Origin of the sequence: Mesorhizobium sp. M1396 (assembly GCF_040317725.1) — a bacterium.
Lineage (GTDB): Bacteria > Pseudomonadota > Alphaproteobacteria > Rhizobiales > Rhizobiaceae > Mesorhizobium.
This window is the reverse complement of record NZ_JAMYLA010000038.1, coordinates 1-55,672: the sequence shown is the minus strand read 5'-3', so window position 1 is coordinate 55,672 and position 55,672 is coordinate 1. Positions and strand designations below refer to the sequence as shown.

The 55,672-nt window shown below is 61.5% G+C and carries 57 protein-coding genes and 2 pseudogenes (1 of these 59 cut by a window edge); 22 read left to right on the top strand and 37 right to left on the bottom strand.

The annotated features are described in order from the left end of the window. The 3 genes and pseudogenes from NKH02_RS23210 to NKH02_RS23200 form a co-directional block, all read right to left on the bottom strand. Positions 1–49, bottom strand: a pseudogene (locus NKH02_RS23210) (transposase); its annotated part reaches 604 nt to the left of the window's first position; the annotation flags it as partial. Positions 50–864: 815 nt separating this feature from the next. Then, positions 865–1,503: an FMN-binding negative transcriptional regulator gene (locus NKH02_RS23205; RefSeq protein ID WP_352679273.1), complete on the bottom strand. Its 639-nt coding sequence runs from the start codon at positions 1,501–1,503 to the stop codon at positions 865–867. 49 nt (positions 1,504–1,552) lie between these two features. Continuing rightward, complete coding sequence (locus tag NKH02_RS23200) at positions 1,553–2,197, bottom strand: helix-turn-helix domain-containing protein (RefSeq protein WP_352631704.1); 645 nt, start codon at positions 2,195–2,197, stop codon at positions 1,553–1,555. Between the two features lie 89 nt (positions 2,198–2,286). On the opposite strand from NKH02_RS23200, the gene NKH02_RS23195 reads away from it, so the two are divergent. Continuing rightward, positions 2,287–3,432, top strand: a complete 1,146-nt coding sequence (locus NKH02_RS23195; protein ID WP_352604082.1) for a trans-sulfuration enzyme family protein — start codon at positions 2,287–2,289, stop codon at positions 3,430–3,432. 546 nt (positions 3,433–3,978) lie between these two features. After that, the gene (locus NKH02_RS23190) at positions 3,979–5,625 is read left to right on the top strand and encodes an MFS transporter (protein ID WP_031203413.1); all 1,647 of its coding nucleotides are present in this window, start codon (positions 3,979–3,981) and stop codon (positions 5,623–5,625) included. Between the two features lie 727 nt (positions 5,626–6,352). On the opposite strand, the gene rlxS is transcribed toward NKH02_RS23190, so the two are convergent. Beyond that, positions 6,353–8,323: a relaxase/mobilization nuclease RlxS gene (gene rlxS / locus NKH02_RS23185; protein WP_352631707.1), complete on the bottom strand. Its 1,971-nt coding sequence runs from the start codon at positions 8,321–8,323 to the stop codon at positions 6,353–6,355. Positions 8,324–8,600: 277 nt separating this feature from the next. On the opposite strand from rlxS, the gene tnpA reads away from it, so the two are divergent. From tnpA to NKH02_RS23165, 4 genes are all read left to right on the top strand, one after another. Next, positions 8,601–9,368, top strand: coding sequence for an IS66 family insertion sequence element accessory protein TnpA (tnpA, locus tag NKH02_RS23180; protein ID WP_352881734.1), 768 nt, complete (start codon positions 8,601–8,603; stop codon positions 9,366–9,368). 78 nt (positions 9,369–9,446) lie between these two features. Beyond that, the gene (tnpB, locus tag NKH02_RS23175; RefSeq protein ID WP_352664824.1) at positions 9,447–9,800 is read left to right on the top strand and encodes an IS66 family insertion sequence element accessory protein TnpB; all 354 of its coding nucleotides are present in this window, start codon (positions 9,447–9,449) and stop codon (positions 9,798–9,800) included. Between the two features lie 72 nt (positions 9,801–9,872). After that, complete coding sequence (gene tnpC, locus NKH02_RS23170; protein ID WP_352881733.1) at positions 9,873–11,402, top strand: IS66 family transposase; 1,530 nt, start codon at positions 9,873–9,875, stop codon at positions 11,400–11,402. Positions 11,403–11,553: 151 nt separating this feature from the next. Then, on the top strand, positions 11,554–11,727 hold the full coding sequence (locus NKH02_RS23165; RefSeq protein ID WP_352881731.1) for a hypothetical protein: 174 nt from the start codon (positions 11,554–11,556) through the stop codon (positions 11,725–11,727). 134 nt (positions 11,728–11,861) lie between these two features. Here NKH02_RS23165 and NKH02_RS23160 read toward each other — a convergent pair whose 3' ends face one another. The 8 genes from NKH02_RS23160 to NKH02_RS23125 form a co-directional block, all read right to left on the bottom strand. After that, the gene (locus NKH02_RS23160) at positions 11,862–12,518 is read right to left on the bottom strand and encodes a lytic transglycosylase domain-containing protein (RefSeq protein ID WP_502913856.1); all 657 of its coding nucleotides are present in this window, start codon (positions 12,516–12,518) and stop codon (positions 11,862–11,864) included. 17 nt (positions 12,519–12,535) lie between these two features. Beyond that, on the bottom strand, positions 12,536–13,084 hold the full coding sequence (gene lepB / locus NKH02_RS23155) for a signal peptidase I (protein ID WP_352881727.1): 549 nt from the start codon (positions 13,082–13,084) through the stop codon (positions 12,536–12,538). Beyond that, the gene (locus NKH02_RS23150) at positions 13,081–13,350 is read right to left on the bottom strand and encodes a helix-turn-helix transcriptional regulator (protein ID WP_023740428.1); all 270 of its coding nucleotides are present in this window, start codon (positions 13,348–13,350) and stop codon (positions 13,081–13,083) included. Before NKH02_RS23150 ends, lepB begins: the two co-directional genes overlap by 4 nt. 169 nt (positions 13,351–13,519) lie before the next feature. Continuing rightward, positions 13,520–13,843 carry a DUF736 domain-containing protein gene (locus NKH02_RS23145; RefSeq protein WP_023735798.1) on the bottom strand — a complete coding sequence of 108 codons (324 nt, stop codon included), beginning with the start codon at positions 13,841–13,843 and terminating at the stop codon, positions 13,520–13,522. A 461-nt stretch (positions 13,844–14,304) separates the two neighbouring features. Next, the gene (locus NKH02_RS23140) at positions 14,305–14,547 is read right to left on the bottom strand and encodes a hypothetical protein (protein WP_352881724.1); all 243 of its coding nucleotides are present in this window, start codon (positions 14,545–14,547) and stop codon (positions 14,305–14,307) included. 199 nt (positions 14,548–14,746) lie between these two features. After that, positions 14,747–14,941 carry a hypothetical protein gene (locus NKH02_RS23135; protein ID WP_031261320.1) on the bottom strand — a complete coding sequence of 65 codons (195 nt, stop codon included), beginning with the start codon at positions 14,939–14,941 and terminating at the stop codon, positions 14,747–14,749. Then, positions 14,938–15,900, bottom strand: a complete 963-nt coding sequence (locus NKH02_RS23130) for an ArdC family protein (protein ID WP_352881721.1) — start codon at positions 15,898–15,900, stop codon at positions 14,938–14,940. The genes NKH02_RS23135 and NKH02_RS23130 overlap by 4 nt, the downstream gene beginning before the upstream one ends. Before the next feature lie 536 nt (positions 15,901–16,436). Further along, positions 16,437–16,670 carry a helix-turn-helix domain-containing protein gene (locus NKH02_RS23125; protein ID WP_023735803.1) on the bottom strand — a complete coding sequence of 78 codons (234 nt, stop codon included), beginning with the start codon at positions 16,668–16,670 and terminating at the stop codon, positions 16,437–16,439. Positions 16,671–16,774: 104 nt separating this feature from the next. On the opposite strand from NKH02_RS23125, the gene NKH02_RS23120 reads away from it, so the two are divergent. Further along, a complete protein-coding gene (locus NKH02_RS23120) occupies positions 16,775–17,056 on the top strand; it encodes a DNA -binding domain-containing protein (protein WP_081731037.1) in 282 nt (93 codons plus the stop codon). Positions 17,057–17,150: 94 nt separating this feature from the next. Here the strand turns inward: NKH02_RS23120 and NKH02_RS23115 are convergent, their stop codons facing one another. The 13 genes from NKH02_RS23115 to NKH02_RS23055 form a co-directional block, all read right to left on the bottom strand. Then, a complete protein-coding gene (locus NKH02_RS23115; RefSeq protein ID WP_352881719.1) occupies positions 17,151–19,061 on the bottom strand; it encodes a putative bifunctional diguanylate cyclase/phosphodiesterase in 1,911 nt (636 codons plus the stop codon). A 294-nt stretch (positions 19,062–19,355) separates the two neighbouring features. Then, entirely contained in the window at positions 19,356–20,537 is a 1,182-nt protein-coding gene (ubiM, locus tag NKH02_RS23110) for a 5-demethoxyubiquinol-8 5-hydroxylase UbiM (protein WP_352881739.1), read from the bottom strand. 418 nt (positions 20,538–20,955) lie between these two features. Next, complete coding sequence (gene ccoS / locus NKH02_RS23105) at positions 20,956–21,072, bottom strand: cbb3-type cytochrome oxidase assembly protein CcoS (RefSeq protein ID WP_352487495.1); 117 nt, start codon at positions 21,070–21,072, stop codon at positions 20,956–20,958. Positions 21,073–21,242: 170 nt separating this feature from the next. Next, positions 21,243–21,941, bottom strand: a complete 699-nt coding sequence (locus NKH02_RS23100) for a CBS domain-containing protein (RefSeq protein WP_352628584.1) — start codon at positions 21,939–21,941, stop codon at positions 21,243–21,245. Positions 21,942–22,007: 66 nt separating this feature from the next. After that, positions 22,008–22,178, bottom strand: coding sequence for a cbb3-type cytochrome oxidase assembly protein CcoS (gene ccoS / locus NKH02_RS23095; protein WP_023762793.1), 171 nt, complete (start codon positions 22,176–22,178; stop codon positions 22,008–22,010). After that, complete coding sequence (locus tag NKH02_RS23090) at positions 22,175–24,457, bottom strand: cation-translocating P-type ATPase (RefSeq protein ID WP_352628586.1); 2,283 nt, start codon at positions 24,455–24,457, stop codon at positions 22,175–22,177. The genes ccoS (NKH02_RS23095) and NKH02_RS23090 overlap by 4 nt, the downstream gene beginning before the upstream one ends. Then, entirely contained in the window at positions 24,454–24,951 is a 498-nt protein-coding gene (locus NKH02_RS23085; RefSeq protein WP_352881717.1) for a FixH family protein, read from the bottom strand. The genes NKH02_RS23090 and NKH02_RS23085 overlap by 4 nt, the downstream gene beginning before the upstream one ends. Further along, positions 24,948–26,507 (bottom strand): cytochrome c oxidase accessory protein CcoG, encoded by a 1,560-nt coding sequence (gene ccoG, locus NKH02_RS23080; protein ID WP_352881715.1) that lies wholly within the window; start codon positions 26,505–26,507, stop codon positions 24,948–24,950. Before ccoG ends, NKH02_RS23085 begins: the two co-directional genes overlap by 4 nt. A 129-nt stretch (positions 26,508–26,636) precedes the next feature. Next, complete coding sequence (gene ccoP, locus NKH02_RS23075; RefSeq protein WP_352881712.1) at positions 26,637–27,500, bottom strand: cytochrome-c oxidase, cbb3-type subunit III; 864 nt, start codon at positions 27,498–27,500, stop codon at positions 26,637–26,639. Between the two features lie 2 nt (positions 27,501–27,502). Beyond that, positions 27,503–27,652 carry a cbb3-type cytochrome c oxidase subunit 3 gene (locus tag NKH02_RS23070; protein ID WP_352881710.1) on the bottom strand — a complete coding sequence of 50 codons (150 nt, stop codon included), beginning with the start codon at positions 27,650–27,652 and terminating at the stop codon, positions 27,503–27,505. An 11-nt stretch (positions 27,653–27,663) separates the two neighbouring features. Then, positions 27,664–28,395, bottom strand: coding sequence for a cytochrome-c oxidase, cbb3-type subunit II (gene ccoO / locus NKH02_RS23065; protein ID WP_352628594.1), 732 nt, complete (start codon positions 28,393–28,395; stop codon positions 27,664–27,666). Positions 28,396–28,406: 11 nt separating this feature from the next. After that, entirely contained in the window at positions 28,407–30,017 is a 1,611-nt protein-coding gene (ccoN, locus tag NKH02_RS23060; protein WP_352881707.1) for a cytochrome-c oxidase, cbb3-type subunit I, read from the bottom strand. 548 nt (positions 30,018–30,565) lie between these two features. Next, positions 30,566–31,312 carry a Crp/Fnr family transcriptional regulator gene (locus NKH02_RS23055; RefSeq protein WP_023766606.1) on the bottom strand — a complete coding sequence of 249 codons (747 nt, stop codon included), beginning with the start codon at positions 31,310–31,312 and terminating at the stop codon, positions 30,566–30,568. Positions 31,313–31,466: 154 nt separating this feature from the next. On the opposite strand from NKH02_RS23055, the gene hemN reads away from it, so the two are divergent. Then, positions 31,467–32,816, top strand: coding sequence for an oxygen-independent coproporphyrinogen III oxidase (gene hemN, locus NKH02_RS23050; RefSeq protein WP_352881704.1), 1,350 nt, complete (start codon positions 31,467–31,469; stop codon positions 32,814–32,816). A 335-nt stretch (positions 32,817–33,151) separates the two neighbouring features. On the opposite strand, the gene queE is transcribed toward hemN, so the two are convergent. The 3 genes from queE to queC are packed head-to-tail and all read right to left on the bottom strand — an operon-like array spanning position 33,152 to position 34,937. After that, on the bottom strand, positions 33,152–33,886 hold the full coding sequence (queE, locus tag NKH02_RS23045; RefSeq protein ID WP_023735817.1) for a 7-carboxy-7-deazaguanine synthase QueE: 735 nt from the start codon (positions 33,884–33,886) through the stop codon (positions 33,152–33,154). Further along, positions 33,883–34,239 (bottom strand): 6-carboxytetrahydropterin synthase QueD, encoded by a 357-nt coding sequence (gene queD / locus NKH02_RS23040; RefSeq protein ID WP_023673552.1) that lies wholly within the window; start codon positions 34,237–34,239, stop codon positions 33,883–33,885. The genes queE and queD overlap by 4 nt, the downstream gene beginning before the upstream one ends. Further along, positions 34,239–34,937 (bottom strand): 7-cyano-7-deazaguanine synthase QueC, encoded by a 699-nt coding sequence (queC, locus tag NKH02_RS23035; RefSeq protein ID WP_352881702.1) that lies wholly within the window; start codon positions 34,935–34,937, stop codon positions 34,239–34,241. The genes queD and queC overlap by 1 nt, the downstream gene beginning before the upstream one ends. A 403-nt stretch (positions 34,938–35,340) precedes the next feature. On the opposite strand from queC, the gene NKH02_RS23030 reads away from it, so the two are divergent. Next, entirely contained in the window at positions 35,341–35,730 is a 390-nt protein-coding gene (locus tag NKH02_RS23030) for a hypothetical protein (RefSeq protein ID WP_023735820.1), read from the top strand. Between the two features lie 926 nt (positions 35,731–36,656). On the opposite strand, the gene NKH02_RS23025 is transcribed toward NKH02_RS23030, so the two are convergent. After that, a complete protein-coding gene (locus NKH02_RS23025; protein ID WP_023735822.1) occupies positions 36,657–36,911 on the bottom strand; it encodes a helix-turn-helix domain-containing protein in 255 nt (84 codons plus the stop codon). Between the two features lie 519 nt (positions 36,912–37,430). Continuing rightward, on the bottom strand, positions 37,431–39,251 hold the full coding sequence (glmS, locus tag NKH02_RS23020) for a glutamine--fructose-6-phosphate transaminase (isomerizing) (RefSeq protein WP_352881700.1): 1,821 nt from the start codon (positions 39,249–39,251) through the stop codon (positions 37,431–37,433). A gap of 255 nt (positions 39,252–39,506) precedes the next feature. Here glmS and NKH02_RS23015 point away from each other — a divergent pair, with 255 nt between their 5' ends. Together NKH02_RS23015 and NKH02_RS23010 are read left to right on the top strand one after the other, a co-directional pair. Then, on the top strand, positions 39,507–39,680 hold the full coding sequence (locus NKH02_RS23015; protein WP_352604117.1) for a hypothetical protein: 174 nt from the start codon (positions 39,507–39,509) through the stop codon (positions 39,678–39,680). Between the two features lie 35 nt (positions 39,681–39,715). Next, positions 39,716–39,892 (top strand): class I SAM-dependent methyltransferase, encoded by a 177-nt coding sequence (locus tag NKH02_RS23010; RefSeq protein WP_023762808.1) that lies wholly within the window; start codon positions 39,716–39,718, stop codon positions 39,890–39,892. A 46-nt stretch (positions 39,893–39,938) separates the two neighbouring features. On the opposite strand, the pseudogene NKH02_RS23005 reads toward NKH02_RS23010, so the two are convergent. The 7 genes and pseudogenes from NKH02_RS23005 to panB form a co-directional block, all read right to left on the bottom strand. Next, positions 39,939–40,453: pseudogene (locus NKH02_RS23005) on the bottom strand (hypothetical protein); the annotation flags it as partial. A 165-nt stretch (positions 40,454–40,618) separates the two neighbouring features. After that, positions 40,619–41,029 (bottom strand): DUF2285 domain-containing protein, encoded by a 411-nt coding sequence (locus NKH02_RS23000; protein ID WP_023762811.1) that lies wholly within the window; start codon positions 41,027–41,029, stop codon positions 40,619–40,621. A 58-nt stretch (positions 41,030–41,087) separates the two neighbouring features. After that, positions 41,088–41,462, bottom strand: a complete 375-nt coding sequence (locus NKH02_RS22995) for a transcriptional regulator domain-containing protein (RefSeq protein ID WP_352487474.1) — start codon at positions 41,460–41,462, stop codon at positions 41,088–41,090. 22 nt (positions 41,463–41,484) lie between these two features. Next, on the bottom strand, positions 41,485–42,117 hold the full coding sequence (locus NKH02_RS22990) for an acyl-homoserine-lactone synthase (RefSeq protein ID WP_352834931.1): 633 nt from the start codon (positions 42,115–42,117) through the stop codon (positions 41,485–41,487). Positions 42,118–42,210: 93 nt separating this feature from the next. Then, positions 42,211–42,936: a LuxR family transcriptional regulator gene (locus tag NKH02_RS22985; protein ID WP_023766594.1), complete on the bottom strand. Its 726-nt coding sequence runs from the start codon at positions 42,934–42,936 to the stop codon at positions 42,211–42,213. A 92-nt stretch (positions 42,937–43,028) separates the two neighbouring features. Continuing rightward, positions 43,029–43,886: a pantoate--beta-alanine ligase gene (gene panC, locus NKH02_RS22980; protein ID WP_352881696.1), complete on the bottom strand. Its 858-nt coding sequence runs from the start codon at positions 43,884–43,886 to the stop codon at positions 43,029–43,031. Then, positions 43,883–44,743 carry a 3-methyl-2-oxobutanoate hydroxymethyltransferase gene (panB, locus tag NKH02_RS22975; protein ID WP_352881694.1) on the bottom strand — a complete coding sequence of 287 codons (861 nt, stop codon included), beginning with the start codon at positions 44,741–44,743 and terminating at the stop codon, positions 43,883–43,885. The genes panC and panB overlap by 4 nt, the downstream gene beginning before the upstream one ends. Before the next feature lie 173 nt (positions 44,744–44,916). Here panB and NKH02_RS22970 point away from each other — a divergent pair, with 173 nt between their 5' ends. From NKH02_RS22970 to NKH02_RS22920, 11 genes are all read left to right on the top strand, one after another. Then, complete coding sequence (locus tag NKH02_RS22970; protein ID WP_023735838.1) at positions 44,917–45,885, top strand: NUDIX hydrolase; 969 nt, start codon at positions 44,917–44,919, stop codon at positions 45,883–45,885. A gap of 67 nt (positions 45,886–45,952) precedes the next feature. After that, positions 45,953–46,927, top strand: coding sequence for a quinolinate synthase NadA (gene nadA / locus NKH02_RS22965; RefSeq protein WP_023766591.1), 975 nt, complete (start codon positions 45,953–45,955; stop codon positions 46,925–46,927). Beyond that, a complete protein-coding gene (locus tag NKH02_RS22960; protein ID WP_352881738.1) occupies positions 46,924–48,465 on the top strand; it encodes an L-aspartate oxidase in 1,542 nt (513 codons plus the stop codon). Before nadA ends, NKH02_RS22960 begins: the two co-directional genes overlap by 4 nt. Next, positions 48,465–49,319 carry a carboxylating nicotinate-nucleotide diphosphorylase gene (nadC, locus tag NKH02_RS22955; RefSeq protein WP_352723288.1) on the top strand — a complete coding sequence of 285 codons (855 nt, stop codon included), beginning with the start codon at positions 48,465–48,467 and terminating at the stop codon, positions 49,317–49,319. The genes NKH02_RS22960 and nadC overlap by 1 nt, the downstream gene beginning before the upstream one ends. Before the next feature lie 94 nt (positions 49,320–49,413). Further along, a complete protein-coding gene (gene bioB, locus NKH02_RS22950; protein WP_050591511.1) occupies positions 49,414–50,412 on the top strand; it encodes a biotin synthase BioB in 999 nt (332 codons plus the stop codon). Beyond that, positions 50,409–51,557, top strand: coding sequence for an 8-amino-7-oxononanoate synthase (locus NKH02_RS22945; protein ID WP_352631746.1), 1,149 nt, complete (start codon positions 50,409–50,411; stop codon positions 51,555–51,557). The genes bioB and NKH02_RS22945 overlap by 4 nt, the downstream gene beginning before the upstream one ends. After that, complete coding sequence (bioD, locus tag NKH02_RS22940) at positions 51,554–52,189, top strand: dethiobiotin synthase (protein ID WP_023735844.1); 636 nt, start codon at positions 51,554–51,556, stop codon at positions 52,187–52,189. Before NKH02_RS22945 ends, bioD begins: the two co-directional genes overlap by 4 nt. Next, on the top strand, positions 52,189–53,454 hold the full coding sequence (locus NKH02_RS22935; protein WP_352631748.1) for an adenosylmethionine--8-amino-7-oxononanoate transaminase: 1,266 nt from the start codon (positions 52,189–52,191) through the stop codon (positions 53,452–53,454). Before bioD ends, NKH02_RS22935 begins: the two co-directional genes overlap by 1 nt. Further along, positions 53,451–54,434 carry a 3-oxopimeloyl-[acyl-carrier-protein] synthase BioZ gene (bioZ, locus tag NKH02_RS22930; RefSeq protein WP_352631750.1) on the top strand — a complete coding sequence of 328 codons (984 nt, stop codon included), beginning with the start codon at positions 53,451–53,453 and terminating at the stop codon, positions 54,432–54,434. Before NKH02_RS22935 ends, bioZ begins: the two co-directional genes overlap by 4 nt. A 430-nt stretch (positions 54,435–54,864) precedes the next feature. Continuing rightward, on the top strand, positions 54,865–55,161 hold the full coding sequence (gene groES / locus NKH02_RS22925) for a co-chaperone GroES (protein ID WP_019863563.1): 297 nt from the start codon (positions 54,865–54,867) through the stop codon (positions 55,159–55,161). 63 nt (positions 55,162–55,224) lie between these two features. Next, on the top strand, positions 55,225–55,672 hold a 448-nt coding region (locus NKH02_RS22920), incomplete at its 3' end, for a TCP-1/cpn60 chaperonin family protein (RefSeq protein WP_352881691.1).

The following is a 55,672-nucleotide window of genomic DNA, read 5'->3' as shown; positions in this document are numbered from 1 at the left end:
AGACCTGCGTCGCCTGGATCCTGAGCATGTGTAGGATCACCTGGGCATCGATCTTCTTGCCGAATATGACGCCGAAGGCCTCAAGAAGCCCAGGCATCTGTTCTCGATTTTGCCTACTAGGCTGACGAGAAGGTCGCGTGCCGACAGCAGCACCCGCACGACACAGGTGCCGTGGCTCTTGGTGCGAACCTGCTTAAACCATCCGGTCCGTCCGATCTGGCAAGGCCCGCCGCTCGTCGGGGCCCGATTTGTTCGGCATCATCGAGAGGGCGGCGCTTGACACGATCGGAAGTCCGCGCTTCGTTAACTCGTTCCAGAGCCAGACCGCAAGCGGTCACGGCTCCATGCCGATCCGCTCCGTCTCCGCAGTTCACAGTCCCGCCCGCATCTCCCGGTCGGGCCCGGGTAGCCATTGCGCTGCAAGGCGGGTCTGATCGCTAGGGCGGCGCCCGCCACCATCTCCATCATCGGTTCGGCGACATAGCCAATCATCTCCCGTAAGAGAAGTGCTTTCAGGCAAGTTCCGCAGGTTCAAGGAGATCGTTGACGGCGGCCACTTGGGAGCTGCGTCGAGTGCATGGTCGAGCTTGCCGCCCAAGGTACGTGGCTTCGAAACGCGTGCGATTGCGCCTCATTCAAGACCGGTAGCGGGTGGTCGCCGACATACGAGGGGGCGCAGGCGCCTGAAACGAACCCGTCGGCCACTACGGAGCAATCCTGCCGCCTGACCAGGCGCGTGGGAAAGTATCACAACGGTGACCACAGCGTCGCTTCAGGCCGTCAAAAGCTATTGCCGTGCGTCAAGGCGGGCTAGGTGACCCGTCGGAGGCCGGCACCAGCGGCTTTGTCGGGACAAGACAAATGCTATTGGGATTTGGCCGCCGCAGCCGCGAGCATCGCTTCTCCCATCGCAATGGCCCCTTGGGCACGCAGCATTTCACCAGGGTTCTGAATGTCGCGCACCTCTTTGTTCTGGCTGAGTTTTGATTTTCCAACCAGGCCGGTGATCTCGATCTCCAGGGCGACGATTGCCTTAACCATCGTGTCGATGAAGTCCTTCGGCGCGTCGCCCATCTTCCACGGGGCAGGCTGCGAGGCTTCTTGCATATGAGTGAGCTTCGCCACGTTACGGCGTACATATCGCTCATCATCCCGGACAGTGATGCGTCCGTGGGCGTGGACGACGAGATAGTTCCACGTCGGCACCTGCTTGTGGAGTTCGTGCTTGCTTGGATACCAGTTCGGCGAGATGTAAGCGTCGGCCGCACGGAAGATTACGAGAACCTCATCGCCATTGGCGACTTCCTCCCAGACTGGATTCTTGCGAGCGACATGGCAATTGAGAACGCCCTTGTCTCCCTTCGAGCGGTCAAGCTCGAAGGGGAGGTGGTTCGCGTCCAGTGTGCCTTTGCTTTGGGTGACGAGGATACCAAGCGGGTGTTTCTCGATAAGCTCGAACAGGGCGTTCTGATCAGGGACGGCAAAATGAGGCGGAACGTACAACGGTTTATCTCCTGTCGCGAATGTGCGGTTGCTAGTAATCGGCGGAGCCTTACGGAACGGGCTCCTGAATCTTCGCTGCCGTCGACGAGTGCCCCGGATCTCGGTGTCCACCACGCTCAAGAACCGCCATCGAGAAATGGGCGGGCACATCAGATGCCGCCGCGTATGCGTGCGGTTGGTCAGTGACAAGCCGCGCACTCTCGCCTTCGCTTAAAATGACCACATGGGTACCTACCACAACGCTCAGGGCACCCTGACTGACCGAGATCAACTCGCGCGTATCCGGACTATGAGCATCTGCGGAAAACACGTCGCCCGGCATCATGACCCAGCTCCACAATTCGAACATCGTGCGCCCCGAGGTCGATGAATGAAGTTGTGCAAAGCTTCCCTTGGCGCTTGTCCAAAGCGTCCTCGTCTCTGTCGGCTCAATAGGAAGGCGAACTGTGGAAGGATCGTCATTCAGCAAATCGGCCACGGAGAGCGAAAACGCCGCCGCCAGTCGGCAAAGTATGCCGATACTAGGGTTCGCCTTGCCTTGCTCCAGCGAGACGACGGTTCCCTTGGACAAGCCGCTCAGTTTTGCCAGGCGATCCAGGGTCAGATTTTGGTCGCGCCTCAAGTCTCGGATTCGAACAGCTATCGCTTGCCCAAGGACCTGCTCGGCATCAAAGGCTGTCGTAACATCGGTCATTATATTGACTTAGGACCTCGGCTCACCTATTGCGGTCAGTATAATGACCGGGGCGAAATTGCAACTGCCCGTTAGGAAGGAAATAACCGATGCGTTTTGAGACGAAGGCGATCCACTGCGGCCGAGGGGTCGACGCGTCCACGGGGGCCGTATCCATGCCGCTGCACACCAGCACGACGTTCGAACGCGGTGTCAACGGGTCATTTCCGTCCGGCTTCGAATACACAAGGGATGGAAATCCTACACGCAATGCGTTCGAGGCGGCCATGGCGACGCTTGAGGGAGGGGAAGACGGCATCGCCTTCGCTTCGGGCATGGCCGCGATCGCTGCAGTTTTCGAGAGCCATCCGTCGGCGGGTCGGATCGTTCTGCCGGATGACATGTATTTCGGCATTCGTTCGCTGATCGAAGAGACCGACATTGGGTCTCGTTTCGACTTTGCCCCAGTCGACATGCGCGATTTGGACGCTTTGCGCGCCGCGGTGACATCGAAGCGGACTGGCCTCGTCTGGATCGAGACGCCGTCAAACCCGATGATCCGCGTTGTCGACATTGCGGCCATCTGCGCAATCGCGCACGAGGCAAACGCCTTGGCGGTGGTGGACAATACGTGGGCCACCCCAGTGCTTCAACTGCCACTCGAAATCGGGGCAGACGCGGTGATGCACTCGGCGACAAAGTACATTGGCGGCCACTCGGATTTGATGGCCGGTGTCGTCATTGTCCCAAACGCGTCACCCCTCGGTCGCCCATTGCGGATGGTCCAGAAACACAAGGGCAGCGTCGCAGCGCCCTTCGACTGTTGGCTGGCGTTGCGGGGCCTGCAGACATTGCCGGTCCGCATGCGCGCCCATTGCGAAGGCGCCCAGAAAGTGGCCGAGGCCCTGGCGTCTCATCCGCGCGTCGAAAAAGTGCTCTTTCCTGGCCTGCAAACTGACCCGGGACACGATCTTGCTACGCGGCAAATGAGCCATTACGGAGCGATGCTATCCTTTATCGTCGAGGGCGGAGCCGATGCTGCAATGGCCGTGGCCGGCCGCCTGAAGATTGTTGTCCGGGCGACAAGCCTTGGCGGGACGCATTCTCTGATAGAGCATCGCGCATCCGTTGAAGGTGCGAAGTCCAAAGCGCCAGGCGGATTGCTGCGAATTTCTGTAGGGCTTGAACATCCTCAGGACATTATCGATGACCTGATGCAGGCCCTAGGCGAAACCTTCAAAGCGGGAGTCCAATGACGGGTGCAAGAACTCTGGCGCCGCTTTATGTGGCGGCTGGCGCAGCCGACGATCGGCAGAACAATGTTCCTGCTGAGTAGAACGCACGTCCTCTGGTGAACCGCTATCGCCGTGTCGCATCGTCTCGGGCGCGTGGTCGCATGGGTGATGAACGTCTTCGGGTTTCTGGACGATGGCCACGCGCTCGACCGGAAGCGGAAATACCCAGATTTGCCGTTGACCTACTGCTGCTCAACCTCGTCGGAGATCGCGGTCAACAGATGGGATGGATGTGCTGGCACTACGGCAGTTTGACAAGCCGGCCATCGGGGCGCTAGCACCGTCCAAAGCCAAGAGTCGCAGGGCAGAACTGACCGCACCAAGCGGGCTGCGGGACCCATCAGCTAACGGCCAGGTTGGTACCTCAACGCGCATCAGCACCGTGGATGCCACATTGTCCTTGTTGCGAGCGCGATCTCGGAACTTCGTTGTGACGCAGTCAGTGCACAGAGCGCACCGCTGCAAGCAAATGAGCGGAAGAACGACACTCAGTGGAGGTGAGAAGTGATGCGGCGTCAAGATCCTCCGCGCTTTGCGGCAAACACACTGATCCCTCTTCACAACCCGGTCTTTCGTTCTATCTGGACAGCCACGCAGATATCCAGCCTTGGCTGGCTGGTGCAGAGCGTGGCTATAAGCTGGCTCATGGCCACGATTTCAGCCTCCGATCTGATGGTTGCGCTCGTACAGGCTGCATCGACACTGCCCGCGTTCTTCTTGTCGATCCTTGCTGGAGCCATTGCAGACAGCTTCAGCCGCCGTGGCGTGATGCTTGCCGGACACTGCCTGATCGCACTGGCATCCACGGCGCTGGCACTCTCTGTGGGACTGGGCTTTGCTAGTCCATGGCTAATCCTGGGACTGAGTTTCTTGGCCGGATGCGGCTTTGCCTTGAACGATCCAGCCTGGCACGCCTCGGTCGGCGATATCCTGGAAAAGCGCGACATACCCGCTGCAGTGACGCTGATGTCGGTGGGGTACAACGTGGTTCGGAGCATAGGACCGGCGCTGGGCGGTGTAATCTTAGCTTTGCTGGGCCCCCTTACGGCTTTCGCCCTCGCTGCGCTAAGTGACCTGGTCCCGTTGAGCGCTGTTTTGCGCTCACAGTGGCAAGTTCGCTCTTCGCCTCTTCCGCGCGAGCGGATGACTACGGCCATTCATGATGGCATGCGATTCACGGCGATATCCTCAGAGATCAGAGTGGCGATCGTGCGTGCAACCCTGTTCGGGCTATCAAGCATCTCGATCCTTGCTTTGCTCCCCCTCCTGGTTCGCGACCAGCTGGCGGGAGGGCCAATTGTGTACGGCGTGCTATTGGCCGGCTTCGGCACAGGCGCCTTCATCGCCGGCATTGGCAGCAGCTACTTGAGACGCATCACGTCCCAGAACCGATTGATCACGCTCGCATCCGTTGCTTGCGCAACGTGCTGCCTTTTGATGGCCCTCACATCGTCGGTGGCTGTGGCGGCGATCGCGCTTGCAATCGGTGGCGCTGGCTGGGTTGTCACCTGGACCGGAACCGACGTGTGTGTGCAGTTGGCAAGCCCAAGGTGGGTCGTTGGTCGCACCCTGTCCATTTATTACGCCCTGACCTACGGCGGCATGGCAGCGGGTAGCTGGATCTGGGGTGCTGTCGCGCAGTACTATTCGCTGACGTGGGCTTTGGAAGGTGCTGCAGCGGCACTGTTGCTGGTCGCGGCTGTGGGAAAGCTATTGCCGGTGCGGCTATGGGAGGAATCGGATCAAGCGGCCGTCGACTTCAGGCCACCAGAACTGGCCCTCCCTTTGAAGCCCAGGAGCGGTCCGATCGTGATCAAGGTGGAGTACTCGATACTCGAGGAGAGTATCGATGAATTTCTGAGCTGCATGCGCGAAAGGCGGCGCGTTCAGAGCCGCGCCGGTGCGCGGGACTGGACCCTCCAGCGAGACCTTCAGAAGTCGACGCTTTGGACCGAGACATTCCGCACGCCGACATGGACGGACTATCTTCGTCTAAACCATCGACTAACGGTGAATGACAGGGACATAGGCGAGCGCCTTGCCGCTCTGCACATGGGTGATTCTCCGCCTCGCATCTCACTTTCAATCGAGCGGTCGACAAGCCCCGCCCCCGGCAGCCAAGTCCAGCCTGTGCCTTTTGTATCGCGCCCGTGAGAAAACCAAGACTTGTCTGGGCTTGGACACGGAACGAGCTATTGCAAATCGTTCCGGCCGGTTAGGCGAGCATGAGGATTCGCGTGGCAATTATGTCCATCACGGATCCCATGTTCCGCCCGAGACCCCCCTCTCTGCCGCCAGATCGGCTTGAGCACGGATTCAGGTCGCCTGTCCTTTGCATAGCGGCGGGCAACGAATAGCAAGGGGGCGGAGGGTATCCCCGTCTGCGAAGCGGGCAGAGGAGGAATCCGCAAGGCGGGTTGCTGGGGAGACGGGCCGCGCGCCTCTTTCCGCCTAGTTTTCTCCGTTACAAAGTCCCCCCGGGACGGACTGCCAGTTCACGCCAGGGCCAACAGCATGGTTGCTCGCACGGGCGACCGCCGCGTCTGCCGGTCCTGCGAGTAGAATGAGGGAAGTGCGGCTTCATCCTCGATGCCAGAACTCGCGTCGCCGTACCGCGGCCGCCAGAGCCCCTTTCGCTGTCACGAGTCAGCCCACCTTTCTAGCTGGCAGCCCATCGGGAGCCGATCCGCAGCACCTGTCGGCGCGCCTTCCGTGTCAACGCAGAACATGATGCATATTCCCAGCGCTTTTTGACAGAGCGAACTACAAAATGCAGAACACTGACTCTCCGCCAAATGAATGCTGCGAGCAAGCAGCAGGCGGAGGAACTCCGTCTGGGCTGAGTATGTGTTTCAACGCGGACAAATAAATTGTAGCCAGTTCACGAAACGCCGGGCCCGCTCCTCTGGCGTCCGATCGTCCAGGAAATCCCCTCGGCGCGCACCACGCCAGACACCTCCTTACCGATATGATGCTCAAGCACCGGCCGCCAAGGCACCAGCGTGAACTCGCGCGATTTCTCGATGACACCGTATTTTCCGCCGGCGAGCTCGACGCAGCGGCGCAGCGTTCCGTCTATTCGATTGCCATGCCGCGCTTCAGAATACGAGAGCCCGAGTTCGTCCGAGAGCTGACTGGCAACACGGTTCAGCTCTCGTTGGCGCAGCATTGAAAGCATGTTGGCGCGATAGATGACCCGATCCTGCGCATCATGGGCAAGACCTTGCGCGATCAGCCACTGCTGTCGGCGGGCCTGGACCTGACGTACTTCGCGACCGAAGCCAGAGTCGCGCAAGGACTCAGGGTGGGCTGATACCAGCTCCTGGTCGATCCAGGTGGCGCCGTCGAAGCCTACTTGGCTCTCCAGCGGCATTGATGAGAGCTTGTCAACGACAACAGGCTGGGCCCTCGCTCGCTGACGCTCGTAATCCGCGACGCGGTTGAGATGGTCGGGCGCGACTGTCCATGTGCCGTCCGGCTCGCGCTCGACGCCACCGGTCGCACGGCGGATCGCCTCCAGTCGCCGCACGTGCGTTTCGGCAAAGCGTTCGGTGGCCGAGGGGTCATGCTTGAGATGTATATCGATGCTGTAGCGCCCGTCGTTGACCGTCGCGATGCCGGCAATTGTGCGGTCGACTTTTCTTGGCCCGGTGTCCCTCGGCTTGACCCGCACTATGCAGCCCTCTGGTGTCGGTTGGGTGGCCTCGCCTTTGCCGATATCAAAATAGTGGCTTTTGCCGTCCACGCCGTCGACGACGAGGTAATGGCGGTCAGTGATTTCGTCGGCCAGCCCGCGCCCGACGACACGTCCGACCACGGTTTGAGCCGACCCGTCGGATCGATCGTGGATAAGATGGTCGGCGGCACTGCGGACGAGCCCCTTGCCGGTCAGCTCGCGATGGATGGTCTTGACGATGTCGCCGCGCGCGCCGATGCGGCGTAGCGTGGCTTCGAGCTCATCCTCCAGGCGCCAGCGACCCGCAGGCATCTCCTCGGCGAGGCCCATCCGCTCGAGCTTGCGCAGGCGGCCCTGGTGCAGCGTCTGGCGAAAGGTGTCTCGGCTGGCCGGTGAGACACACCCCTCATCGTCGCGCATGCGCATCAGCTGCCGGTCGATGCTGGTGAAGCGTTCCTGATCCATCTCCTGGCGCAAGCGCTGCTCGATCTCGCGGTCGGTGCGCGGGCCAAGGTCGAGGCTAACCAGTTCGGCTGCGCGCTCGCGCAAGCCAGAGGAGATGTAGTCCCGCGCTATGACGAGGTTTTCGCCGTGATCATCCCTGCCGCGCACGATGATGTGGGTGTGGGGATGGCCGGTGTTGAAATGGTCGACGGCCACCCAGTCTAGCCTGGTGCCGAGGTCTTCTTCCATTTGCGCCATGAGGCGCCGGGTGAGCGGCTTCAGGTCATCATACTCGATACCGTCTTCAGGGGCGACGATGAAGCGGAACTGATGACGGTCACCGTTCGCGCGATCGAGAAAGGCCCTGCCGTCCGCGCGGTCATTGTCGGCAGCGTAGAGCTCGCCACGCTCGCCTTCCCGGGTGACGCCGTCGCGCTGGAGGTAGCGGAGGTGCGCACGAGCGCCGTCGACTCCCTTGCCGGCCAGCTTGACGATGCGTGCCTTGACGACTGCGCGTCGCTGCCGAAACGCCGCGTGGCGGTCGCGCGGTGTAAGAACTGCGGCAGCAGCCCCGCCGCGCCCCACCCGGCTTCCGATGAAGCGGCTGCCGCGTCCGCTCCTGCCGCCTGCTCGGTTGACCGCGGCCTGCACCTGGCCAGCGTAGCGTTTGCCCGCCTTCGAGCCGCGCGAGCCAATTTTGCCGAGCTTCGGCGTGAATTCGTCATCCTGCATGCGGCCTCCGATGAACGAGCAGCAATTTCAGAGGCTTGCGCGCCAGACCCTCCTGGAGCCGGGGGCAACCTCCTGGGAAAAAGATGTGCAGACAAAGACTTGGCCGCCTCCAGGAGGCGCTGCCTTTATCTTGCCTTCCGCGCACCTGCCGTATGCGTCCGGTCTCTGCACCCAGATTGAGTAGTGCAATGGCGTGACATGTCGGGCTCCTTCGTTGCATGGAGGATCTCCGGTGAATTTGAGACATTTCGAGAACAAGGCGCGGCAGTCCTATTGGGTGGTTCACGTCGAGGCGTGGCGGCGCAGCGGTCTGACGCGGACGGAATATTGTCGCGTGCATCGCCTGACGAAGGACACGCTCGATCGCTGGCTGAAGTACTTTGCGGGCAACGACGCGGCGCGCAAACACGCCGAATATCAGGCGGAATTGCGCCGCCAGAAGCGCCTGGAAGAGCGAGCGAAGCGGCAGAAAAAGCGCGCTCGGCTGCGCTTTGCGGTGAGCACGGATGTGCGCAACCGTGCCGTCCAGGCGTTCTGGGCGATGCATGTCGAGGCGATGAACTGGAGCGGCATGGGCATCCGTGAATACGCCGCCGCGCTGCATCTTTCGCCGACGAGCCTGCGCACATGGCGTGACCGACTGGACGAGGGTGAGGTCGAAATCGACTGGCGGGCGCATCTTCATCCCTCCGCCCGTCCGGTCGTTGGCACTAGTGCTAGCGGAACGCCGCCGGAATCGAGCTTGACCGCGGACCCGAAGGATGATCCAGGCGCCCGCCGGGAACCTGCCCGACGCTTCTTCAGCGACGAACAAAAGCGCGCCATCGCACTGGAGAGTGACCAGCCGGGTGTCAGCGTCTCGCAGGTCGCGCGCAAACACGGGATCGTCACGGGCATGCTCTTCCGCTGGCGTGTGCAGTTCGGCGTGGCGCAGAAGAAGCGCGCGAAGCTTGCACCCGTCGCGCTGACTGAGGGCAATCCAGCGGCACTTCTGCTGCGATCTCGTGCAGCCGCCGGATGGAATGACGGCGATCGATCTGCCTGATGGCCGGCGCGTCTTCGCACCTGCCGGCAGCGATCCGGATGCCGTTCGTGAGCATCTCGAAAGCGGAGGAACAGGAAGATGATGATCGTTCCCGCGGGCGTGAAAGTGCATCTGGCACTGGGCTACACCGACATGCGCAAAGGTCTCGACGGGCTCGCCATGCTGGTACAGCAAACGCTGAAGCAGGACCCATTCTCGGGGCATCTGTTTGCCTTCCGGGGCAAGAAAGCGTCGATGCTGAAGATCCTGTTCTGGGACGGAAACGGGCTGTGCCTGTTCACAAAACGTCTCGATCAGGGCAGCTTCGCGTGGCCGGTGATGGCGGGCTTCAATGGCTCGATCACGCTGACGCCGGCGCAGCTTGCGATGCTGATCGAGGGCATCGACTGGCGCGCTCCCGAGCGTGTTTGGAGGCCCGCCCTGGCCGGCTGAAATCGGCGCTTCGACCGTTACGGAAAAGCCTAGAATCCTTGGGTTTTGGCGCTGTTTGTGATAGATTTTGACATGCGGCTCGACCTTGCTGATTTGCCCTCCGACGTAGATCTCCTGCAGCGTCTCGTGCGCGAGATGGCTGATGTCGTCGAGAGCCGCGACGGCGAGATCGAGCGCCTCCAGTCGATCATCAAGAAGCTTCAGCGGGTGCAGTTCGGCCGGCGTTCCGAGCGCCTCGATCCCGATCAACTGGCACTCGCGCTGGAAGACCTCGACGCTGACATCGCGCGCATCCAGCAGAGCCGTCCGTTCGTCAGCAAGCCGTCGGCCGAGCGGCCGTCCCATCGCAAGCCGCTGCCCGATCATCTGCCGCGCGAGGACGTGCTGCTCGACATCGGCGGCGCGGTTTGCGGGTGCTGCGGCGGCGCGCTCCATTCGATCGGCGAGAGCGTCAGCGAGATGCTCGACTGGGTTCCGGCGCAGCTTCGCGTGGTCCGCATCACCCGCCCCAAATACGCTTGCCGTGTCTGCGAGACGGTGGCGCAAGCGCCGGCCCCGGAGCGGCTGATCGCCGGCGGCCTGGCAACGCCGGCGCTGCTGGCCCAGGTACTGGTCTCCAAATATTGCGACCACACGCCGCTCTACCGGCAGTCGCAGATCTTCGCTCGGCACGGCGTCGATCTGGCGCGCTCGACGCTCGCCAGCTGGGTCGGCGGCGCCTGCTGGTGGCTCGAAGCCTTGCACGAGCGGCTGGCGAGAAACGTGTTCGCATCCGATCATCTGTTCGCCGACGACACGCCGGTTCCGGTGCTCGATCCCGGTCGCGGACGCACCAAGACGGGGCGTTTGTGGGTCTATACGCGCGAGCAGCGGCCATGGGCCGGACCCGAGCCGCCGGCGGCCGTCTACCTGTTCGCACCGGACCGAAAGGCCGAGCGACCGGTATCGCATCTTCAGCACTTCAAGGGCGTGCTGCATGTCGATGGCTATGCCGGCTTCGAACAGCTCACGGGCAAGGGCGAGATCATTCTCGCCGCCTGCTGGGCGCACACGCGGCGCAAGTTCTATGAGGTCCAGCAAGCGACCGGATCGCCGATCGCGGAAGAAGCGCTGCGCCGGATCGGCGAGCTGTACGCGATCGAAGCGGAGGTGCGCGGCCAGTCGCCGCCCCATCGGCTCGCGGCACGGCGGCACCGATCGAAGGCTGTCGTGGCCGCATTGCACGCCTGGCTGGAAGCAAAGCTTATGCAGATCTCCGGCCGCAGCACATTGGCCGAGGCGATACGCTATGCGCTCTCGCGTTGGACCGGGCTGACCCGCTTCCTGCACGACGGTCGCATTGAGCTCGACACCAATCCGGTCGAACGCGCGATCCGTCCCGTCGCCCTTGGCCGCAAGAACCACCTGTTCGCCGGCAGCGATGGTGGCGGCGACCGCTGGGCGATCGTCTGTTCTCTCGTCGAAACCGCCAAGCTCAACGGCGTCGAACCCTACGGCTACCTCGCCGACGTGCTTCAGCGAATGGTCGACGGACATCCCGTCAACAGGCTCGACGAATTGCTGCCGTGGACCTGGACATCCAACGGCCGAGCCGCTGCCTGAGCAAACCCAGACTCTGACCAGACGGCGAAGCTTCAACAAGGACCGAAGGTGGTGGTCATATGTTGTGGCGACCCCGGTTGATGGTTCATAGTGGCAACGTGATGGGGATAAACAGGTGACACAATCTTCAGCAAACGGAGCAGATGCAAGAATGCTTGCCGAGGCCATTGCCGCGCTTCGTGAGCTGACGTTGCGCGCGAGAGAGACCCACGATCGGTCGTTCGATGATGGCCATTCCGCCGATACATGGCAGAGCGATGAACTCCGTGCCGCGATAGAGCGTGCCGAGGCAGTAATCGCGAAATCGGAGGCTTCTGGAGAGTAGGAGGCCGCGTCGACGTGCCGCTTCCCTGAACCTGCAAATCCAAGATTCATGTCAACACCTGACCTAACGTGCAGCGACCGGACGCTTACCACCTGCCCCCCTGGCCCCCGCCCGAACCACGGTAGCCGCTGCCCTCACCTGCGATCCGGCCGGCCTGACCTTGCTCGCTCCGATCCGAGCGGCACCAGGAGTTGGCCATTCGGGCCGGTCACGGAAACACCGTTTCGGAGAAAAAACAGCGACTGCCCGGACGGGATTCCCGGCGCGCTTTTGGAATGGGATTTGCCGGTGAGCGCGTCCATATCGGCGGCCGAAATGCCCGCCGCCTTGATCTCTTCCAGATACGAAACCGTCTCGCTAGGCAGCGGTCGCCCGCGCTGCAAATGCTGCTCGTAGCGCTCCGGCCCGGCGTTATAGGCTGCAAACAGGCCTGGAAATCCGAAGCGGTCATACATGGCGCGCAGATAGGCAGTGCCTGCCAGAATGTTGTCGCGAGGGTCGTGCGGGGCGGCTCCGAGGCCGAGCTCTGCGCGCAACTCCTCGTAGGTGGCTGGCATCACCTGCATGAGGCCAATGGCGCCGGCGCTCGACGTGACCGGCCGCCCCTTGAGCGTCGTCTGCCCCCGGCTTTCGGCATCCATGACGGCATAAATCCAGGTCTGTGGAATGCTGAAACGCCGGCTTGCTTCGGCTACGAAGGGCTGCCATCTTGCAAGCTGCGGACTATAGGAGATGACGACCGGCTTCGTGTTGGTCTCGGCGGAACAGGAGCATGGTGCGAGACACGCCATGCTCAGCATAAGGAGGGTCACTCGGTCCATAGCGGCACGAGCCTCCCGATGATGTTTTCGGCCGGCACCGGCCCGAAATAGCGGCTGTCGAACGAGCGATCTTTATCGCTGCCGAGCAGGAAAACCTCGTCGGCGGCGAGTTTTCGGCATGCATTCCACCAAGGCAGCGGACGGTGCTGCGTGTCGGTTGCAAGCCGGCGCGCGGCTATCTCGCCGCCGATGATGATGGCGTTGCCAAAGGTGCAGACATGCTCGCCGGGCAGCGCCGCAAGGCGCTTAACCAGCGGCACGTTGCTGGGCAGATAGAAGCGTTCGGCGGCGAGATCGGCAACCGGTCTTGGTGGGCGGACGAGTACGAGATCACCACGAGCGGGCGATCCGGATGCGACGCGATAGAGGCCGACCGGCGCACTCGCCGAGGCGTTCCAGACCAGCCAGGGCGATGGTTTGCCGAAGGCGGCGAAGCCGATCAGGCCAAGGCCGATTGTGGCAACGACGATCGTCTTGCGGGCTCGAATGCGCCGCAGATGGTTGCCGATCAGACGGATGGTGGGACGCCGGCTCATGAGCGGCCTCCCTCACCGGCCGAGCCGGATTCGTGCGCGCCATCCTCGGGCGCGGTCTCCGGCGCGTGCCCCTTCGACCAGTCGTCGAGTTCGTCGATGTGATAGCGGACATAACGGCCGTGCTTGCGGAATTGTGGGCCACCGCCTTTGAGGCGCATCTTCTCCAGCGTGCGCTGGGACAGCCCGATATAGAAGGCCGCCTGCGCGGTGTTGAGAAACGGACTGCCCTTCTTGGCGCGGGCTGCGCGTTCGTTTTCGTCGTCCATGATGATCCTCGGTTCGTTACGGGCAAGCGAGGCGAGGATCGGCGAGCGAGATCGTTTTGGGGACGGGCGAAGAGTGGGGGGCGAGTTTTCGCCGCCCCTTCGGCGGCCTCACGGGTCCTGAGAGAGGCCCTGCGCCGGTGGGCGGCGCAGGGCTTTGCGGGTCGGCCGGTCAGTCGACCGGGTTCCAGATGATGGCGTAAGTGTCGTCGTCATCCTGGCCGGCGGCGCGGCCCAGATTGGCGTAGAGCTTGCGCGGGCCAAACTCGGGGGCCGCAATCGACAGGCTCACATAGTCCTTGCCGGAGGTCTCGCCGGTGCGGATCCAGGCCGCACCCACTTCGACCCCTTGCGTCAGCACCCGGTAGTCCGGATGGGTGTCGGCGCTCTTTGCCTGATTGGGCACGATGTCGATGTCGGCGCGGACGCTGAGCGTCTTGAGCTGGCCCTTGTAGCCGCCGTTTTCCTGTTTGGTCACGTATCCGATTGCGGTCATTTTCAGTCTCCTCTTGGTGCTCGCAGGGGACCATTCCCCTGCGATGGCGGACCGTGATGGGCGCGTCCGGATCGCCGGAACCGGCACGGCCGCAGCGATAGCGGAGGACCCGAGCGGGGAGTTTTTTTGAAGCGAAGCGGCGCGAGGAAGCCGCCGCAGGCGGCGGGGAAAAAAGCTGCCGGCGAGGGTTTCGGGCCGGCCGGATCCGCCCATAGGTCGTCAAGCCAGGCGCAGGGGAATGGTCCCTGAGACACAATGGAGAGAGGGTGCGCGATCGGGGGCACAATAAGCAGGCGGCACTATGCAGGGGGCCGGCGGCGCGGGCTCTCTCGGCAACCGGATGTACAATTGGCGCCATGCGCCTGGCGCCTCAGCAAGCAATCCGGGGCGGTGCGGGGCTGCCGAATGGGGGCGAATTGGCGTTGGAATTTATCGCACGCGGCACTGGCTCGGCAAGACGATCAATCGGAGCCGGCGCGGCCCGGAGCGGCGCGCGCGTCCTTAGCGGCAGTACTCGAGAAAACGCCGCTCGGGCCCTGATCGACTATTCGCCACGAACAGCGACTGCTTCCTTGCGCACAGATCGGCGAATAGGAAGGCCTCGCAGCTGGGTAGCTTTCGGCCGGGAATTTCACCCAGCGCGGCAGCCAGGCCTCAAGCTGAGGCGGCTTCTCGATGTTCTTGCCGCCGATCTCGGCGAGCATCGAATCGGCGATTTCCTTGTCGCGCAAGCGATCGAAACGCCATTGTCCGGTTGCCGCCATATGCCGACGACGCGCACGAATTGTCGTCGCCAAGCGCCCACCTTGCGCGCGAACATGCCGGCGGCAGCAAGGGGTCGCGATTGCCGCTGGCCACCACCGGGCAGGCCAACAGCTTGTGCCGCATTTGCCGAATGCGGCGTCAGCCTTGCAGCCGGCAAGGCTGGCAGTCACTGTCTCGTTGGCTGCGCGCTGCGACCCGGGGCGCACCTTGGCGATGCAGATCGGCATAGTTCTGCATCGGGGCGGGTGAGTCCCGGGCGCCGTCGGGAATGGGCATCTCCTCGCTATCCGGCGTCGGCTCGGTCGTGGCCAGTTGAGCATCGGGCATCGTCATGCCGCAGTCCCTTCTTGCGCCTCGCCTTCCGCATCGGCCTGAAGGCCAAGCAGGAAATCGGCGGCCTTCGAGGCGAGGCTGGCGGCACGGAAAATGGCGCGGTTGTCCCCGCGCAGCACCTTCAGCCATGAGCCGATGTAATCGGCGTGACGCACGGTCGGCTCGATGCCGAAATTGCTGCAGACGAAGGCGGCAGTGATTTCGGCGACCAATTCTTCACGCGCGTAAGCCTTGGAGCCGAACGAGCCGGAGAGGTCGCGACCAAGCCGCGTCGGGTGGCCGGTCCAGTGGCCAAGCTCGTGAAAGCAGGTCCGGTAATAGTCGATCTGCTGATGGAACGCCGGCTGCGGCGGCACCTGAATGTGGTCGCTGCCCGGCATGTAGAAAGCGCGATCGCCGCCGACCCTGAAATCCGCACCACTGGCGCGAATCAGCGTTTCGGCCTGCGGCACGATCTCGCACTGAGGCAGCGGCTCGGCGGGGGCATGGAGGTGTTCCGGAAGATTGTCGCACTGCGCGACATTAAAGACGGTAAAGCGCTTCAGAAAAGGCACGGCCTGTGGTGCATCGCCCTCGTGGCGTGCGCGCTCCTTCTCGTCCTTGGGGACAAAGCGGTCGGCATGCACGATGGTCGTGCCGCGCTCGCCTTTCCTGACATTGCCGCCCAGGGCAAGCGCCTGCCGGAAGGTCAGCCAATTCTGGCTGGGATAGCTGCGCTCGATGACGGCGCCCCACAGGATGAGGATATTGATGCCGGAATAGCTGCGCCCCGTGGACGCATTCCTCGGCAGGCCGAGGCCTGCTTTTGCGCTGCCCCATGGCTTGACCCATGGCACGGTACCGCGCTCCAGCTCGGCAATGATGCGGTCGGTGATCTCCTGATAGAGGCTGGCGCCCGGGCGCCTGCCCTTGCCTGCGCCAGCCTCTCCGCTGGTGGTACGCTTGCTGTTTGCACGCATGTGTTATCCTCCGCTCACCAATCGCCGCGCCTTTCCCCGGAAGCGGGGTGGGCGGCGAGTCGCGACCGGAAGGGCCCGCCCAGTAGGCGGAACGCATCCGAAGGACCGGAACGAAGAGGAGGACCCTGAGCGGCACGCGAAGGGTTGCGGGCTGCCGCAGCGGGTCTAGAAGGGAGTGCCGCCCGCCCCGCGCCACCGGGAAAGGCCAACAGACAAACCGCGCCGCCCGCAAGGGCGGCGGCCGTCACAGCCCGAAGGGCTGCCCACGCCAAGGGGCGAAGCCGAATGGCCGAGACCGCCTGAGCTTGCCGAAGAAAAGCGGGCTCGTTCACGAGCACCTGGTGCGCGTCGTCAGGCGCGCGGGCGCGCGCCAAGTTTTTTCGCACATGGTCAGGCGGCGCAGTTACGTCGAGAACCCAAAGGCACCGCCGCCGTGCGCGCGGCTTCCTCCGAAAACCAGCGCTCGCCTTTCAACAAATTGAGGCATTGTCCTAGACAATATTCCTGTCCGGATCATGATAGATGCGGCGCGCCCGCTAGGACCGGAGGCTGGACAGAATCTCGCACGGATCAGCGTCAATGGCCGCAGTTATGTCGAGAAACTCGATGACGTCGAGACGCCGCTCTGCGCCCTCGTACTTGGCCACGAAGGATTGGGGACGACCAAGCTTGTCAGCCAGCTGCTCCTGGGTCAGGCCTTTGGCCTTGCGCAGCGAAACCAGCTGGGCCAGAAACCGCTGGTGGCGGGGCGATCGAAGGGATTTGGGCATGGAGGCGAACCGGTCGGGTAAAGACCGGATCAGCGACTAATCCCGGTTTCGGATTATCCCATTTTGGGATATACTGCGTGCGCTCACAGGCGAGGTTCGCAGGCATGAATGGACCAATGGGAACAGATGAGACTCGAAGCTCAACTTTGAGCGATGAAGTCCCCTGGTCGGAGAACCTCACGAGCTACGACAGGGAGCATTTCACAATCTACCTGCGGATCCTGGATGCCTGCGCCGACAATGCCAGCGAAAAGGAGATGGCCGAGCGCATTCTCGGCATCGACCCGTCCATTGACCCGGTCCGCGCCCGCAAAGCTCTTCGCAGCCATATCGACCGTGCGAACTGGATGGTGACGACCGGCTACAAGGAACTGTTCGCCGGCTGATGCACAACGCCCACTGCCACGTGTTTCGAGCAGGCAAGTCTCTGTAGCCAAATTCGGCAGCGCACGGCCGCGACAGCCGGCGCGGCGGGAGCGGTCACAACTGGTTCGCGTGCTGTTTGACTGCCATTTCCAGTGCTTGCATCAAAGGCACAGCCTTGGAGAAGAGGAAGCCCTGAGCGGTTCGGCAGCCAAGCTTGTGCAGGGTTTGCCGATCCGCCTCTGTTTCGACGCCCTCGGCCATGACCTCGATCCCGAGCATGTCACCGAGTTCGATGACCGATTTGACAAGCAGTCGGTCCTCTCGGGACTTGGCCAAGCCGCGAATGAAGCCCTGGTCTATTTTCACCTTGCGTATCCGACGGTCCTTGAGAGATGCCAAGGTAGAAAAGCCGGTGCCGAAGTCATCGAGCGCGATGGAAATACCGGCATGTGAAAGCCGTCCGAGCTTTTCATCCACTCTGTCCGGGTCCACCGGCGATTCTTCGGTAATCTCGATTTCGAACATCGTCGCAGGCAGGCCTCTTGCCGCCAGACCGTCCAGAACCATGTCGTCGATATCGCCGGCTTCCAGTTCGCGAGGGGAAACATTCATCGCCACACGAATGTCACGACAGTCAGCTTTCACCAAGCCGTCGATAAAAGCACAACAGTCGGCGAATACGGTTTGCGTCAGCAGCTGAAGCATTCCGGTTTCGCGTGCGGCCGTGATGATTTCGGGTGGAGAGATGGCACCATGCGTCGGATGGGACCATCTCAGCAAGGCTTCAAAACCGACCACGGTCTCGGTTTCGAGTTTCACGATCGGCTGGAACCAAGGTTGCAATCTTCCTGTCTTTATCGCCGAATGAAGATCCCGTTCGATGGACTGGCGACGTTGCAGTTCCCTGTCGAGTTCGGCATCGAATAAGCAAAATTCGTTCCTGCCATGGCGCTTGGCCGTATACAGGGCGATATCCGCCCGCAACAACATTTCAGTCAGGCTCGGCGTCTGCGCCAAGTATATCCCTATCGATGCCCCGACCCGCACGGACGCGACCTCGATATAGGGGCGAGCAATTTTGGCTATGATATTGGAGGCGAGATCACTGGCAGAAAGCGAAGCTCTCGTTGAGGGAAAAACCAGCACGAATTCATCGCCGCCGATACGAGCGAGCGTTGAGCCTTCGGGTGCTTCCTGCTCTATGCGGCGGGCGATCATGACAAGCAGTTCATCACCGGTCCTGTGACCGTAGGTGTCGTTGACAGATTTGAAGCCGTCCAGATCAATCAGCATTGCCACGAAGGGGCCATCCGCGCTCTTGAACCGACCGATGGCGTGTTCAAGGCCCCGCCTGTTGAGAAGGGCGGTCAGATGGTCCTCCCTGGAGTTGCGCTCCATTTCCGACGCAAATCGCTCTGCCTCATGTCTCAGGCGGCTTGCTTCGCGGAAGCGCGCCTGCCCAACAAACGAAGCTCGGACCAAGCCGCCCATGAAGAGCAGAACGGTGAAAGCCAGAATGTAGCGTTCAAAATTGCCTTTCGCCAAAAGGCACGCCACCGTGATGAGGAGTGGAGGTGTGATGAAGCTGGTCGCCGCCGCGGCATACGAACTGCCATATGTAACCGCACCAGCTGAAATGCCCGCCAGTATGACCAGATGCATCGGTGCTTGTGGTGTTGTGTATCCAACAGTCAGCACGGCCGGGAAGGACCAGGCAAACCCTGCCAGAAGGGCAAGGACGCCAAACATGCGAAGGCGCGGCAAAACGCCAAGCAAATCCTGATGGCGCCCCGTTTCCTTTAGCTGAAAACGGGCGAGTGCAAGCCGGGCGGCATTTAGCGCATTGACGACCAGGAACCAGCTTGCAGCGGCAAAGCCGCCGCCAGAAAGGGCCTGCACCGCGCAAATCAGGCCTGACAGGATCGCGCTTATCGGCATCGACACGAAGAGCCCGGCCCTCAGGTCAGCAAGCTGATCCTGACGGATTTTGGCCTCCAGCGATTCTTCTTCCTTTAGGGGTGCCATGAATGGACCAGCTTGCTTGCGTCGTTGTTCGCGAGGACCAAACCTATGCAAGCCCACTGAAGGACGGGTTAACTACCCAGCGAGGGTAACCAGTGCGCTCACCATGCTTCGGGTCACACCTTTGGCTTAGCATTGCCGAATCATCAAGGCTTCGCCCGCGCGCGTGCCTTGATCCGAATCATGCCATGATCGGCAACGTCACCAGGAGACAGCCTTGCCCCGCGACGACGCGCGCCAGCAAGACAAGGAAGCCTCGCCGAGACAGCGTTCCAGAGCGGCAGCGCTCTGTGCGATTCACCGCCTGAGCATGGCCGAAATGCCATGGCGGACAAAGGGAAGATGTTGGGCAAAGCGGAGCCCAGCATGTCTTGCAAGCCGTGCCGCCGAGTGCTCGCTTGAGTAGAGACCGACAAGCATGTTGGTGGCATGATAGAGCGGCCCCGCCGACAGCCGCAGCCGGCTTTCGTATCTGCCGAGCATGTCGGGATCGGCAATGTCGCGGCGGGCGCGACATGCTGTCAGTATTTTATGAGCGAGTTGCTTCTGGCCGCTGAGGCCGATGTTGAAGCCATGCGCGGTCACCGGGTGCATGCCAATGGCAGCGTCTCCGATCAGTGCCGCACTCGGAGCCGAGAACTTGTGCGCCCAGGTCGTGACCAGCGGATAGGCATGGCGGGTGCTTGCCAGGGTCATCTGTCCGAGGCGTCCTCGACACCGGTGCATCAATTCCATGCGGAACAATTCGTCGTCGAGAGCAAACAGTCTGTCGGCCTCGCTTGAGCGCAAAGTCAGAAGCAGCGACGACACGCCTTCCATGAGCGGCAACATCGCGATGGTCTGATGGTGGTCGAACCATTCGACCGCGATCTGGTGATGGAAGCGCTCGTGCCTCACTCGGCAAATCAGCATGGAGTGGCCAAGCGGATGGATGTTGGCGCCAATGCCGAGCAGGTCGCGCATCGCGGACAAACGCGAATCCGCTGCTACGAGCAGCCGAGCGGCCAATTGCCTGCCATCAGAAAGCGTTATGACCGCCTCGTCTTCGCTATTTGTTGCATTGACGACCGAGTTGCCGCACAGCAGCCGGGCATGATCCTGGAAGTGGACAATTTTGAACAGGGCATCGCGGATCCGACAATTTGGGACCAGAAATCCGAGTGGTTCCCCAGATCCGCTGGGAGCATCGAAGCTCAGGGCGAAAGGGCTGGATCCGTTGAGCACGCGCGCGCCATGAAGCGGTGATTTGTCCGATGCGGGGATGGCATCCCAGGCGCCGAGCTCGCGAAGGATTCTCACTGATGCGTGGGTCAGCGCGATCTCGCGACCGTCGAAAGCCGGATTCGCCAGGCTGTCGAGCGACTGCCGTTCAACCACTGCCACCTTGAGTCGGCTCCAGGCGAGCGATGCTGCGAAGGCAAGTCCGACCGGCCCAGCTCCGACGACAATGATGTCGAATGTGTCGACATAGTCGGCCATCAGCGTGCCGCCATAGCGGCTATCTTCGATACGAAGCGCTCTTGAAGCATCGCAATCACCCACGGTTTGCCGCTCATCTCCCCAACTCGATAGACATGCGTTCTCCGTTGGAAGCCTGGTCAATGAAACCATGCCGATGAAGAGATAACGCTGATCTGGATCAACCAGGCTCGACAAACCCGGCAGCGGCGGGTTCACGGTCGAGTGGTCGATTGCCGTGAAAACGTCTGCATGTCTGGGCATTCTGAATGGTCGGCTTCCCAATCGCGTGCCCCTCCTGGCCAAAGGTTCGGCAACGTATTGTGGCTGATCAGTTCTTCGCACGCGCGCCGATATCGTCATGACGCGGGCAATCGCCAGCAAAGATTCGGTCGACTGACGACCAGCATCCGCACAGTCGTTGGCGCCGCCAACCGGTTCAGCCTCGCGGCTCTTCCCGATCGATAAGGACCCGCTCGGCGGAGCCGTCGAGATCTTTGTATTGGCCGCTCTTCAAGATCCACAGGAAGCCCCGGTCCAAGCCCCACCAAAACAGGCAGCGGCCATCGCATTTCCGTCAGGACGGGCGTCTTGCTGCCGACAGCGTGCTCTCCGACCATAACGCGCTAGACGCCGAAGGAACTCGCCGACGGCCTCATGTCCAAGTGATGTGGGAAGGGAGCAGAACCAAAGGGACTCTGCTTGGCGTCCCCGCTTTTTTCGCAGCTATGAAACCATCACCGAGAACGGATCCGTACTGAGGAGGAGGCCGTCCTTGACTTGCCCGACGCCGGCAACCTTCTCAGCCGCAACGATCGCTGCCTTCCGTTGACGCTCGTCGACAATCGTCCCCTTCAGTTCGACAACGCCGTCGCTGACCCTCACATCGATCAAGTCACCACCGCTCCAGGTTTGTCCCTGCAGCTCGGCAAGGATAGCCTTGCGGATCAGGTCGTCATCGGGTGGCGTAGTGCCCTTTTTTGACATGGCGCGGATCAGGACAAGCAGCAAATCAGTTCGCGTGATGATGCCGACGACCCTTTCCCGATCGACAATCGGGACATTGTTGATGCGGTGTTGCATCATCAGGTCGACAACATCTGCAATCGAGGCGCCAGGAGGCGCCGAGATGACCTGTGGGCTCATCACCTGATGGATGATCCGTCCGTTCGAGCGCACATAGTCATGGGCGGTTGTGCCCGGGCCAAGATCAAGCTCCAGCCAGCGCGGACGCACACGCTGGGTTCCGAGTTCCTCTCGGCGCAAGAAGTCGCTTTTGCTTACAATGCCAACCAGGGCACCGTCGCTGTCCGTTACCGGCAGGCAGCTGACTTTGTTTGAAAGCATGAGCTCGGCCGCTTCGGCGATTGTTGCGTTCGCATCCGTTGTGATGACTGGCTTTGTCATTATGGATTCGGCTTGCATCCTCACCCTCCTGATTTTTCCTCGGACGACGATAGGACATCCCGACCCGCGGCGCGTTGATCTGAGTCACTTGGAACGAGTGGCATTCTCCGCGCCGTCGTCGCTGTCGATGAGAATGCGCTCCGCCGCGCCATCGAGATCCTCGTACTGGCCGCTTCTCAACGCCCAAAGGAAGCCGGACAGGCCGAGTGCGCCAAGGAATAGCGCTACGGGGATGAGGTAGACGAGCGTCGTCATGACGATTGAGCCAAGGCGCCGGCCCGCGCGGGCCTGTCTTGCCGCGCAATTGCGGACGACGCACCCGTTGCGAAGCCTTGCAGACGCATGGCATTTCCAACCACGAGCAATGACGAGGCTGACATCGCGACCGCGGCGATAAGAGGCGTAACATGGCCCAGAATGGCGATCGGCACGGCAACAGCATTATAAACGATCGCAATTGTTATGTTCTGTCGGATCAGGCTTCCCGCCTTGCGCGATACGTCAACAGCCAGCGGGACCGCCAAGAGGCTTTCGCGCAGGAAAACGAAGTCGGCTGCATTGCGGCCAATGTCGGCGGCGGTGGCGGGTGCGATCGAGACATGCGCAGCGCTCAGCGCCGGCGTATCGTTGAGCCCGTCGCCAACCATCAGAACCTTGTGCCCGTCCCTCGCCAGCCTCTCGATGCGTTCAACCTTGCCGGACGGCAGCAGGCAGGGAACGAAATCATCGACACCAAGCCCGTCCGCAACCTCGGCGCAGGCTTTCGCGGTGTCGCCCGACAGCATCTCCACGCACATACCAGCGTTGTGCAGTTGATCGATGGCTGCCCTGGCGTCGACGCGCAGCGCATCCTCGAAATCGAAGGTCGCGACAATGATCCCGTCTTTCGTCAGAACCGTCCCGCCATAGCCATGTCGGCCTTCGCGGCCGGTGCGGGCTTTCCATCCTCCGCGTCGACCCAGCCGCCAGGTGCTACCGGCGGCAGCGGCTTCGATGCCGAATCCCGGCTGCTCGGTTACCGCATCGAATTTATGCTGCCCGCCAGGCGCGGCAAAGCCGGCTATGGCCTTTGAAAACGGATGGCGGGAATGCACGGCCATGCCGGCTGCGATTGCCAGCATGGCCGGATCGATCGACGACGCATTGACGAGGCGGGGCTGTCCGAGGGTGAGCGTTCCGGTCTTGTCGAAGACCGCGGTATCGATCGTCGCCAGGCGCTCCATGGCCGAACCGTCCTTGACCATGATGCCGTGTTCGAACAGGCGTCGCGCGGCGACCACTTGAACGATCGGCACGGCGAGGCCGAGCGCGCACGGGCATGTGATAATGAGAACGGCAATGGCGATGGTTATCGCCCGGTGCCAGTCGCCGGTCACCGCCATCCAGCCAAGGAACGTCACGAAGGCGGTAAGATGAACCACCGGAGCATAAAGCGCTGAAACGCGATCGGCGATCCGGCGATAATGTGCCCGGCCGCCCTCGGCGGCCTCCATCAGCCGAACCATTTCCGCCAGGAACGAATCCTTCGCGTCGGCTGTCGCCTTGATCGTCAGCGAGCCGGTAAGGTTAAGCACGCCAGCCTGCACGGGTTCGCCTGGCGCCACGTTTCGGGGCGTGCTTTCGCCGGAAACCAGCGAGCAGTCGAGATCCGACGCCCCCCGAATGATCTTGCCGTCGACGGGAATCCTTTCGCCGGCTGCGATCAGCAACTGCATTCCTGGTTCGATCTCGCTAACCGGCAGGTAGTCGCGCGCACCGTCGGCGCGCAGCACGATTGCGCCACGCGCGGCCAGCTGCGACAGGCCTTTCACGGCGGTCCGGGCGCGCTCCCGCATGACGTGATCGAGCGTTCGGCCGATCAACAGGAAGAACAGCAGCGACACCGACGCGTCGAAATAGGCGTGGTCGCCATGGGTGATCGTCTCGTAAAGGCTCATGGCGCAGGCAAGCGACACGCCGACCGCGATCGGCACGTCCATGTTCATGCGGCCGTGGCGCAACGCATTCCAGGCGGAGCGGAAGAAGATGCCGCCCGCGAAGGCTAGCGCGGGAATGGCGATCAGCGCTGAGACCCAGTGGAACAGATCGCGTGTCGCGCCTTCGGCACCGGACCAGACCGAGACCGAAAGCAGCATGATGTTACCCGCCGCAAAGCCCGCAACAGCGACGGCGCGGATGAGCTCCGAGAGCGTCTTGTCCTTTGTATCGGTGTCGGCTTCGAACAGATGTGTCTGGTAGCCCAGGCGTCCGAGGATAGCGACGAATGGCGGAACGTCGTCGCCGCGCCAGCGGATAGACACCCGCCTCGTTGACAGGTTGACGCGGGCGGCTTCGACATGATCGAGCTTTCCCAATGCCGTCTCGATAGTCTGAATGCAGGCACCGCAGCGAACAGCCGGTATCGAAAGCTCGGTCTGATGAAGGTCGTCGCCAAGTGATCGGCTCGCCAGCTTGATTTCCTGGCTGGACGGCAGGGCCGAGGTCACGCTGACCATATCCAGCGCCATTTCGGCGCCCGGCGCACAGCAGCTCATTTCAGCGCTCCATGGGAAATCATGATCCTGCGCACGTCGCGATAAGATTCCTTCATGCCGGCATCGGCGTCGACTTCGACGATCCAGACACCATCCTTCGGCGTGTGCAGCGCGGCGAATTCCTGACCCGAGGCGAGGGCGAGCTTGATGGACTCATCCTCTTTTTCGTAAGCGGGATGGCGAAACAGCACCTTGACGCCATGCAAGGGAACCGGCTTGCCGGCGGCGTCCGTGAGGCTGTAGCGGACTTCGCCCCATGCGATGGTCAGCTTGCCGGTCCAGCCGAGGGCTGCCTGCGTGCGCCCTTCCTCGGCCTTCTTGTTGAATTCCTGGCTCGCCACATAGGTGTTTTCGACGACCAGACCGGTCCAGCTCGTGTTGGCAAGCGTCGCCATCGTCAGATTGACCGCGATGACCACCCCGAAAAAGGCAAGGATAATTGCCAACATGTGCCTGCCGGTGAATTCGCGGGACTTTCGCGTGGTGGCGTTCATCTGGCGATCTCCGGCGCATTGAAGGTGGCGGTGTATTCGTTCGACTCGAAACTCGCTTTGTCCTCGACCTGAAGAGTGAAGGTCTGCGCTTCGCCATGGATCTGCTCAGCAGGCAGGCGCACGAAAACCTTCAACACCTTCAGCCGGTCGGGTTCGACCTCGATCGCAAAAGAGCGATCGGCAGGGAGGTCGACACCAACGATGCTCATCTCTGCGCCGGGCAAGCGCCGAATTGTGACGACGATCGTTCTCGGTTCGGGGATCATGTTCAGCAGCTTGACGGTGTAGCCGTTGCGGATCGAGCCGTCGGAGAGCGTCACGAATTGTGGATTGCGGTCGTGCAGGACATTGATCTCGAGCCGGTCGCGCGTCAGCAGCGAGTAGAGGAGGCCCAGGCCGATCAGAGACCACATAGCCATGTATACGTAGGTGCGCGGGCGAAAGATCTTGCGGATATGGAAATGAGCCAGCTTGTCTGAAAACAGGCCGTCATCCGTTCTGACCAGCGACGGATTGACTGAACCGGAGCCGCCCGCGGTCGCCAACATCATGTTGGCGTTGTAGTCGGAGAGGGTTGCGTAGGAGATTAGCCCGCGCTCCTTGCCGAGCTTGTCCATCACGCCGTCGCAGGCGTCGATGCAGAGCGCGCAGGTGATGCATTCGAGCTGCTGGCCATCGCGAATGTCGATCCCCATCGGGCAGACAGCGACGCAGGCATTGCAGTCGACGCAATCCCCGACCGGCTGACCGGCGGCCTGGACCTTCTTGGCATGACGCGTGCGCGGTTCGCCGCGCCAGTCATTGTAGGTGACGGTGAGCGAATTTTCGTCGAGCATGGCTGCCTGGATGCGCGGCCACGGGCACATATAGGTGCAGACCTGCTCGCGCATCAGCCCGCCGAACGTGTAGGTCGTCGCCGTCAGCACGGCGACGGTGATGTAAGCGACGGGAGCCGCCGTGCCGGTGAAGAGTTCGCCGAGCAGCGTCGGCGCGTCAGCGAAATAGAAGATCCAGGCGCCGCCCGTCAGCGCGCCTATGACCAGCCAGATGACGTGTTTCGATGCCCGCAGCACGAGCTTGCGGCTGGTCCAGGGACCGGCGTCGAGCTTTATGCGCGCATTGCGGTCACCCTCGATCGCGCGCTCGACGACCAGGAACAGATCGACCCATACGGTCTGCGGGCATGTGTAGCCACACCAGGCACGGCCGACAGTCGACGTGATCAGGAAAAGACCGACGCCGGCCATGACCAGAAGGCCGGCGACATAGTAGAATTCCTGCGGCCATATCTCAATGAAGAAGAAATAGAAACGCCGGTTGGCGACATCGAGCAGCACGGCCTGGTCCGGGCTAAACGAGCCCCGATCCCAGCGCAGCCACGGCGTCAGATAGTAGATGCCGAGCGTGACCGCCATCACGATCCACTTGAACTGGCGAAAGCTGCCCGAGGCCCGCTTCGGGAAGATCTTCTTGCGCGCGGCGTACATTGGCTGACGCACCTTGGCGGAGTTGACCGGCGTGGGTTCGATCCTTTCTATTTGCGTGTTATCGAGCACGAGAAGCTCCAGTCACCAGCGACGATTTCGCCGGAAGCCGACTCATCGGTTCTGGATGATGCCGAGGCCCGGCTTGCGCCGGGCCTCGTCGCTTGGCGGGAGGGGGAGGACGAGAATAGGCTTCTGCTCCTATTCTCCGCCGCCAAGCGAATGGATGTAGACCGCCAGTTCCTTGACCTTGGTCTCGCCGAGGCGCGCGCCCCAGGCCGGCATCACGCCCTGTTTCGGCGCGGTGACCTGGGCGGCGATGGCCGCTTCGCCTGACCCGTAGAGCCAGATGGCGTCGGTCAGATCTGGAGCGCCGAGTTCCTTGTTGCCTTTTGCATTGTCGCCGTGACAGGCCACGCAATTTTCGGCGAAGACCTTGGCGCCGGGCGCGACCAACGATTGATCGCCGACAGTGCCGGACAGGCTGGCAACGTAGGTGCTGACCTGTTTGATCTGATCGGCGGTGATGATGTCGCCAAAGGCCGGCATTTCCGACAGGCGCGTAGCCGGGTCGGAGGCGAAGCGGATCCCATGAGCGATCGTCTGCTGGATCTGGTCCACCTTGCCGCCCCACAGCCAGTCGTCGTCATTTAGGTTCGGAAAGCCCTTGGACCCCTGGGCGCCGGAGCCATGGCACTGCACACAATTGACTTTGAACGCGGCACTGCCGGCGGCGACGGCGAATTCGCGTAAGGTATCGTCCGCCGCGATCTCCGAAACACTCTTCGACTCGATCGCCGCGACATATTTCCCCTTCGCCGCTTCAGCCACCGACAGCTCGTTCTTGACTTCGTTACGGCTCGAATAGCCGAGCACGCCCTTTGTTGCCGAATGCAGCAAAGGCCATGCCGGATAGGCGATGGTGTATCCGATCGCCCAGACAATGGTGATGTAGAAGGTGATGACCCACCAGCGCGGAAGCGGGTTGTTCAACTCGCGGATACCATCCCATTCGTGGCCGGTCGTCGAGATGCCGGAAACCTCGTCAATGTGATCGCTGCTCATGATCAGTCCTCCTCAAGGGGAATCCGGGCAGCTTCGTCGGCGAGCTTGCGGCTGCCGGGGCGTAGGGCAAAGGCAACGGATCCGATGAAGAAAAGAGCCATGGCAAGCAGGCCCCAGCTGTCGGCAAACTCCCGCATGAAATTGTACGTCATCGCCATTGTCCTCAGCGGTAGCCCGCGGTCTCATCGTAGTTCTTGAAATCGACAAGCGTGCCGAGCATCTGGAGATAAGAAACCAGGGCGTCCATTTCGGTGACTTGCTGCGGATCACCGTCGAAATCGCCGATCCTGGCCTTGGCGTAGCGGGCCTCGAGGCCGGACGTGTCGGCATTGGGATCAGCCTGCGCCATCAAATCGGCATTGGCGTTAGCGACCATGTCGTCGGAGTAGGGGACGCCGACGCGCCTGTTGGCAACCAGATGCGTCGAGAAATCCTTCACCGCGATCGGCGTATCCTTCAGAAAGCCATAGCTCGGCATGATGGATTCCGGCACCACGGAACGAGGGTCCGTGAGGTGCTCGACATGCCAAAGATTTGAGTAGCGATCGCCAACCCGAGCGAGGTCCGGTCCGGTGCGCTTCGATCCCCACTGGAAGGGATGATCATACATCGACTCGGCCGCCAGGCTGTAATGCCCATAGCGCTCGACCTCGTCACGGAACGGGCGGATCATCTGGCTATGGCAGAGATAGCATCCCTCACGCACATAGATGTTGCGCCCCACGAGTTCGAGCGGCGAGTAGGGCCGCATGCCTTCGACCTTCTCGATCGTGTTGTCGAGGTAGAAGAGCGGCGCGATCTCGACGATGCCGCCGATTGTCACGACCAGCAGCGACCCGAGGAGAAGAAGTGTAGCGTTCTTCTCGATGACCGCGTGTCTGTTCATCAACCTCATTTTCTGTCTCATCATCGCGCAAGCTGGAGGGCGGGAACGGAGCCGGGCATCGGATCCTCCTCGCGCCGGTAGCCAAGGATGGTCATGGCGACGTTCCAGGCCATGATCAGGGCGCCGGAGAGGTACATGGCCCCGCCGATGGCGCGCATGACATAGTAGGGGTGCATGGCGGCGACCGTTTCGGCGAAGGAGTAGACCAGGAAGCCTTGCTCGTCGTATTCGCGCCACATCAGGCCCTGCATGATGCCGGACACCCACATGACCGACGCGTAGACAACGATGCCAAGCGTCGCCAGCCAGAAGTGCCAGGTAACGAGGCGCAGCGAGTAGAGCCGTTCACGGTTCCACAGCTTCGGCACCATGTAATAAAGCGCGCCGAACGAGATCATGCCGACCCAGCCGAGTGCGCCCGAATGGACGTGTCCGATGGTCCAGTCGGTATAGTGCGACAGCGAGTTGACCGTCTTGATCGACATCATCGGGCCCTCGAAGGTGGACATGCCGTAGAAGGCGATGGCCATCACCATCATGCGGATGATCGGATCGGTGCGGAGCTTGTCCCAGGCGCCCGACAGCGTCATCAGGCCATTGATCATGCCGCCCCATGACGGCATCCACAGCATGATCGAGAACACCATGCCGAGCGTCTGCGCCCAATCGGGCAAGGCGGTGTAGTGCAAATGATGGGGTCCAGCCCAGATGTAGAGAAAGATGATTGCCCAGAAATGGACGATCGACAGCCGGTAGGAATAGACCGGCCGGTTCGCCTGCTTGGGTACGAAATAATACATCATGCCGAGAAAGCCGGCGGTCAGAAAGAAGCCCACGGCGTTGTGGCCATACCACCATTGCGTCAGAGCGTCCTGGACCCCGGAGAAAGCCGAATAGCTCTTCGAGCCCAGGAAGGAGGCGGGCATGGAGAGGTTGTTGACCACATGCAGCATCGCGATGGTGACGATGAAGGACAGGTAGAACCAGTTAGCGACGTAGATGTGGGGTTCCTTGCGCTTCAGGATCGTGCCGAGGAACAGGATGAGATAGGCGACCCAGACAATGGTCAGCCAGATGTCCACATACCATTCGGGCTCGGCGTATTCGCGGCTCTCGGTGATGCCGAGCAGGTAGCCAGTCGCTGCCATGACGATGAAGAGCTGGTAGCCCCAGAACACGAACCAGCCGAGATCGCCGCCGAACAGCCGGGCGCGGCAGGTGCGTTGCACGACATAGAGAGACGTGCAAAGCAGCGCGTTGCCGCCGAAGGCGAAGACGACTCCCGACGTATGCAGTGGCCGCAAACGGCCAAAGTTGAACCAGGGCTGGATGTTGAGATCGGGATAGGCAAGCTGCAGCGCGATGACCACGCCGACAAGCATGCCGATGACACCCCAGAACATGGTGGCGATGGCGCCATAGCGGATTGGCCCGTCCATGTAAGCGGACGGGTCGATCGGCGCGGCAGGCTTGAACTCAGTGTTGCGCAACAGGATCGCAGTGAAGCCAGCCAAGGCGAAGAACAAGACCCACATATGCTGGCGAAAGGGTTCATCCACCCCAGCGCCAGCGGCCACCAAAGCCGCGAATGCGAACAGGCTTAGAAGCACGATTTCTTTGCCGAATTTCATCGCAAGCCCCGATTTCCAATTCCGGCGGATGCCAAACCGCGGTGCCTTATTGCGCAGCCGTCGCCCGCTCGCCCTGATCCATGTCAGAGCCGCACCATTTTGCTTCGAGCAGCATCGAGTTCGGTGCGATCAGACTGTGTCGAATGTGGAAGTGCAGCAGCGGCCGCCGGTTTATGGACAGGCCCGGCGTCCCCAGTTGGGGCCCGGGTATGGAGGCGATCGCGGGCGTGTGGGCAAGCGCACCTTCTGTGACGCTGGTAAGCAGGCCGATGCCTTACCGAACGTCGATCGTTTCAATGCCTTGGAACAGCCAGCGCCAGCGTTGCGCTGCCTTCGTTACATTTATGGTTTGGACGGCGATTTTCGCCTGCGTATGAGGCATATTGACTTCGGCCAAGTGTGGATGCTTCGCCGACGAGCCCAAACGCAACTGGCGTATACGATCGGAATTAGAACGGGCTGTCGCTACGCGATGTCTTCTGAGACCAACGCGAGCATGCCCTGCCCCGAATGAAGTAAGTGGCGTGGGCCATGCAGCTTCGTGTCATTCAAACGGCTATTGCGCCTCGGCCGCCGCAGCGCCGTTCCAGCCGGCTCATGCTGTCCACGGTGACGCGGCGGTTGTTCTCGATCCGAATCACGCCGTCCATTCTCAGGCTGGTCAGCTGACGGCTCACGGTCTCGTTTGTGATTCCAAGGAAATCAGAGATGTCGGCACGCGTCATCGGCAGCTCGAAGCACGCCGACCTAGCCGCCGGGTCAACATTGGAGTCGATGTTCCGGGCAATCATGAGGAGAAAGCTCGCCACCTTCTCTGGTGCGGTCTTGCGCCCCAGAGTCACCATCCATTCGCGGGCCTCGTCAAGTTCGTTCAGCGCCTGCTTGAGCAGGCGATGCACAAATTCGGGTGACTGCTTCATCATCCGTTCGATGGCCGCTCTCGGAAACGAGCATAGCGAGACAGCTGTTGCCGCTTCCGCATTGATCGCACTTTTCATCTTGAAGGGCCGTCCCAGAAAATCCGGCGCGAACTGGAGACCGACGATCTGCTGGCGGCCGTCCGAAAGGCTCTTCGTGAGCTTCACCACGCCTGAAAGCACGTTTGAATAACAGTCGACCGCCTCGGCGTCGCCGATCAGTTCGACCCCCGGCTCGATATTGTGCCGCGACGACGTCTTGGCGAGCTGAGCCAAATCGTCTGGCTCGAGCGCGCCACAGACACCGCGGCGCCGTGCCTCGCAAGGCAGGCAAAGAACGGGAATGCCGGAACTGTGAATATCCTGCCGTAATGTCATTCGATCGCTCTACCGGTCCAGTGCGGGCAGGATAGCAATCCACGGTAGAAAAATCCTTGCGGCAGTTTGTCCGTGCTGAAGGTTGATCGAAATCAGGGCTTAGGCTCATCCAAGCATCCACAGTTCGGGCGACGCAAACACGGTGGACCACGACATGCGACAAAAGCTAGCTGCCAGACTTGGCGAGAACGTCCCGCGCTATACCAGTTATCCGACTGCGCCCCATTTCCATGCGGGCGTCGATGCCGTCGTTTACCGAGGCTGGTTGGAGGCGCTCGAAGGTGGTGACGAGATATCGCTTTACCTGCATATTCCCTATTGCGACAGGCTCTGCTGGTTCTGCGCGTGCCATACCAAACAGACGCGCCACTACGAGCCGGTGGCCGCTTATCTGCGCTCGCTGTATGCGGAGATCGCCACGGTTGGCGGCCTTGTTACCGGCAAGGGCCGAGTTCGCGCGGTTCATTTCGGCGGCGGTTCCCCGACGATGCTGGAACCTGAGGATATAGTGGCGCTGGGAACCGTCCTGCGCAACAGCTTCGCCTTTCTTCCCGGCGCCAAGATCAGCGTTGAAATCGAACCCAATGATATGGACGATGCCCGCCTCGATGCGCTTGCCGAAATCGGCACGACCCGTGCGAGCCTCGGCGTCCAGGACTTCGATCCGAAGGTTCAGAAGGCAATCAACCGCGAGCAGAGCTTTTTGCAGACCAAAGCGGTAGTCGACGGTGTTCGTTCGCGCGGCGTCGAATCGGTCAATCTAGACCTGCTCTACGGCTTGCCGCATCAAACGAGGGAGAGCGTCTCCTCCACCGTCGCGCAGGCGCTGACCTTGGAACCCGACAGGATAGCGCTTTTTGGCTACGCCCATGTGCCGTGGTTCAAGAAACATCAGACCATGATTGATGAGGCCTGGTTGCCAGGGCCGGAGGAGCGGTTTGCCCAATCACAACTGGCAGCCTACGCTATTCTTGACCGAGGATACGAAGCAATCGGGCTCGACCATTTCGCCAAACCGGGCGATGCGTTGGCAGTAGCGGCTCGCGCGGGGGCTTTGCATCGCAATTTCCAGGGCTATACAGAGGATCGCTGCGAGACATTGATCGGTCTCGGTCCGTCATCCATCAGTCAGTTTCGGCAGGGCTATGCGCAGAACATGCCTTCGACCAGCGAATATCGACGCATGGTTGATGACGGCGGGCTGGCCGCCGTCCGCGGTATCGCACTTTCCGACGACGACCGCGTTCGCGGCTGGATCATCGAGCGGCTGATGTGCGACTTCGCCTTCTCGGCCATCGATCTGGTGGAACGCTTCGGCGAAGCCGGCCAGAGGCTCCTCCTTCAGTCGAGTTCCATGGCCCTACACGATCCGGTTCGATTGCTTGAACTTGATGGCGACAGATTCGTTGTGCCGGCTGAAAGTCGCCCTTTCGTCCGAAGCATCGCGGCCAGGTTCGACAAATATTTCGAAACTGGAACGGCCAGGCACTCGGCGGCAGTCTGAGCACCGCAGAGGAACGGTCATGGCTCTCACTCGATCGTGAACCGATTGCGATCGTTTTCCACTGTTGACCGGCGACCGTCGGCCGAGACGGTTCGAAGCGGACCAGACGCGTCTTGGCATAGCGACGATATCGCCCGCTCATGCCCTGCCTGTCAGATCATGGTTGTCGGCGACAGCTCCCTTCGACCTTGCAAGGAGAATGCAAGGTGCCGTGCAAGCGGCTGACAACACTTGGGCCGGTGGCAGAAGTCCGCAAGCACCCCGGCAGCGCGGTCAACGTTGAACCACCCGTTCACCCGAATATGCCGGTGCAGTTCAGGTGGAAAGGGCCTGGCCTAGACGGCTCTCTTGTTACCCCAGAGCATAACGTGCAGCTGCGGTAGCACGCGGGCTTCGAACCATTTGTCGCGGGTCACGCTGTCAACCAGCCACTCCATGCGCTTCAATATTCCGTCAAGGTCGACGGGTGCGTCATCATTTGCCGGGTGTGGCGGCGTGTGATTGCCGGGTTGCAGATAGATCGGAAGTTGCGGAAATTGCGCAGCGGCGTCTTTCGCGTAGGCGTAGTCCCTTTCGTCGAAAACAATGAGCTTGAGCACGATTTGGGGCTTGCCTTGTGCCGCCTGGAGGCACGCCTCGACAGCGGCCCAATCTGTCGTCATTTGGCTTGACGGCGGCTTTGGGCTGAGGATCAGCACGTCAAGGTGCGCAAACCAGTCCCTGGCAAGCGAACCTTGGGTTTCCAGCGCAAAACGGTAACCGTCACCATGGCCTCGGTCGATGAGCGCGCCGAGCGGCTGGATGGCCGGATTGCCGCCTGACAGCGACACCATAAGCGGGCGGCCACCGGAAAGCGCAAGCACATTTTTCCACACCGCGCCGACGGACATCATCTCCCATTCATGGCGGAATTGATTGTCCACAGCATGCAGGCTGTCGCACCAGGAACAGCGAAAGTCACACCCGCCGGTTCTGACGAAGATCGTCGGCAAACCTATGAGCACGCCCTCGCCCTGGATCGTCGGCCCGAAAATCTCGCTAACGCGGATTGCGGGATGAGTATTGGTCATGGCCGGTATTCCGCCCAGGTTTTCGGCGTTTCGCTCACCCGCACGGCCGCGGTTTCGCTCAGGCGTGCCTTGCACCAGTCGTAGAAATGTCTGGCCAGATATTCCGCCGTGACTTGCTCGTGTCCCAGCACGTCGTTGAGATGTCGGTGGTCGAAGCTCTCGTCGATGTAGCGTTTGAATGGCGCCAAATCGTGGTAGTCGCGCACGAAGCCGTGATCGTCCAGTCCATCCGCTGAAAGCTCCACTTCGACGATGTAGTTATGTCCGTGCAGGCGCGCGCATTGGTGATCGGGTGGCAATGAGGTGAGCTGATGCGAGGCTGAGAAGTGGAATTCCTTGGTGATGCGGAACATTACGCGGTGGTCCTTCGCAGCGCTCCGAGCCAGAAGTCGGAGTCCTCGTACTCGGTTGGGTCCGGGTGCCCAGCGATGTGAAACGCCTCACGCCGCTCGACGCAGGTCCCGCACCTCCCGCAATGACGCTCGGCGCCCTTGTAACAGGACCAGGTCTGCGCAAACAGCGTGCCGTATGTGGCTCCATCCCTAACAATGTCCGCCTTCCTCAGGTTCACATAGGGTGCATAAAGGCGAATCTGCGCGTAGCCGTCGAGCGCGTGGTCCTGCATCATCTGGAAAGCGTCGATGAAGGCCGGACGGCAATCGGGATAGACAATATGATCCCCACCATGCACGGCCGTCGCCACCGCGTCAGCGTCTTGCGCTGCGGCGAGGCCGAAGGCAATGGCCAACATGATGGCGTTCCGGTTGGGCACCACCGTTACCTTCATCGTGTCTTCGGCATAGTGCCCGTCGGGCACGTCCACATTGTCGGTCAGCGCGGAGCCGGAAAGGCCGCCGCCGATCTCGTGGATATCGATGATTCGCTGCGGGACGCCCAGGCGCTCCGCGCAAAGGGTGGCGAAGCCCAATTCCTTCCTATGCCGTTGGCCGTAATCGAACGATAGCAGGCCGGTAAGCTGGTGCTCCGCTGCCACCTTGTGAGCAAGAGTAACGGAATCCAATCCGCCGGAGCAGACGACGAGAGTCTTCATCGTTGGGTCCTTGTTTTAACCGGGTAGGCTGCGACCGGAGATTTCTCTGCGCTCCAGTACTTCAGGAAAACCATTTTGTGAAGTGAACGGAGACCAGTTTCGTGCGCTTGCGTGCGGTGCGCAAAACGCCCTCGCGGTGAGCTGCAAGGACACGGACTGGTGAGACGTCACGCTTCAGCGGAATGCTCAAGCGAACGCTGCTCGCGGACAAAGTTCTCGACGAGCAGAGCCTGGCGGTTCCGAGCGCCGAGGGACGCCACTGCAACGGTTGCAGGGTACAAGGAGCCCGGATGGCTTGCCGCAAAGATGACCGGCAAACCCTGAATAACCGGTGATGAGCCGACATCTGTGAACAAGCGGTGTGGTCGATTGCAATCACCCATGTCTTGCGCACAGGTACCTTATGTCAGTGGATGAACTGAACTTGATGGTTTTACAGATGGCAGTCGAAAGCGTCCGCTCGCTCTCGTTGAGCTTCGCTGAAAAAGCCGCCGAGATAGCCACCAGGAGCCGCGGCATCTTGCTTTTCGACGTGCGGATCGACGGTGACGCGCAGGTCCAGCGGGTCGCAGCCATCCGATATCACGGCGGCCAATTCGGCGTGCTGGCGTTGGATGTACACGGCCTAGTTACCCACTATTGCATCGTTAACGGTATGTTCTCACATTACATTGCGTCCTTGGAGAGCTGGCACAGGATGCCCCTGTCGATGCAGGCCAAGATGGATGCCAACGGCAATGCCCGTCTCTTCGTAGCCGCGTTGCGGGATGCCGGACATATGCTGGGCACCTAGCATTGGGCGAGAATGCATCTGTGAATTTTGCATGTGCGTCACTGCGATGGCGCCGGCATGATCGTCATGCTCCAAAACGGCTGCGGCCCCCGCGAAGCGGTCGCCGCGATGATGGTGATCAACGGCGTTGCATCGATGCGAGCGTTTAGACAGAGGTCTCCTCCTGGCATCGAGCGCATGCAAGGAGCTACGCAAGCGCAACTGCATCAAGTATTTTGAAGGGATGACCTCATGCATGGAGCTTGCGCTGCATACGGGCGGCGCGAGCCGCGTTGCCATCCAGCAGAGAGGGTGCTTGCGGTACTCTCAATGACCCGAGAGCGCAAATGGACGTGGGTAAGCACCAGAACTGGCAACACCCATGGTGGTCCGCTGGACTCGCTGGAGGAAGCACAAGGTGTCGGCGGGCAGAGCGCAGCGAGTGCCTACCTCGATCTTTCTAGAAGCGCGCCGGCAGCCTGGGCGGGGGGCTTGGGGTTAGACTGCCGGCGCACGCCACTCACGAAGAGCGGCCCCTTTTCGTGGTTCGAACACCCATAGTCAACCCGGAAACGTCAGGATGCCCGCCATGTTATTTTCAGAGCGGCGCGATGCCGGCCATGTTGGCCGATTCAGCCTAGGAGTAGCCACTCTCGTAGGCCGAGTTGATGCTCAAGCGCCAGCATCGCCTCGCCGAACTACCAAGAGTTCGCCGTTACAATCCTTCGTCGCGAGCCGATGCCCTCGTGCACGTTTCGTAGCACTCCGGGCGGCTATATCGCCTTGTTGTTCGCGAGCCCATGTGAAGGGTTCCTGCATCGGAAAGTTGACGAGATTCTCTTGGCGGTACTGCGCCAGAGGCATCCCAACGGAATCAGCGTCTACAATCAGCCGCAAGCTTCACATCACAAGAGCGGCAGTCCACCCATTGCGGATCATCCGACTGATCAGGCGGCGTCCGAAATGTGCGACTCTGCCTCAAGGATTCCCACAGGTATGGAAAGCGATCTCGCTATCCGATCCCGATATCCCTTGTTGTACCTCAGACCTCGCTCGATGTTTTGAATTTCCTCAGCGGCAAGCCCGCTCGCGACCGTCAGGTCCTCGATCGAATACCCAAGGTGCTCACGATAAGCGCGGACGATGTGGGTCCCCTGCGACATAGCCGTCAAGACTGGTTCGGGAATGCGCGAATCGTTCATAAACATCTCCAAGAACATGGGAGCTCCCTCGGGAGATACCCCCCGGCGGCGCAGACCAAGCAAATCAAAAAATGGACGTCCATTCAGCCGGACCGGCCTCATCCATGGAATGGGCCGCCTGAATTAGGAGCTGGGTCGGAATATGGCGGCTCACCTCCTTCTAATCAAGAAAGCCAACGGCGAGAATTATTCGCGAAGGATCGCAGGTCGGATGCGCTACAGCCGATCAGGCCATCTCAGGCGGGGGCCCTGGAACTCTGAACACCAACTCGAACTCCCGGTACGGACACTGCTTCCTTCGGCCAATCTCCACCGGCGGGGGAGCGAAAGACCCACTCTTGAAAGCCCCCGGCTGCGTGCTGACGTCGGCTCTAGGAAGCTCGATCGCCCTGTGCCCCGATCGACCGGCCGAAAAAAGGGATTCCAAATTCCAGCAAACACTGGTCATCTGGTTTTCATCCGGATCCAGCCAAAGGGTAGCTTTCCATCGAGAGCTTCGCCATCTGTACAGGTTCACAATCATTCGACCGTGACCGATTTTGCGAGATTGCGCGGCTGGTCTACATCTGTCCCCATGAAGAGCGCCGTGTGGTAGGCAAGAAGCTGTATCGGCAGCGAGAAGATCATTGGCGCGATAATCTCGTCGACTACCGGCAGCACGAGCCTGTGCATGGTGTCGAGTTTCGATGCGGCTGCCCCATTTTTATCGGTGATGAGGATAATCCGCCCTCCACGGGCAGCCACTTCCTGCATGTTGGAGACGGTCTTGTCGAAAAAGCGGTCATGGGGCGCGATGACGATCACCGGCATGTTCTCGTCTATCAATGCGATTGGCCCGTGCTTCAATTCACCCGCTGCATAGCCTTCGGCATGGATGTAGGAAATCTCCTTGAGCTTCAGCGCTCCTTCCATCGCTAGCGGGAAACTGGTGCCACGGCCGAGATACAGGACGTCACGACACTTTGACAGTTCGCGCGACAAGAACTCGATCTCCGGCTGGATGCTGTTGAGTACCTGGCCCATGACGCGCGGCAATTCGGCGAGGCTCCTGACGAGTGCCTGCAGCTCGCCTTCGGGGACGGTCCCGCGGGCTCTGGCGGCGCTGAGGGCGAGTGCGGCTAGAACGGCAAGCTGGCAGGTAAAAGCCTTGGTAGAGGCGACGCCGATCTCCGGTCCGGCAAGGATCGGGAAGACCGTATCGGCCTCCCGAGCGATGGTCGATTCGCAGGCATTGACGATAGCGCCAATTTTCAGCCCACGCTCCTTGCAGTACCTCAACGATGCAAGCGTATCGGCGGTTTCGCCGGACTGCGAAATGAAAAGAGCCGCGGACTGCGGCGGCAAAGGGATCTCGCGGTAACGGAATTCAGACGCAACGTCGATTTCAACCGTCAGGCGCGCATAGCGTTCGAACCAGTATTTTCCGATCAGTCCGGCGAGATAGGCGGTCCCGCAGGCAGAGATCGCCAAGCTCGGAACCTTGGCGAAATCGATGCCAGGAACCATGTCGCGACCCTCTATGATGTTGATGTAATGACGAAGAGCATGGGCGATGACCTCGGGCTGCTCGTATATTTCCTTCTCCATGAAGTGGCGATGGCTGCCCTTGTTGGCCAGATCGGCCGCGGCCGTGGAGATATGGCGCGGACGCTCGACGGGATGGCCGTCGATATCGAAGATATGGGCGCCCGAATTGCCGACAATGGCCCAGTCGCCGTCCATGAGATAGGTAATTTCATTGGTGAAGGGCGCAAGAGCGATCGCGTCGGAGCCCAGGAACATCTCGCCGTCGCCGTGACCGATCGCCAGCGGTGGTCCGTTGCGCGCCGCCGTGATGGTCGACGGTTCATCTTCGAAGAGGATGGCAAGCGCATAGGCGCCCCTGACGCGTTTCAGCATGGCACGCGTGGCCTCTTGCGGCCTCATGCCCTCGCGGCGGTATCTTGCCAAGAGATGCCCAACGACCTCGGTGTCGGTGTCGGTCTGGAACTCGGCGCCATCCGCCGCCAATTCGTCCTTCAGCTCGGTGAAATTCTCGATGATGCCGTTATGGACGACGGCGACACCGTCGGTAAAGTGCGGGTGCGCATTGCGTTCCGTCGAGGCCCCGTGGGTTGCCCAACGCGTGTGGCCGATGCCGACTTTGCCGCTCAGCGGCTCTTCCTTCAGTCGCCTCTCGAGATTGACGAGCTTGCCCTCGGCGCGCCGGCGGTGCAAGGCACCGTCGATGATCGTCGCAACGCCGGCGGAATCATAGCCGCGATATTCCAAACCCTTCAACGCGCCGATCAACCGATCCGACACCGGCTGTTGCCCAACGATGCCAACAATCCCGCACATGTTCGTCTCCGCATTTTTGCGGGCAGCATCAGCCCACGCGAGACGGATACCCATCCGGCCGCTTTAAGTGGCGGCCTTGTAGTAGTATTCCATGATATTGGTACAATTGATTGTAGTGATCACTACCATCCACCCCATGGATAGGTCGGCTGCTGTGGGGACCTAAAGTTCTATTCGCGCCTGACGCTCTTATGAGAATCGCAAACTCACCCGCGGCAGGATCACGGCCTCAGAAAGGCCAGCAGGCCTTGGACAGTGGACGGACGACCGGCCTGCGAGCCCTTGGTCGGCGTCGATGTCTATGGCGACGACATGGCGGGCGACCGTGGCGATCGGCACAGCCGTCGCCGCAGCTTGTCGCCGAGACAGACCATCGCCGATGCCGAAGTCGGCGGCACAATGCTCATACATGCCGGACTGCCTGACTAAGCTGGAGGCCACGCAGCGCCGCTACCGGCGCCGGCGTGACCAATTGCGAATTCGTCGCCGGCGACGCCTATGAACTCGCTACTCTGGTGTCACGCCCCGTCGACCTCGTCTTCATGGCCAACGCTTTCCATGGCGTCCCGGACCGACCGCGGCTGGCACGTGCCGTGCGCGAGGCGCTCGCCCCCGGCGGGCATTATGCCATCGTCAACTGACACCGGCGCCGCGCGAGACGACGACGGTCCTGGGCGAGCCGCGCGGCCCGCGAAGCGAACTCAGGCTAATATCCATGAGCAGCGGATCGTTTTGGACGGCAACGGCCGAGTTACAGCCCAGAATGCGCTCGAAATAATGGCCGCTGAGCAACGGACGGCCAAACCGCGCCTCAGCCTCCGCATGCTCCGCCGGCATGAATTCGAGTCGGCGATCGAAATTGCCGAAACAAGGTGTGCACCTGGCGAATGCGGCTACATCTTCACGAGGCCGGGAAAAAGCCCATCCATCCGCAGCGCGTCGACAACGTCCTGGCAATTGACACCGGCAAACATCGTGTCCTGGGCTCTTTGCGACCTTCGGACCGGCTTTGCACCACGCCAGTGCATTCTCCGTGCCGGCATGGTGCGCGCCAACATGAACATGGGCAGCCACGCCGGGTTCTCGCGAATATCCGACAGGTAGGTCGGAATGCGTACGGCTATGCGACGCAGCATGCTGCCGTTTCGCGCGATCGTTTCAAGGCTTGCCGCGCCGGCTTTGTCGGGGTTCATAACGGTCATCGGGATCCTCAAGGCATGAATGCACTCATCGACGAAGGTTGGGTCCTACTGCTTCGCCGCGATTCGCCGCGGAAGAACTAGGCGCTTGCCACGTTTTGTGCAACGCACAATTGCAGTCAGAAATGGAGGTTGCGCGTTCGAATAAGACAATCACAACCACCCCAATTACCTCAGGAACTGTCTGTAGCCGCCGCCCATCAGGTAGCGGCCACGTTGGATGGCGCGACGTACCTGATCGCGAAGATGGCCACCTGGATGACGCCAATCTTCTTCGACGCGGCGTGTCCCGAACAAGGCAATGGCGACCTCCTGATGAGATGCTCCGGCAAGCGAGCCATCCAAAGCCTGGAGTACGATACGCAGACGCGCTCCGCGGTGTTCCGCCGGAAAGCAAGCAGCTGACAGGCGGGCGCAACCATTGACGTGGTTCAAGAACTGAAGGGCAGCGACATGGAACTTGAGGTGCTGCGGCTGAACGATCGCGTCGACATATAGCCGCAACGGGCGGAGGACGGACGCACCGGAAACGGCGATCTGCAGACTCCGGCAGTTCTCCCTCAGCAGCACGTGCTGCACGCCCGCAGCTGTCAGCAGGATGTCCTTGCAGCATGAGAGCGAAGAAAGGTGAAGCGGTTCAAAATCGTGGTCGAGCCCAAGCGGCTCCGCGGCCGCTCGTAGAATACAGGCGCAATCGCGCGGATCCCAAAAGACCCTTGCCGATGTAGCGTCCGAAAGTGGCGCGTCGGCGAAAAAGAAGGCTCCATTGTCTTAGGAGAGCTGATCCTGTCGTCAACTCGATTATCTGCATGTCGCCTTGGGGTCCGACAATGCAGGCGGACGGTGCCATCTTGGCGTGGTCGCGCTGGAATTGTGGATTGCGCCGAAGAAACTCCCAGGCCCAGCCAGTGCGTGGCAATCGTCTGGCATAGTGGTAAGCGTCGTGGCGACGCCAGTCCGGCCAGCATACAAGGCCGACCGTCGCTTCCTTGGACAGACCAGCATCCTTCATTGCTCAGGTGTCCACTATGGCGCTATGCCGACGGGCCTAGAACCGGTTGCCACAGTACCGGTCCAATCAAACGTCCCCTGCTGCGGATGCGCAAAAGGCTCGCGTGGGAAATCTCGAGAAACCCAGCCACCGCCTCCGTTTTGCCGACGCATTTGGGTTCTCCGATGCGCGACAATGGCCACGTAGCCAGGCGGAGGATCCGCTCCATGCGCGTATCCGTCACCGTTACTATCCGGGTCAGATCCTTGGCCAAGCCGAACTCGATCATGCCCGCGAAGAGCTCGTAGGTCGCCTGGGCCAGCCCGCCCGCAGCCTTGGGCGCCGACGGAGGAAGATCGAGCGCGAAACGACTGCTCTCCCATATGTCGGTGGTCGAGGGCACGACGTCAGCACCCAGCAGCACCGGGAAGGTGTCGCGCAACATTGTGGGTCCGGTGCTGGGCAGAAGACGCACGCAACCGCGAATTCGCCAGTCGGATCCTTTGAGGAGCAGATAGACGGGCTTCAGAGCATCAAAGGGATCGGATTCCATCTGGTCTTCGGTATCAACTTCCCAATCGAGCCTTTCCTTGAACACCCGAAACCTGAGCCCGTGCATCTCTTTGAGTTCGCCTGCAAACTCGTTGTAAAAGTCTGGTGTTATCAGTTGCATCATGGTCGCCTCCATGTGGGATGTGTTCCCGCCATCGAAGGGCAAAGCTGACAGCGATGCAGCCTGTAGAGGTTTACAGGTATCGTGGCTGAAGAATCAGGATCTCGTCTGGCCGGAGGCAGCCATGCGTGCAACGGCCTGGTTGATCGTTCGAACGCCAAACTTTGCCTTGGCGTTTTCCAAGTGAAAAGTCACGGTGCGCTTTGAGACGCCGAGAAGCTGGCTGATATCCCAAGCCGACTTGCCGCGCGCCGCCCATTTCAGGCACTCGAACTCCCGCGGGGTGAGCGTTACACCATCCACCACGCGATCATCGGCGAGCCTGCGCCGGACGTGGATATGAAAGTTGATGGCCACCAGCTGCAATGCTTTTTCGTAACGTGCCAGTGACCGCAACAGAAGCGGACGGGACTCGTCGGAAGCAAAGGTCAGGGCAGCAAACCGGCCGAGATGATCATGCATGGACATCGTCAGGCCGCCGCAGATGCCAAACTCAGCCGCACTCTCCAGAATTTGTTGCTGCGAATTCGGCAGACAGTGTCGAGCGCGGTCCACACCCCAATCGAATGTATCCCAGCCTTGCAGCCCGCGCAGGATGACCGGATCAAACCTGTGGTACCGCTGTTGCAGATAACGTGATGTCCAGGATGAAGGATAGTTTGAAATCAATTGGGGGGCGTCGCCGGAGGCCGACGGGTAAGTGAAATAGGCGAATAGCGGGAAGTCGAAGCCGGCTGCAGCGGAGGCCATTGCCTCACAGAGATCGGCAGCATCAACACTTGCAGACAGTTGCTCGACGAAGTTCTCAAACACGCGATGCATTTGCCCTGTGCGTAACCTCCGTTCGCTCAATGCCAGGCAGAGACCTTGTTTTAAACGATCCCGGACGGATACAGCGCGTGCCGAGAACGTGGCTAATCTGTTGAACCAATCCGAAATAGTCTGACGTTGTCTATGAGACGTGTGCCGCCGAGCCAGGCCGCGGCAAGCAACCGTGCCGGTCGATCAAGGCTTGGCATCGGGTGCAGATCTGCCTCTTCGCGAAGTTCCAGGTATTCGACCTCGCGATAGCCTGCCGCCAGAATTGCTGCGCGAGATTCTGCAAGCGTTGGCAGGACGGGTGAGCCGCGCCCAAGCCGCTCAGCCGTCTTGAGCAGGACCGATGATAGCTTGGGAGCAACAGCGCGTTGCGCTGGCGAGAGCCGCACATTGCGCGATGATAGCGCAAGACCGTCGGCTTCACGGACTGTCGGACAGGCAACAATGGTGATTGGAATATCCAAATCCCGGGCCATGCGGAGGTGAATTTGCTGAAAGTCCTTTTCGCCAAAGAAGCCGAAGTCAGCGCTGGTTTGCAGGAAGAGCTTGGCGACGACGGTCGCCACGCCATCGAAATGTCCCGGCCGGAAGGCACCGCACAGGCCCTCGCTGACACCGGACACCGAAACGGTGGTGGCGAAGCCCGCCGGATACATCTCCTCTGCATCTGGCGCATAAAGCAGGTGCGCTCCAAGCGGTGCGAGTTTGGCGGCATCCTCGTCCTCGGTGCGCGGATACGCGGCAAGATCGGCCTGGCTGTTGAATTGCTTCGGGTTTACGAAGAGCGTCACGATCACACGGTCTGCCTTCTCGAGTGCAGCGCGCACCAGGCTGAGATGGCCCTCATGCAGGACGCCCATGGTTGGCACCACGGCAATCCTCACGCCCTCGCGGCGCCATGCGGCGACGGTTTCGCGAAGCTGGTCAGCGCTCCTGACGATCGGCACGCTCACGCTGCTTCTCCGCATTTGGTGGCTTGCGTGTCGGCGGGCGTGGGCGCATCGGCAAACACGTGCTCGGCGGCCGGAAACTGGCGCTCCTTCACCTCGTGCGCATAGGAAGCGATCGCAGCCGCAGCCGCCTCCCCCAGTTCAGCATAGCGCTTGACGAATTTGGGTCGGAAGTCGCCGAAGAGGCCCAGCATGTCGTCGACGACGAGAATCTGGCCGTCACAGGCTGCTGAGGCACCGATGCCAATGGTCGGGGCCGCCACCTCCCCCGTGATCCGGCGGGCGAGCGCCTCAGGAACCTTCTCCAGGACGATCGCAACGGCGCCCGCTTCGCTCACGGCAAGTGCGTCGCGCCTGATGCGCTCGGCATCCCCGCCCCTGCCCTGCACGCGGTAGCCACCGATGGTGTTGATGGCCTGCGGCGTCAAGCCGACATGAGCCATGACCGGCACGCCGCGTGCGGCGAGGAAGCCGATCGTCTCTGCCATCGTTTCGCCGCCTTCGAGCTTGACGGCCGTGCAGCCGGTCTCCGCCATGACGCGCGCAGCATTTCGGAAAGCCTGCTCTGGGCTTTCTTCGAAGGAACCGAACGGCAGGTCGACGACCATCAGCGCCTGCTTGATGCCACGGCGAACCGCCTGGCCATGCGTGATCATCATCTCCAGCGTGACACCGAGCGTCGAGGGCAGACCGTGGAGAACCATGCCGACGCTGTCGCCGACGAGCACCACATCACAATGGGGATCGACAAGCCGCGCGACTGGGGTGGTATAGGCGGTAAGGCAGACGAGCGGCGTCCCACCTTTGCGCGAACGAATATCCGGCGGTGTGATCGCCTTGGTATCACCAAACGCGCTCAATGGATCCTCCTTCCCCTACGTTACCAACCGCGGGTGTCGCCTTTCGCACATTTTTGTGCAGGTGCGAAGAGCTAAAAAATGGCCGTGCAGCTGTGGGGTGTTGACGTGCCGACAGGCGCGCTTACACTAAATCGATTAAGGTGCCCCCCGAGCTGGCAAACCAATTCGCGAACATGGACGATCAGGCAATACGACTCAGGAAAGACAGAGCCGCCGTGAATGCCGACGACGTCAAAGTGGACCTGATCGCCTTTGTGGTCGCCGTAAACGACAGTGAACCCTGTGTCCTCACCATCGGCCAGGCGGACACCTTGCCCTCCGGTCCCTTTGCGCTTGAGCACCGATCGCTGCAATCCGGCTTGAGGGGGTGGGTCGAGCAGCAGACCGGCCATCGGCTGGGGTACATTGAGCAACTCTACACGTTCGCTGATCGGGATCGCATCGGCGCCGAGCGCCAGCAGCGCGTCATCTCCATCAGCTATCTTGCATTGACCCGCAAGGAACAGGCAGCGGGCCCGCCCAAGTGCGGATGGCAGAGTTGGTATGAATATTTTCCATGGGAGGACCATCGCTCCGGCACGCCTCCGGTCGTGCTGGATGTTCTGCGACCACGCCTGATTGAATGGGCAAACGGCGTCCGCGATGCGGCCACGCGACGTGAACGCTGGCAGCGGGCGACGATAGCCTTTGGCTTCGACGACCGCCTTTGGAACGAGGAACTCACGCTGCAACGCTATGAGTTAGTTTACGAAGCAGGCTTGGTCCAGGAGGCCGTAAGAGGGCGGGACGGGGCGCCCCCTCCGCTGGTGCCCAGCAAGTCCATGGTCGCCGATCATCGCCGCATCGTGGCGACCGGCATTGCGCGGCTGCGCTCCAAGATCAAATACCGGCCGGTCGTCTTTGAGCTGATGCCGACGGTCTTCACGCTTTTGCAGCTGCAGCGAACCGTGGAGGCGCTCGCCGGCAGGCTCATCCACAAGCCGAACTTTCGCCGACTGATCGAACAGCAGGAACTGGTCGAGGAGACCGGAGAGGCCACTACTGAGACCGGCGGCCGGCCAGCGAAGCTTTTCCGTTTCCGCCACGCCGTTCTCGACGATAGGCTCATCGCCGGGACAAAATTGCCGCTGGCGCGGGGTTGACATCCCTTATACTCACAGCAAGTATATGCTGGTTATTTTCAATTAGAGTATAAGCGGGAGAGGGTTGATGAGCGCCATGCTGCCTGCGGCCGCGTTGCTCTACGAGCGCGTCCGGCGAGTGATCCCGCCGATCGAATGGCCGGCTTTCGTCGACGATATCGAGGCGATCCTTGCACTGAAGCGCGAGCGCAACGCCATCATCCTGGCGCACAACTATCAGACGCCCGAGATTTTCCATTGCGTGGCCGACATCGTCGGCGACAGCTTGGCATTAGCCCGCACGGCTGCGACGATCGAGGCGCAAGTCATCGTGCTGGCCGGCGTCCATTTCATGGCCGAAACGGCCAAGCTCCTTAATCCGGACAAGACCGTGCTCATTCCGGATCTCAGCGCCGGTTGCTCGTTGGCGGAATCAATCACGGCAGAAGACGTGCGCTTGATGCGCCAGCGTTATCCCGGCGTTCCGATCATTACTTATGTAAACACGTCGGCCGAAGTGAAAGCCGAGTCGGATATCTGCTGTACATCCGGCAACGCCAAGGCGGTCGTCGAATCCCTTGGGGTTCTCCGGGTGATCATGCTGCCGGACGAATATCTGGCCCAGAATATCGCCGCCCAGACCGATGTACAGATCATCGCCTGGAAAGGGCATTGCGAGGTGCATGAGCGCTTTACACCGGCCGACATCCGCGAGTTGCGCGAAAGCCATCCCGGCGTGGTCGTGCTCGCCCATCCCGAATGCCCGCCCGACGTCGTGGCTGAAGCAGATTTTTCCGGCTCGACGGCTGCCATGTCCGACTATGTCGAAGGGCAAAGGCCGCCACGTGTCGTGCTGATGACGGAATGCTCGATGAGCGACAACGTCGCGTTAGCGCACCCAGAGGTCGAGTTCATCCGGCCCTGCAATTTGTGCCCGCACATGAAGCGGATCACGCTTGCCAACATCCGCACGGCGCTCGAGCAGAACCAACATGTCGTAACCATCGAACCCGGGATCGCCGGGCGCGCGCGGCTTGCGGTCGAACGGATGCTGGCAGTTTGAGCGCCGACCTCCGCAGCTTCTTCGGGCGTCCCATCATCATCGGCGGCGGCATCGCCGGACTGATGACCGCGCTTCAACTGTCGCCGGAGCCGGTGCTTCTTCTGTCAAGGTCGCTGCTGGGAGCTGACAATTCGAGCACCTGGGCACAGGGGGGTCTGGCTGCAAGTTTCGGCGAAGACGACGAGCCGGCAATGCACCTGGCCGATACGCTTGCTGCCGGGGATGGTCTCTGCGACAGAGACGTGGCGAGCCGCATCCTCCAAGCCGCGCCCAAGGCGATAGAGGGGCTTGCGGCCTTTGGGGTTCCCTTTGACCGCACGCCGAAAGGATCACTGTGCCTCGGATTGGAGGCCGCACACAGCCGACGTCGCATCGTTCATGCGCATGGGGACGGCACCGGGCGTGAGATCATGCGTGCCCTGATCGCGGCTGTGCGTTCCACTCCGTCGATAGTTGTCGTGGAGGGCGTGGAAGCGCGCCGGCTGGCCGTGCGAGAGAATGCGATCCGGGGCGTCTGGGCGAGCTGTTCGATCGGACCTTTCTTCTTCGGCTCACGGCGGGTCGTCCTCGCCACCGGTGGCATCGGGGGACTGTTTCTCGACACCACGAACCCTTGGGGAAGTTGCGGACAAGGCCTTGCACTTGCGGCCCGCGCTGGAGCTGTCCTAGCCGACCTCGAATTCATCCAGTTCCACCCGACCGCGCTTGACGGCCCGGAACGCCCTATGGCGCTGGTCAGCGAGGCTGTCCGAGGCGAAGGTGCTGCCCTGATCGATGAAACCGGCCAGGCTTTTCTCCAGAGCGTGCCAGGGGCGGAACTTGCGCCTCGCGATGTCTTGGCCCGGGCCGTGTGGAACCATCTTGCGGACGGCCACCGTGTTTTTCTCGACGCCCGACAACGGCCTGGCCCGGCATTCGCTCGACATTTCCCGACAATCGCATCAGCCTGTCGTGGAGCGGGCATCAATCCCGCCCGCGATCTCATCCCCATTCGGCCGGCCCAACACTACCACATGGGTGGCGTTGCAGTGGACAGCTCCGGCAGAACCTCCGTCAAGGGGCTGTGGGCCTGCGGCGAAGTCGCTTCGACAGGACTGCATGGCGCCAACAGGCTCGCCAGCAATTCCTTGACAGAAGCCATCGTGTGCGCCCGCTGGGTCGCTGAAAGTGTCGCCGGGACGCCTGCGCGCAGAACAAGGCCTGCGTTTGCCAACGTTTACCCACCGCCCGCTCCGATACCCGTGCGTGTTTTCCTGTCGCGCGCACTCGGCATCGTCCGGGATGGTGAAGGTTTGAAAGCAGCCGCGCGTGCCTTATTGCCGCTCGCCGAAAGCAAGGATGCGGTCTCGGATCCGGCGGCTGTCGGGCTAATGATCGCGGTTGCCGCCTTGTTGCGCGAAGAAAGCCGCGGCGCTCATTACCGGACAGATTTTCCTCATCATGCGACTGCCGCCCGACGGTCCGAAATCACCCTCGAAGCCGCCTTGGCTACAGCGCGGGGACTCGGACACTCGCCAAGTCTCGAAGGGCCGAAGTGATGACACTTTCACCGCTACCCACGGTCGTGCTTGAGCCGCTTGTACGGGCAGCTCTTCTTGAAGATCTTGGCAGAGCCGGCGACTTGACCACGCAGGCCATCGTCCCGAAGGAATACCAAGCGGGAACCGTGTTGGTGGCGCGACAGTCCGGAGTTGTCGCCGGCCTCGATCTGGCGATGCTCGCTTTCCACTTGATTGATCCTGCTGTCGAAATCTCGGTGGAGCGCGCAGACGGCTGCAATGTCGTGGATGGAGAGATCATTGCATCAGTGGTTGGCCCGGCCCGGGCCATTCTCACAGCCGAAAGGACGGCACTCAATTTTTTGTGCCATCTGAGCGGCATCGCCACGGCAACGGCATCGATCGTCGCTGCGGTTCGTGGGTATGGCGCGAAGATCGTCTGCACCCGCAAGACGACGCCCGGATTGCGGGCAGTCGAAAAGTATGCCGTGCGCGCAGGTGGCGGGTCCAATCACCGCTTCGGTCTGGACGATGCAATTTTGATCAAGGACAACCACATCGCCATCGCAGGCGGCGTCCGCCCAGTGCTCGAGCGAGCACGAAGAGCGGCCGGTCATCTCGTCAAGATCGAAGTCGAGGTCGATACTCTGGCCCAGTTGGAGGAGGTACTTGGCTTCGCTCCCGATGCGGTTCTGCTCGACAACATGTCCCTCCCCGATCTTCGCCGCGCCGTCGCAATGGTCGGTGGCCGCGCTATCACCGAGGCTTCTGGCGGGATCACGTCCCATACAGCGCGGGCGGTTGCCGCGACCGGCGTTGATCTGATTTCGGTCGGCCGACTCATCCACAGCGCGCCGATCCTGGATATCGGCCTCGACCATCGGGGCTCATGATTGTCTGAGTCAGGATTGGGTCAACTGTCCTCTCCGATCGTCAACAGTCAGATAGCAAAGACCCCGCAAGACAGACCGGAGGAACAGCATGGACATGCAAACGGCAAGTTCAACGCAGACATCGCCACAGGCTCAATCCCCTGACCCCGGAGCGTGGACCCTGGAGAAGGCTCAGGCACTTTACCATGCCCCCTTCAACAATCTCCTCTTCCTGGCGCAAACGGTGCACCGCCAGAATTTCGATCCAAACAAGGTCCAGCTCAGCCGGCTGCTCAGCATCAAGACGGGAGGATGCCCGGAGGATTGTGGCTATTGCAGCCAGTCGGCGCGTCACGAAACCGGCCTGAAGGCGTCGAAGCTGATGGAGGTCCGGCGCGTCATCGCCGAGGCGACCAAGGCGCGTGATGCCGGCGCCACGCGTTATTGCATGGGCGCGGCCTGGCGAAACCCCAAGGCGCGCGACATGGATGCGGTGGTGGCGATGGTCGAAGGCGTCAAGGCGCTGGGCATGGAGACCTGCATGACGCTCGGCATGCTCGATCTTGAGCAAGCCGCTCGACTGAAGCAAGCGGGCCTCGACTACTACAACCACAACATCGATACGTCGGAACGCTACTACAGCGAGATCATCAGCACGCGCGGCTATGCCGAGCGGCTCGACACGCTTGAGCAGGTTCGTCGATCCGGCATCAAGGTCTGCTGCGGCGGCATTATCGGCATGGGCGAGGAGCCGGTGGACCGGATCGACATGTTGGTGACGCTGGCCAATCTGCCGGAACATCCGCAAAGCGTTCCGATCAACATGCTGATTCCGATCGCCGGCACGCCGCTTGCCGATGCCAAGCCCATTGAGCCGATCGAATTCGTGCGCGTGATCGCGCTGGCGCGCATCATGATGCCGAAATCGCATATCCGTCTCTCCGCCGGCCGTATGGCCATGACCGATGAGATGCAGGCGCTGTGCTTTTTTGCCGGCGCCAACTCGATTTTCGTCGGCGACACGCTGCTGACGGCGGACAATCCCGGTGAGGACAAGGATACCCTGCTGTTCCGGCGCCTTGGCATCGAGCCGATGGAACTCGAAGCGCAATGAACGGGGCGCCGCTTGCCAGTTATGATGCGACCTTGAAGAGGCTGGCGCGCAAGGACCGGCTGCGGACGCTTTCGCCCCGCGCCGGGCTGGACTTCTCGTCGAACGACTATCTCGGGCTGGCCTCGTCCAGGAGACTTGGCGATGCTGTTGTGGCGGCGATTGCGCGGGGCACGCCGGTTGGCGCCACCGGGTCGCGGCTGTTGCGCGGCAATGCACCGGAACACGAGCAGCTCGAGGCAGACGCGGCGGCATTCTTTGGAGCCGACCGCGCGCTGTTCTTCAGCAGCGGCTACATCGCCAACTTCGCTCTGCTGAGTGCCCTGCCGCAGAAAGGCGATCTTTTGGTTCTCGATGAGCTCGCCCATGCCAGCATGCATGAGGGTGCGCAGGCCGGGCGCGCACAGTTCGTGCTGGCCGCGCACAACGATGCAACCGCTGTTGAGGATGCGATCACACGTTGGCGCGCCGCAGGCGGCATGGGATGCGTCTGGATCGCGGTGGAAAGCCTTTACAGCATGGATGGCGACTGCGCGCCTTTGGAGAGCCTGGTCGCGCTTGCCGATCGGCACGGCGCATTCATCGTCATTGACGAGGCGCATTCGACCGGCGTCTGGGGACCGGACGGCCGGGGGCTTGCCGCCGCTTTCGAGGGCCGCGACAACATCGTCGCGCTCCACACCTGCGGCAAGGCGCTCGGCGCATCTGGTGGGCTCGTGACCGGGCCGAGGACACTGTGCGAGTATCTGATCAACCGTTGCCGGCCATTCATCTACGCCACCGCGCCATCGCCGCTGATGGCAGTGGCAGTGCGCGAAGCACTCGCAATGCTCGCCGACGAGCCTATGCGGCGTGTTCAGCTGCATGAACGCGTTGCCCTCGCCGGCCGCCAGCTGGCCGAGCGCTGCGGCGTGATACCCAGCGGCTCGCAGATCCAGCCCCTCGTAATCGGCGATGTCAGGCGCACCATGGCAGTGGCGGCGCGCCTGCAGGCCCGCGGCTTCGACATACGCGGTATTCGTCCTCCGACCGTGCGCACGTCGCGGCTGCGCATCTCACTGACGCTCAATATCGGCGAAGCCGACATTTCCGCCATGGTCGAGGCGCTGGTCGAGGTGTTGGCCCAAAGATTGCCGGAGGCGATATGACCCAACGCATCGTCATCACCGGAACCGACACGGGAGTTGGCAAGACCGTGTTTGCGGCTGGGCTCGCCGGTTTGCTCGACGGCTTTTACTGGAAACCGGTGCAATCGGGCCTCGACGGCGAGACCGACAGCGAGGTGGTCGCGCGGCTTGCCGGCTTGCCCTCAGAGCGCGTGCTGCCGGAAGCCTACCGCTTGCGGAGCCCGCTGTCGCCGCATCGTTCGGCCGAGATCGACGGCGTGGCGATCAAGGCTGCCGATCTTGCTTTTCCCGTGCTACCGACGCCGCTCGTCATCGAAGGCTCCGGCGGCCTGATGGTGCCGCTTAACCGGCGCACAAGGCTCATCGACATCTTCGCTGAATGGCGGCTGCCCGTCATTCTGTGCGCCCGCACCACGCTCGGCACCATCAACCACACCTTGCTCTCGATCGAGGCGCTCCGCGCCCGATCCATCCCGTTGGCCGGCATCGCTTTCATCGGCGATGAGATGGCCGATACGCAACGGACCATCGTGGAATTCAGCGGTGCGCCGCAGCTCGGCAGGCTGCCGCACCTCGATCTGCTGACGGGCAAGACACTGAGGGACGCAATGATTGCCGGCTTCGCCTTCGCCTCGATTACTGGAGGTGACTGATGTCGCAGTCTCATGTGTGGCATCCCTTCACCCAGCACGCGCTCGAGCCTGCGATCCCAGAAATCGTCCGGACTGAAGGCGCCTATCTCCGCAGGGCCGACGGCGCCCGCATCCTGGACGCCATCTCCTCCTGGTGGGTCGTCACACATGGCCACCGCCATCCCCGCATCATGAAGGCAATCGAGACAACCGCGTCGAGCCTCGACCAGATTATCTTTGCGGGCTTCACGCACGAGCCGGCAGAGCGCTTGGCCAAGGCGCTTGTCGGCCTCGCTCCCGCTGGACTCGACTGGGTGTTCTATTCCGACAGTGGCTCGACCTCGGTCGAAGTAGCGCTGAAGATGGCACTCGGTTATTTCCGCAACATCGGCGCCCCACGCTCGCGCATCGTCGTCATGCATCACAGCTATCATGGCGACACGATCGGCACGATGAGCGTCGGTGCGCGTGGCGTGTTCAACGCCGCCTACGAACCCTTGCTGTTCGAGGTCGCCACCATCCCCTTTCCGGCAGCGGGGCGCGAGCAGGAGACGCTGGATCGTTTAGAGGCTGTGACCCGCGATCGACGAGCCGCAGCCTTAATCGTCGAGCCGCTGGTGCTGGGCGCCGGCGGCATGCTGATGTATCCGGCTTCAATTCTGGCCGAATTGAAGAAGATCACTGAGGCCTCCGGCACGCTGCTGATCGCCGACGAAGTGATGACCGGCTGGGGGCGGACCGGAACCATGTTCGCCTGCGAGCAGGCATCGATCTCTCCAGATATCCTGTGCACCTCGAAAGGCCTGACCGGCGGCGCCATCCCGCTGGCCGTAACGCTTGCCACCGATGCCATCTTCCAGGCTCATTATTCCGAGGACCGGAAGAAGACGTTTTTCCATTCGAGCTCCTACACTGCCAACCCGATTGCCTGCGCGGCAGCACTTGCCAATGTCGAGATCTGGCGGGACGAGCCGGTGGCCGAGCGCATTGCGGCCTTGAGCGCAATGCAGGCCACCGGGCTTCGACGCTTTCGCGACAACAGCTTCTTCACCGACTGCCGGGCGACCGGCACGATCGCGGCGCTCGACCTGCGAACCGGTTCCGCAGGTTATCTCGCCGAGATCGGACCGAAACTGCGCGCTTTCTTCCTCGAGCGAGGGCTACTTGTGCGCCCGCTCGGCAATGTCCTCTACCTTCTGCCACCCTATTGCATCACCGGCGACGAGCTCGAGCGACTCTATGACGCCATTGAGGAGGCGGGCGAACGCTTCGGGTCCAGGCCATGAGCAAGTCGTCGCGCATTCTCGGGTTTGGCCATCATGCGCCTGGGCGAAAGGTGGCGAATGCCGAAATCGAGAGCAATCTCGGTCTTGATCCAGGCTGGATCGAAAGGCGTACCGGGATACGGTCGCGCTTCTGGGCAACCGACGAAGACACGCTGTCTGGTCTTGCTGCGCAGGCCGGCGACATGGCGCTGGCGAACGCCGGTATTGCGCGCCACGACATCGGTCTGCTGTTGCTTGCCACCTCGACGCCCGACCATCTTCTGCCGCCCAGCGCGCCGCTGGTCGCACACAAGCTTGGCCTTGGCCGCGCAGGCGCGGTGGATCTGACCGGCGCCTGCGCCGGCTTCATCTATGCGCTGATGTTTGCGGACGGATTTACCCGCCTGCACGGCAAAGCGAGCCTTGTTATCGCCGCCAACATCCTCAGCCGCCGCATCAATCCAGCCGAGCGCGCAAGCTCGGTCCTGTTTGCCGATGCCGCCGGCGCCCTGGTGATCGGTCAGTGCGATGATGCTGATCGGGGCATTCTCGGTGCCTCGGTGGCTTCGGACGGCTCGCGCTACGGGCTGATCCAGATTCCCGCAGGAGGAAGCAACAAGCCGTTCCACGGTGACCTCGATCTCGCGCAAACCCGGATGAGGATGGCGGACGGCCGCGAAGTGTTCGCAAAGGCCGTCGAGATGATGACCGATTGCTCGATAAACGCGCTAGCCGCTGCCGGAGTGCGGCCACACGATCTCGGCCGGTTCGTGCCGCATCAGGCCAATACTCGGATTTTCGACGCGGTCGGGAGGAACCTCGGCATCGCGGACCAAGCAATTGTCAAGACGATTGCCGAATACGGCAACTCTTCGGCCGCGACGATCCCGCTGTCGCTCTCGCTCGCCAACCAGACGGAGCCATTCCAGCCTGGAGAGAAAATCCTTCTGTCGGCGGCGGGTGCGGGTCTCAGCGGCGGCGCTCTCGTGGTTGGAATCTAGCCGGCCGGCTCACGCGCGCAGGACTGGTCATGAATGGGAATAGGGCAACAGAACCAATGCCAAAATGGCCTTCTGAAGCTCGACATGACCGAGCTGACGCAGCACGACCCCGTGCGAGCCTCTGGATGCGATCAAATGCATCACCTGTTGCATCATTCGTGCCATCTGAATAAAGCTCAAATACAAAGGGTGAGCCGCCCCATATATGTCTGATACCCGACATTGTTCACATAAACGGCTCGATGCTTACACGCTCTTTGCTCTCTTCTCTTTGCTGTCTGCTCTTTTCTCTTTGCTCTTTGCTCTTTCGTCTTGACTAGCAGGAGCATGCGGCTTATCTCATTGCCGCGTTAGCACTCGCTTCCGCTGAGTGCTAAGCACGCTCCGGCAACGGAGAACCGTTCAACATCCGCACCAAGGACATCCAAAAATGGCAAAGTCGAATTTCCGGCCGCTGCATGACCGCGTGGTCGTTCGCCGGGTCGAATCCGAATCCAAGACCGCCGGCGGGATCATCATCCCGGATACGGCGAAGGAAAAGCCGCAGGAAGGCGAGATCATCGCCGTCGGCTCCGGCGCTCGTGACGAAGCTGGCAAGCTGGTCCCGCTGGACGTCAAGGCCGGCGACCGCATCCTGTTCGGCAAGTGGTCGGGTACCGAAGTCAAGCTCAATGGCGAAGACCTTCTGATCATGAAGGAATCCGACATTATGGGCATCATCGGCTGATATCAGGCCTTTCCTTCGCACCATCAAATCTGAATTTCGGGCGAGATGCCCAGGAGTAAAAAAATGGCTGCCAAAGACGTAAAATTCTCCCGCGATGCCCGTGAGCGCATGCTTCACGGCATCAACATCCTCGCCGACGCGGTGAAGGTCACGCTCGGCCCCAAGGGCCGCAACGTCGTCATCGACAAGTCGTTCGGCGCACCGCGCATCACCAAGGACGGGGTCACCGTCGCCAAGGAAATCGAACTTTCCGACAAGTTCGAAAACATGGGCGCGCAGATGATCCGCGAAGTTGCTTCGAAGACCAACGACATCGCCGGCGACGGCACCACAACCGCGACCGTTCTGGCGCAGTCGATCGTCCAGGAAGGCAACAAGGCCGTTGCCGCCGGCATGAACCCGATGGACCTGAAGCGCGGCATCGATCTGGCCGTGACCGAAGTCGTCGCGGCGCTCGGCAAGGCTGCCAAGAAGATCAAGACCTCCGAGGAAGTTGCCCAGGTCGGCACGA

Excerpts from the sequence above, each read along its gene's own strand:
- NKH02_RS23200 (WP_352631704.1), bottom strand. The coding sequence starts at position 2,197 with ATGACCGATGTTACGACAGCCTTTGATGCCGAGCAGGTCCTTGGGCAA.
- NKH02_RS23195 (WP_352604082.1), top strand. The coding sequence starts at position 2,287 with ATGCGTTTTGAGACGAAGGCGATCCACTGCGGCCGAGGGGTCGACGCG.
- NKH02_RS23190 (WP_031203413.1), top strand. The coding sequence starts at position 3,979 with ATGCGGCGTCAAGATCCTCCGCGCTTTGCGGCAAACACACTGATCCCT.
- rlxS (WP_352631707.1), bottom strand. The coding sequence starts at position 8,323 with ATGCAGGATGACGAATTCACGCCGAAGCTCGGCAAAATTGGCTCGCGC.
- tnpB (WP_352664824.1), top strand. The coding sequence starts at position 9,447 with ATGATGATCGTTCCCGCGGGCGTGAAAGTGCATCTGGCACTGGGCTAC.
- tnpC (WP_352881733.1), top strand. The coding sequence starts at position 9,873 with ATGCGGCTCGACCTTGCTGATTTGCCCTCCGACGTAGATCTCCTGCAG.
- NKH02_RS23165 (WP_352881731.1), top strand. The coding sequence starts at position 11,554 with ATGCTTGCCGAGGCCATTGCCGCGCTTCGTGAGCTGACGTTGCGCGCG.
- NKH02_RS23160 (WP_502913856.1), bottom strand. The coding sequence starts at position 12,518 with ATGGCGTGTCTCGCACCATGCTCCTGTTCCGCCGAGACCAACACGAAG.
- lepB (WP_352881727.1), bottom strand. The coding sequence starts at position 13,084 with ATGAGCCGGCGTCCCACCATCCGTCTGATCGGCAACCATCTGCGGCGC.
- NKH02_RS23150 (WP_023740428.1), bottom strand. The coding sequence starts at position 13,350 with ATGGACGACGAAAACGAACGCGCAGCCCGCGCCAAGAAGGGCAGTCCG.
- NKH02_RS23145 (WP_023735798.1), bottom strand. The coding sequence starts at position 13,843 with ATGACCGCAATCGGATACGTGACCAAACAGGAAAACGGCGGCTACAAG.
- NKH02_RS23140 (WP_352881724.1), bottom strand. The coding sequence starts at position 14,547 with ATGCTCGCCGAGATCGGCGGCAAGAACATCGAGAAGCCGCCTCAGCTT.
- NKH02_RS23135 (WP_031261320.1), bottom strand. The coding sequence starts at position 14,941 with ATGACGATGCCCGATGCTCAACTGGCCACGACCGAGCCGACGCCGGAT.
- NKH02_RS23130 (WP_352881721.1), bottom strand. The coding sequence starts at position 15,900 with ATGCGTGCAAACAGCAAGCGTACCACCAGCGGAGAGGCTGGCGCAGGC.
- NKH02_RS23125 (WP_023735803.1), bottom strand. The coding sequence starts at position 16,670 with ATGCCCAAATCCCTTCGATCGCCCCGCCACCAGCGGTTTCTGGCCCAG.
- NKH02_RS23120 (WP_081731037.1), top strand. The coding sequence starts at position 16,775 with ATGAATGGACCAATGGGAACAGATGAGACTCGAAGCTCAACTTTGAGC.
- NKH02_RS23115 (WP_352881719.1), bottom strand. The coding sequence starts at position 19,061 with ATGGCACCCCTAAAGGAAGAAGAATCGCTGGAGGCCAAAATCCGTCAG.
- ubiM (WP_352881739.1), bottom strand. The coding sequence starts at position 20,537 with ATGGCCGACTATGTCGACACATTCGACATCATTGTCGTCGGAGCTGGG.
- NKH02_RS23100 (WP_352628584.1), bottom strand. The coding sequence starts at position 21,941 with ATGCAAGCCGAATCCATAATGACAAAGCCAGTCATCACAACGGATGCG.
- ccoS (WP_023762793.1), bottom strand. The coding sequence starts at position 22,178 with ATGACGACGCTCGTCTACCTCATCCCCGTAGCGCTATTCCTTGGCGCA.
- NKH02_RS23090 (WP_352628586.1), bottom strand. The coding sequence starts at position 24,457 with ATGAGCTGCTGTGCGCCGGGCGCCGAAATGGCGCTGGATATGGTCAGC.
- NKH02_RS23085 (WP_352881717.1), bottom strand. The coding sequence starts at position 24,951 with ATGAACGCCACCACGCGAAAGTCCCGCGAATTCACCGGCAGGCACATG.
- ccoP (WP_352881712.1), bottom strand. The coding sequence starts at position 27,500 with ATGAGCAGCGATCACATTGACGAGGTTTCCGGCATCTCGACGACCGGC.
- NKH02_RS23070 (WP_352881710.1), bottom strand. The coding sequence starts at position 27,652 with ATGACGTACAATTTCATGCGGGAGTTTGCCGACAGCTGGGGCCTGCTT.
- ccoO (WP_352628594.1), bottom strand. The coding sequence starts at position 28,395 with ATGAGGTTGATGAACAGACACGCGGTCATCGAGAAGAACGCTACACTT.
- ccoN (WP_352881707.1), bottom strand. The coding sequence starts at position 30,017 with ATGAAATTCGGCAAAGAAATCGTGCTTCTAAGCCTGTTCGCATTCGCG.
- NKH02_RS23055 (WP_023766606.1), bottom strand. The coding sequence starts at position 31,312 with ATGACATTACGGCAGGATATTCACAGTTCCGGCATTCCCGTTCTTTGC.
- hemN (WP_352881704.1), top strand. The coding sequence starts at position 31,467 with ATGCGACAAAAGCTAGCTGCCAGACTTGGCGAGAACGTCCCGCGCTAT.
- queE (WP_023735817.1), bottom strand. The coding sequence starts at position 33,886 with ATGACCAATACTCATCCCGCAATCCGCGTTAGCGAGATTTTCGGGCCG.
- queD (WP_023673552.1), bottom strand. The coding sequence starts at position 34,239 with ATGTTCCGCATCACCAAGGAATTCCACTTCTCAGCCTCGCATCAGCTC.
- queC (WP_352881702.1), bottom strand. The coding sequence starts at position 34,937 with ATGAAGACTCTCGTCGTCTGCTCCGGCGGATTGGATTCCGTTACTCTT.
- NKH02_RS23030 (WP_023735820.1), top strand. The coding sequence starts at position 35,341 with ATGTCAGTGGATGAACTGAACTTGATGGTTTTACAGATGGCAGTCGAA.
- NKH02_RS23025 (WP_023735822.1), bottom strand. The coding sequence starts at position 36,911 with ATGAACGATTCGCGCATTCCCGAACCAGTCTTGACGGCTATGTCGCAG.
- glmS (WP_352881700.1), bottom strand. The coding sequence starts at position 39,251 with ATGTGCGGGATTGTTGGCATCGTTGGGCAACAGCCGGTGTCGGATCGG.
- NKH02_RS22995 (WP_352487474.1), bottom strand. The coding sequence starts at position 41,462 with ATGAAGGATGCTGGTCTGTCCAAGGAAGCGACGGTCGGCCTTGTATGC.
- NKH02_RS22990 (WP_352834931.1), bottom strand. The coding sequence starts at position 42,117 with ATGATGCAACTGATAACACCAGACTTTTACAACGAGTTTGCAGGCGAA.
- NKH02_RS22985 (WP_023766594.1), bottom strand. The coding sequence starts at position 42,936 with ATGCATCGCGTGTTTGAGAACTTCGTCGAGCAACTGTCTGCAAGTGTT.
- NKH02_RS22970 (WP_023735838.1), top strand. The coding sequence starts at position 44,917 with ATGGACGATCAGGCAATACGACTCAGGAAAGACAGAGCCGCCGTGAAT.
- nadA (WP_023766591.1), top strand. The coding sequence starts at position 45,953 with ATGAGCGCCATGCTGCCTGCGGCCGCGTTGCTCTACGAGCGCGTCCGG.
- nadC (WP_352723288.1), top strand. The coding sequence starts at position 48,465 with ATGACACTTTCACCGCTACCCACGGTCGTGCTTGAGCCGCTTGTACGG.
- bioB (WP_050591511.1), top strand. The coding sequence starts at position 49,414 with ATGCAAACGGCAAGTTCAACGCAGACATCGCCACAGGCTCAATCCCCT.
- NKH02_RS22945 (WP_352631746.1), top strand. The coding sequence starts at position 50,409 with ATGAACGGGGCGCCGCTTGCCAGTTATGATGCGACCTTGAAGAGGCTG.
- bioD (WP_023735844.1), top strand. The coding sequence starts at position 51,554 with ATGACCCAACGCATCGTCATCACCGGAACCGACACGGGAGTTGGCAAG.
- NKH02_RS22935 (WP_352631748.1), top strand. The coding sequence starts at position 52,189 with ATGTCGCAGTCTCATGTGTGGCATCCCTTCACCCAGCACGCGCTCGAG.
- bioZ (WP_352631750.1), top strand. The coding sequence starts at position 53,451 with ATGAGCAAGTCGTCGCGCATTCTCGGGTTTGGCCATCATGCGCCTGGG.
- groES (WP_019863563.1), top strand. The coding sequence starts at position 54,865 with ATGGCAAAGTCGAATTTCCGGCCGCTGCATGACCGCGTGGTCGTTCGC.